A 57,671-nucleotide genomic window follows, 5' to 3' on the forward strand; every position below is an offset into this window, starting at 1 on the left:
TATACCGCCTTCTGGACTTTGCGCGCCTGCCGCTGTTCGATGCGCCGGGTGTAATGGTCGCCATAGTCGACAATCTGCTGGAGCATTTCCTGCAACGCCTGATCATTGATGTTGTTCAGTGCCAGCTGGCGCCAGAAATCGCATTCGTTCCAGCGGCGAAAGCGCATATATACCGTGCTTGACTTCCCGAATTGAGGCGGCAGGTGGCGCCACAGATTATTGCTCGACACAATCCATAGAACAGCTTCGATAAACAGGCGATTATTCTTGGCGCTGGCGCCCGGATCGCTTTGCTTGCCGATCAACAGTGGCTCCAGCTCTCGCCATTGATCGTCGCGAAGCATCATTTGGTATTCCTGCATCTCATTCATCGTGACAGTCCGTAGAAAATATTATCCCTCCCCTATTACCGCCATGCCTTTATCGTTCGCGATCGGATATCGGATATCGGACAGATGAGAATAGGCGCGCAGCAAACAACTGGAGGTTCGAGACTTACACTTTATCGAGACTGGCCACAAAGAAATATAGGAATTGTCCGAAAACACTTAGGTAATCTGTCGATATATTAAAGACGTTCGACTTCAGCGCCCAGTATTGAGCAGGCCTCGCCAAGACTATCGGCATCGATGGACGATCCGGCATGGAGAATCGCCTCTATCCGTTCGCTGGCGCCGACAACCGCCGGCGCCCCGGCCATCATTGCAGCCCCTTTGATTCGATGCACGTAGCGCGCCATCAACTCATGATCGCCACTGTCAAAGGCGCGCTGAATCTGGGAGAAATCCTGCTGCGAACTGTCGCGAAACAGCTCTGTCGTGCTCGATACAGGTGCGCCGTCACTATCGCTACTACTGCTGCGCTCCTGCATCACCACATCGACATCGCACCAGACCTCGATGATGGATTTCAATTCATTGAGGCGTAACGGCTTTCTCAATACGCCGTCCATGCCGCTATCCATGCAGAGCTTGACGTGCCCCTCATCAACCGCCGCAGAGATTGCTATGATGGGCTGGTGGCGTTGACTGCCCTCCTCTTGCTTGCGGATCGTCCTTGCCACCTGATAACCATCCATCCCGGGCAGATAACAGTCGAGCAGTAGCAGTGAGAACTCCCGGGCCGCCATCAGCGACAATCCGCTCGGTCCATCTTCTGCAAGCACAACGTCGCAATTCAATTCTTCCAGCTGGTGCTGGATCACCACACGGTTGTTCGGATGATCATCGACGACCAGTATCACCGGACGTGCATTGCTTGCGGTACCACCCTGCGGCAATGCGTGTTCAGCCACAGCAGATTTGACGATCGTGGGATCGCACAATTGCGTCTCCACCGGAATCGAGAACGAAATCGACGTGCCGACACCCACCTCACTTTGTAACCTCAGCGTACCGCCCATCTTTTCGATCAGCTCACGGCAAATCACGAGGCCCAGACCGGTGCCTCCGTAGCGCCGCGTGGTCGAACTATCGGCCTGGGAAAAAGGTTGAAACAAGCGTTTTTTCTGCTCGTCCGACACCCCGATACCGGTATCGACAACCGTGACCTGCAAGATCGTCTGCAAACCCACGGATTCGCTCTGCAGATTGACCAACACCGTGACGCCGCCGCGATCAGTGAACTTGACTGCATTCGACAACAGATTGAGCAACACTTGCCGAACACGCGTGGGATCGACCAGGACACGCAGATTTTCTGGAATCCGGGCATCCATCTGCATCGCCAGGTTCTTTTCCTGCGCCTTGATCTGGATCATCTCGATGACGCCTTGCGCCAACAGGGTGATATCCGTCGGCACCTCTTCCAGTTCCAGTTTATCGGCCTCCAGCTTGGATAAGTCCAGCACATCGTCGAGCAAACCCAACAGGGTTTCGGCCGCGGATCCCGCCAGCGCCGTCAGCTCCAGCTGCCGCTTGTCCAACGCGGAGCGCTGCAGCAGTTCCACCGAGGACAGAACAGCATTCATCGGCGTGCGTATCTCGTGACTCATGACCGCCAGGAACTTGCTTTTTTCCTGTTCGCTTCGCACCGCTGCACGGCGTGCCGTCCTTGCACGTTGCGCCAACAACAGAATCAGGAATACCGCCACCAACAGAGACGTAATCTCGGTACCGTAATATTGCAGCAACGTGCGCCAGGAAGGCGCTCCGTAATCAGTTCCCTGCAACCACTTTTCCATCATGTCGTTGGTTTGCCTGGCGGTCAGGGATGACAGCGTCTTTTGGACTATCGATGCCAGCTCCGGCAAATCCTTGCGCACCCCCATCGACACCGTTGCCGGCATTTCGCCGATGGTTCCCGATATATGCAACGTGCCAAGATACTTGCGGCGCAACAGCGGCAACATGGCGGTATCCACCCCTATCGCCGCTTGCGCACGCTCGTCTACGACCGCCTGCAGAGCGGCTTCAGGGCTTTGCAACGGCAGCAGGTTAATGCCTGGAAAGCGTTCGCGCAGTAAGCGTTCATAGGCGCCGCCGCCCTTGATCGCAACGGTCTTCCCATTCAATTTTCGTGCATCGAAGATGATGGGCTCAGCTTCCGTTGACACAATAATCGTGGAACCGACGAAATAGGGCTCGCTAAATAGAACGACTTCTCTCAGGTTCTCTGGCGCGAATTGCTGCGACAAAGCCGGCAGCATGTCGACCTTGCCATCCATCAGCGCCTGCCGCGCACTACTCCAACTCTGGCCAGGCACCAGCAGGAATTGCAAGCCGGTGGCGGCTGAGATTGCCGCCACATATTCAGCCGTCAAGCCCTTATGCTGGCCGCCTTCAACGTATTCCAGCGGCCGCCAGTCCGGATCGACCGCGATATGCACGATCGGATGCGCAGCGATCCAGGCGCGTTCCTGGGCAGTAAACAAGCTGGGATTGGGAATGGAAGATTGCGCCTGGACCGATGCCAGGCAAAACAACGAGGAGGTAATGAAAAACAGAAAGTGAAGAAGCTTTCGCCTCATAGCATGCCTAACTGGCGATGCATTTTGAAGAGTTCGTTATCGGTACGAATCCCCAATTTGCGAAATGCCGACTGTTTCTGGGTGCTGATGGTCTTGGCGCTACGACCAAATTTCTTGGCCACGTCTGTCACCGACATGCCGTTCAGGCAGCAGCGCAAGACCTCACGCTCGCGCGGAGACAAATCGACATGGACCATGAGTGGGTCCTTGTCGTCCTCCGCCTGGCTCGATTCATGTACCGCGACATCGGACAATAAATAGGCAAATTCGACGGCCAGTGCCGGATCCAGATAGACCCGCCCGCGGGCGACAGTACGAATGGCCGCAACCAGTTCCGGCAACGGCTGATTTTTTCCAACAAAACCGCCAGCGCCGGCACGCAAGGTCAGCGCCACCGTAGCCGGGCTGCAATGCGCCGAGGCGACCAATATTTTACTGTCGGGGAAACGCGTGCACAGTGCGCGTATCAGATTCAGGCCTTCGATATCATCCGGTGCCAGCGCGTAATCGACCAACAACAAATCGGCAGGCTCGCTGCGCAGCGCCATCATCATCTCGCGGCTGTTGGCGAACGCACCCACGACGCGAAAATCGGACTCCGCGCGCAACAATTCAACCAAACCGTGGCGCACTACCGCATGATCATCCAGCAATGCTATGCGTAGCGGCGTTGTAGCGGTCCAATCCATCTAGAAAATTCCTCAATAAACTCATTACCACGTCAAGACATTCAGGACGCTCCATCAATTTGCCGATCCTGGGGACGGCTTGCATCAATATCAAGCGACACCATTTGTAACAAATTGACCACAAGAATCATTTTGCCCGAGTTCACGAACAAGGCATATCGGGATTGTCCTAAACGCAGACAGGAAATTCATTTATATTTTGACATGCAGCCACGTAGGCGCGAGCGCCCGTCGATCGGTCACTCAAAAAATCTCTCCGCGATCGCGCAATGCGAACAATTCGCTGTCGCTCTGCAACCCCAACTTGCTCATTGCGGCCTGCTTTTGTGTGCTGATGGTTTTGCGGCTTTTGGAAAATTTCTTGGCGATCTCGATCACCGACATGCCGTCAAGGCAGCAACGGATCACTTCGCGCTCGCGCGGCGACAAGGCTTGGCCGCTTAAACCCGCATCGACTGCGGCGACCGGATCGACCATCGCTGCGCCTGCCGGGACCGAAGCGCGAGGCTCCTCCGGCGAGTGTGCCGCAGTCGCCTCCTCATAAATGCCGCCGGCGGCAACCACGCGGATGGCATCAACCAACGTCGACAATTGCTCGGCCTTGGCAACGAACCCCTTGGCGCCGGCACGCATGGCCAATTCGACTGTGGCGGGATTATTGTGCGCCGACACGACCAGTATCTTGCTCGCCGGCGCCTTGATTTTCAATACCTGGAGTAAATTGATGCCATCGATCTCGGTAGGCCCGAGAGAATAATCGACCAGCAGGATTTCCGCCGGCGCGTTGCGCAAGCCTTCAATCATTTCGCGGCCGGTAGCATAGACGCCGACCACATCGAAATCAGATTCTTTGGAAAACCTGAGCATCATGCCATGCCTGACAATCGCATGATCGTCCAGCATGGCAATACGGATGTTTTTTGAAGCAGGGTGCAACATGATGTTATTGCCTTATTCAATAGCCACTTGTGCTGGTTATCGAAAGCCATCCAGGCCGCCCCCAAAAAAGGGCACTGGGAATGACAAAAACGGAAAAACCGATTCAGTCAACGGCCTTGCCGGAGCATTAAGGCACCATCATACAACAATTAACATTCACACCACTCATCTCTCAGCATTGATTATTTAACTACAATGCCCGTGCCCATCTCCCGCAATATCTGAAACTTCCGTTAAGGCCGAACCATCGCCACTCAATCAATGAATAGGCAATAAGCCGGCAGAGAATTAATCTTTAGTTATAAATAATCTGGACCACAGCAATCGCTTCGAACGGCCCTATTTGCGGGTCGCCAAGCGGCACCATGGTTGCGGTATACTGCACATCGATGTGGCTGACATCAGCCGCAAAACTGGCCAACGGGAATGGCTCGTTAATTGGCATCAGATTGCCGCCGGCATCTTTGATCTGGATACCGAACTGACTATCGGCAGCAGGCAGGATGGTGTTTGGGCCGCTCTGATTCACCGTACTGAAATAGCCGCCGATGTTGACTGAGCTGTTGCACTGCTTGTTCAACGCCAGGCTGAACGGCTTGGTCGGATTCGGCGGAGAAAATCCAGTGGAGTTCTTTTGCACCTGGCCGAAATCGATGATGCCCGGCTCCGGCGTCACGGTAACGTCAACAGTACACGGCGTGCCGACAATATTTTGCAAGCCATTCAGCTGATAACGGAAATTTCCGACAGGATTACTCGGACCACCATTCATCCCGTACTGGCCATCAAACTGAAAGACATCGTAAGTATCCTGGGGCGGACGCTGGAATGGCAGCAGCCCGCGCTTGCGAATCACCACCTGAAATGTAATCACCGGCTGCACCAATGAACAGGCTAGCATTTGGGCATCGTTGGTAGCGCCTGGGCAGCCGGGAGAAGTGAATCCACTAAATACGCCGTCACGCGGCGTTGCACTCCAGTCGCCATCCCAGGCATAGGTGCCTCTGTACAGCAGGCCGAATTCGATACCCCATCCCAAGGTATTTAAACCAGCCGGATTGCCATAGAAATAAATCGGATCGTCCTCGGTAAAATGTAAGTCATGTATCTTCCAGCACTTAGCTGGAATGGAATGGGTTTTTGAAATCCAGATGATGGTGCCGTCCGGCAAAGAATCCGGCACAGAGACAGGCCCGATCGATTCCGTCAGATAGCTGCCATCGGTCAAGGAGTTACAATACAAGGCCTGCGCCGACTGCGAAAAGAAACAGGCGCAGCACAGCAGCAACAACTGGAATATTGCCCTCCGCATCGATTGCGTCGGGCGACTCACGGCTTTCATGGCTGCACGCCCTTGCAGATATTCGCGCTGCAGGCGAACTCAGTATCGGTTTGGCCGCCAAAATCATTTATGTGCGACACATACAGTTTACTGAAATTCACGTCCTTCACGGCGACTTCGACCTTGCTCATTGGGCTGATCATTACAGACTCCATTGGCAACTTGGCCTTTTCAACACCGGCCAACAAACCAACCATAGAAACGTAGAACGGCGTCGGATTGTCGATCGCAACCGTCTTCGTCGCGGGATCAAGTTGCAGATTGAGACGCAGACCAATATCTTCGCCGCGTTTGGGTTGAACACCTTGCGGCCTGTAAAACAACTTGAGTTTGGACTGCAAGGCAATTTGCAGTGAATTGACCGCGTCGCTCTTAGGAGGTATCTCACGGATGTTCAGATAAAACACCGACTCACGGTCTTTTGGCAAACTATCGCCCGGCAATTTAGCTATACGCAGAACATTGCTATCGCTCGGCTCAACGCGCTGCAATGGGGGCAGCACCATGAAAGGTGTCGTGATCTTGACTCCCTTTTCATCTTCGATCCAAGTTTGCACGACATATGGCATCACTGCATTTTTATTGGTGATGGTCACACTGACAGACTGTACGCCGTCGTTGTAAATAACTCGCGTACGGTCGGGCACAATCGCTGCATGCGCCAGCATTTGTACACTCGCCAGTAGCGCCACCAGAAACTGTGCCGCTTGTCTGGAGAATGTATGTTTTTCTGTTTTCACGATTTTAACGTTCATATCGAAATCCTTTATTTTCCCAAATAACTTTCATTTTTTGTCTGCGTCCGGCATCACAGCCTGACACGCTACCGGGGTTGCGACACCGGTCATTTCCTGCTCATCCGGTAACGGTCCCAGCGAGCAAACTTGGTCACTCCCCCAACGCGCCACCAATTGGGCATCGCCCTTCACTCCAGTCAGATACGTAACGCCGTGTTCGCCGACAATGCCAACTTCTTTGTTGCTCTTGCTGTCCTGTACCGAAGCGCCAAATGGCACGTCGCCGCCCCCACTTTGGCCCAGGATGATGTAAGCGTTACGCCCTTTCTCAACCGAGAAATTGATATAGCCAATGGCCCCTTCCGTCAGTACGAGGCGTTGTACCGGATTGCCGACATCGGTATTGAGTGGCAATTTATTCATATTGATGCGAGCGGTGTAGGCCTGGAATGGCGGCAGGCTGTCAATCACGGCATACCCCGCGTTGTTGGAGCGCACCTGCCCCGAGAAAGAGACATCTGGCACCCCGTCAGTTGACACCAGTAGACGGGTGCTGCCATTTGACCCTCTGCCGTGCGGCATCACGCCATATTTTGTAATGACGAATGAGCCATCAATTTCTGCCGACGCCGCGTTGTAATTATTCGAGTCAGCGGACACGGAAGCGCTAGCGCGATAGAACGAGGTTTGTTTAGCCGCATAGGCACTCACGTAAGGATTCTGAGCACCGACACCACCATACAATTGATAATTGACCCCATTTCCGTTGTCGCCGCTATAGCCGACGGAAGTCGTCGTTCCACCATAACTGCTGTTTTGCACGTTGGTCGATAACGTCGATCTTTCGCCAAGCGGAATCGTCAAACCTGCGTAGACTTGCGTATTGCTGCCGGTATAGTCTTTAGTCCGGTAAGCGGACAAATTCATGCTAATGTTTTTCAGCGTGCCGATTGAGAACGTGCGTGCCAGCATCAATCCGAAACGATCGGCGGGCGTCACGTCCCAGTATGTCGAGTGATCGTACGAAAGGCTAGTTGTTATCCCGGAAAACCGCTTCGCCAGCGATAGCGTGTAACGCTGCTTGCCGGCGTTGAAGGCATAGGACGACGCGTCGCCGACGAACTGCGAAAAATTGGTAAAGGTGCGGTCGGAAAAGCGATAGCCGAAAAAACGCAAATCGGTATCGAGCCGATCTAGATGTTTGGAATAACTCAGCCTATAGGAATTGCCTCTTGTGCTCTGGCCATTCCACCAAAGCTTGGCGCGCGCGGTCGTGACATCGGCAGACAAGGCACCGAAAACACCAAAATCCTTGCCCGTACCGGCAGCCAGCGAACTATAGCCGGAGGCTGCGATCATGCCGCCATACACAGTCCAGTCAAACGGCAAGCCATAGGCTATTTCTGCGGCAGTGAAGGTCGGGGTAATGCCGTTTGCGCCGAACAGACGCGGTTGGCCAGCCGACACTTTGTAACGCAACTCGCCCTGGCGCGACAGGAAAGGCACCGCTGCAGTCGCAATAGTAAACTTCTGTTCTGTGCCATCCTCCTCCAGCACGGTCACATCCAGCGTGCCTTGCACCGCGCTATTCAGATCCTGGATACTAAAAGCACCTGGACTGACCTTGGTCGAATACAACACCCGCCCCTGCTGAGACACAGTAACCGTTGCGTTGGTGCGCGCCACTCCGTTAATCAACGGCGCATAGCCGCGCAAGTTAGGGGGCAGCATCCGATCATCGCTACTCAGCGTCACTCCACGCAAAGCAAACGTATCAAACACATCGGAGCTCAAATAACTTTCGCCCAGTGTCAGATTGGCGCGGATCTGAGGCAAGGCACGATAAGCATACAACCGGTTAAGCTGGAATGTTTTATTGCTCGAACCAAAACTCTGATCGCCGGAACTGTTCTGCGCCTGATAGTCGGCGCGCAAACGCCAGGTACCTACATTGGCACCGACTGTACCGTAACTGCTTATTGTATTGACCTGGTTGCTGCTGCCGTCGAGGTTGGAGCGACGTGTATTGGCAATCACGCGATAATCCAGCATCAGACCATCTACGCCATTACTCCAGCCGGCAGGTGGAATGTAATTGGGATCATCGTACTCAAACATCACCTGCGGGATACTGATGGCCAGACGTCCGCTTTTCTTAATGTATTTGATGACGACATTATCGCTTGCCTCCATACGCACGCAAGCGCCCACGGCAGTACGTGGCAGTTCGGCAAACACCTTCGGTTTCAAGCCAAATTTGGCAACCAACTGTTCAGGCAAACATGGGAACGTATCTTCACCGTTCTCATCCAGTCGGAATTCGATCGATTGCTGCGCGTAGAATTGCTTGTTCACCGTCACGTCAAGCATGTATGTTCCCGGCGCCGTATAGTTGGCGCGGGCAAATTGCTCCAGGTTGACGTCGGCATTACCGTCAACATTGAGGAAAATGGAGTTGAACTCAATCGCCCCCGCCTGACTGGCAGAGAACAATGTAGCTAAAAGCAGGAACTGACGATAAGACACAACCAATACCCTCTGGAAACTATTGAAGCTCTCGACAAAAAAGGGGGGCATTGCCCCCCTTTTTTTTGGGTTAACCGCTAGTAGTCAGCTATTACAGATAGGTAACGATAAAGTTGGTTGTCGCATCCGCTTCGCCAGGCACAACGTCAGCGGTAATCGCTTCGTACATTGCGCTGAAAGTTACGGTGTTGTCGCCATTTTGCAGCTTGATCTCATTGGCCTGGATAACGCCGTTATTCAGGTTGTCGCCATTGCTTGCCTGCAGGCGGAGGCCAACATTCTGCGCGCCACCGTTAACCGCGAACAAGTCTGGCTTAGCAACTGGAGCCTGACCGCTAAATGTGAATTTAGCAGTCCCGGCAACCGCCGTATTGCAATCAGTCAAGACAATGTCAAAACTTTCAGGGCTGGAGCGATCGCCGGCATTAGTGAACAAACTTACTGGCACTTGCCCCAGCGGTACGGTTTGATCGGCAGTACCAGGAGAAATACCGCAAGCACCCGCAACGATTTCGCCCGTGAATTTGATAGTTCCCGAGCCGCCAGGAGCAGTTTGAGCAAAAGCGCCTTGAGTAAAGGAGAACATCGCGATAACAGCAGTAGCAGCAACTAATTTTTTCATTTTGAAATTTGACTTAATAAAAACAGTTTTGAGACGAGATCCAGGCTGCAGGATCACTTTGCTGAATGACTTCTGTCGATACTCGTTGATGAGTTACAGCCCCAGAAATTTCTGACATTCAGTTAGGCCGAAGTATTGTTCTTGGATGTTTTTCCGGACATCAGATTTGTCCCAAAAATATTATTAATTTGTTAAATATCGTGACATTCCGCGAGATTTACCATTGGAAAATTCCGACTAATTGAAGCTGCATCGTGCGGCTCTCCGGATGCCTTCTCCTGCTCTTCCAGCCTGAAAGCGTTTGCCAGCAACGCGGACGCGATATCCGCATAGGCAACCGGATGACGGCGCAATGGCAAAAAGGAGATGGATTTGGTGACGAATTGCGCTGGGCGCTTGTAAACAATCAAGCTAAACAATCGCGGGCCTTGATTGAAAGGCTAAAGAGGAATGTTGTATTGCTGCGACAAAAATGCGCAGTACAGCCGCCATTGATCGTGTGATCTGCGCCGGAGAGGAATGAGAATGAAGATGAGGAAAAACTAGCGAGCACTACCCTTACTGCAGACAAGTATAGGCACTGCAGATCGCAGGAACGACGCGGGCGCCAGCAGTGTGCGCCGCGCCGAAAACAACATGCAACTTAAATCACATCCGGCCAGGCCCGCATCGCCTGCGCGCCGATAGCCAATAATTTCTCACGCGCAGCGCCGTCGCGCGCCTGGGTCGACATGCCGTGTATGACCGTCACATAGAAACTGGCAAGCGCGGCGGTGTCGGTATCGGCAGCCAGATCGCCCTCCTCGACGCCACGGTCGAGGCGCGTGCGGATACCCGTTTCCATCTGTTCCCGATAATTCGCCAGCACTTCCTGTACATGCGAATCTGCGGCGGTGCAGTTGGTAGCTGAAGTCACCACCATGCAGCCGGGCGGCTGGTTCGGATCGCTTTGCGAGACGGCGATGACCTCCAGATAGCTGCGGATGCTTTCCTTTGCAGTCAGCTTTTCGGCGGAGATCGATGCCAGAAAGCACGGCTTTTTCTGCAGATAACGCTCCACTGCTTCCAGGAACAGGTGTTCTTTATCGCCGAATGCCGAATACAGGCTGGGCGGAGTAATCCCCATCGCGGCCGTCAGGTCGTTGAGCGAAGTTGCCTCATACCCGAATCGCCAAAAAACCAACATTGCGCTCTCAAGCGCCTGGTCACGATCGAAGGATAAGGGCCGGCCGGGCTTCTTGCGCGGCTTACTTTGTGTCATTTCCATAGTGATCGATATTAAACCACTTGACAGCGTAAAACAAGCCCGATACAGTCCACCACTAATTCATAGTGATCACTATTCAATAGGCGTTTTTAGAGAAACGATAGTTGGAAAACGGGAATCGGATTGTCTCATAGAAATAAAAATCCGGTTTTGGAAGGCCGATTTTCAGCATGGGATACATGTCAATTAACAAATGGAAATGTGATGTTTGGAGGATCAGGCAAGAAGCTCAGAGGAAGCGTCTATCGTCTGCCAGCCACCCAACTCTATATTGCTAATCCGGGGTCAGACCGGCATTGACCGGCGCCCCGCCATCACGACATGGCACCCGCGCAACCTCTTTCGCCATCAACCGGCAACTTGTTTCCGATTCGCTTTGAAGTCTGTCTTGAATTCCGCTTTGTATTTCGCTTTGTAATTCGCTTTGTAGTTATTTAGCTCGCAATTTTCCTTAAAGATATCAGGAGCCTCACATGCAAACCTCGACGCCATTATTTTCCCGCAAGGCAATTGCCATCGCCGTCGGCATCCTCATCATCGCCGCTGCCGGCACCTTTACGCTTACCAGCCGCGCCGCCAAACCAGCCGAAGGCGCACCACCGCCGGCATCGGTGTCGGTGGCGGCGGCCCTGGAAAAATCAGTTACTGAATGGGACGATTTTTCCGGCCGGGTGGAAGCCATCGACCGGGTTGAGATACGGCCCCGTGTCTCCGGCACGATCGACGCCGTGCACTTTCAGGAGGGGCAACTGGTCAAGAAAGGCGACCTGCTATTCACCATCGACCCGCGTCCTTACCAGGCTGACCTGGCGCGCGCAGTTGCTGCCCAGGCTGGCGCCCAGGCCGGATTGTCGCTGGCAAAAACCGAACTGGCCCGCACCAGCCGCCTGATCGAAGAACACGCCGTTGCGCAGCGCGAACTGGATCAACGCAACAATGCACTGCTCGAAGCCGACGCCAACCTGAAATCAGCAGACGCCGCTGTGCAGACCGCGCGCCTGAACCTGCAATACACCGCGATTACCGCGCCGGTCAGCGGTCGCGTTTCGCGCGCCGAAATCACGGTAGGCAATCTGGTTGGCGCAGGTGTCAGTTCCCCTGCCCTGACCACCGTGGTATCGGTATCGCCGGTCTACGTCAATTTTGAAGTGGATGAGCAAACCTACATCCGCTACGCCGCCAACGGCGCGGTAGGCAACTCCGGCGTCAGCCACTTGCCGGTGTCGATTGGATTGGCGAGCGAAGACGGCTATCCGCATCAAGGACAGATCAAGTCCTTCGATAACCGCCTCGACACGGCTTCCGGCACCATGCGTGTCCGCGCCGTGTTCGACAATGCCAACGGCACGCTCACTCCGGGCATGTACGCCCGCGTGCGCACCGGCGGCGCGGCGGCGGAAACCGCGGTGCTGATCGACGACAAGGCAGTCGGTACCGACCAGGATAAAAAATACGTAATGGTCCTGGGCGCCGACAACAAGGTCACCTATCGGGCGATCAAGCTGGGACCGATCGTCGATGGCTTGCGCGTGGTCCGTTCCGGCCTCAAGAAAGATGAGCGGATCGTGGTCAACGGCTTGCAGCGGATCCGCCCCAACGACACAGTCACACCGGTGACGGTAGCGATGAACGGTGCAGAGCTCGCTCCGGCGAAGGATGCACTGGCCGTGGCTACAGCTAAATAACAAGGGTGCCGACGATTTTCCTGCCATACCGAATCGTATCGATGCCCAAACCCAGCAGAGCCCCACACCATGAATATTTCTAAATTCTTTATCGACCGCCCCATTTTCGCGGGCGTGTTATCGGCGATCATCTTGATCGGCGGCCTGATTTCCATGTTCAGCCTGCCGATCTCCGAATACCCGGAAGTGATTCCGCCTTCGGTGATCGTCAAGGCGCAGTATCCAGGCGCCAACCCGCAAACCATCGCGGAAACCGTCGCCACGCCGATCGAGGAACAGATCAACGGCGTCGAGGGCATGCTCTACATGTCGTCGCAAGCCACCTCGGACGGCCTGATGACGCTGACCATCACCTTCAAGCTCGGCACTTCGCCCGACCTGGCGCAGCAGCTGGTGCAGAACCGCGTCAACCAGGCCTTGCCACGCTTGCCGGATGTGGTGCAGCGGCTGGGCGTGACCACGGTCAAGAGCTCGCCCAACCTGACCATGGTGGTGCACTTGCTGTCGCCTAACGACCGCTACGACATGGCCTACCTGCGCAACTACGCGGTGCTGAACGTCAAGGACCGGCTGGCGCGCCTGCCCGGCATCGGTTCGGTGCAACTGTTCGGTTCCGGCGATTATTCGATGCGGATCTGGCTTGATCCACGCAAGGTCGCTGAACGCGGCCTGGCCGCCAGCGATGTAGTCGACGCCATCCGCCAGCAAAACGTCAATGTCGCCGCCGGCGTGATCGGCGCCTCGCCTGCTGTGCCTGGCGTCAACTACCAGATCTCGGTGAATGCACGCGGCCGCCTGGCTAATGAAGAAGAGTTCGGCAACATCGTGATCCGCACTTCGCCCGATGGCGTGGTGACCTATCTGAAAGATGTGGCCCGTATCGAACTCGGCGCCAGCGAATACGCATTGCGCTCGCTGCTGGACAACAAGCAAGCGGTGGCAATCCCGATCTTCCAGGCGCCCGGTTCCAACGCGCTGGAAATTTCCGACAACGTGCGCGCCACCATGGCCGAACTGAAGAAGGATATGCCGGAAGGCGTCGATTACAAGATCGTCTACGATCCGACGCAATTCGTGCGCTCGTCAATCGAAGCCGTGGTGCACACCTTGCTGGAAGCGATCCTGCTGGTGGTGATCGTGGTGATCATCTTCCTGCAAACCTGGCGCGCTTCGATCATTCCGTTACTGGCTGTGCCGGTCTCGGTGATCGGCACCTTTGCGGTGATGATGGGCCTTGGCTTCTCGATTAATGCGCTGAGCCTGTTTGGGTTAGTGCTGGCAATCGGGATCGTGGTCGATGACGCCATCGTGGTGGTGGAAAACGTCGAACGCAATATCGAAAATGGCTTGTCTGCCAAGGAAGCCACCTACAAGGCGATGCGCGAAGTCTCCGGACCAATCGTCGCGATTGCCCTGACCCTGTGCGCAGTGTTCGTGCCTTTGGCTTTCGTCAGCGGCTTGACCGGCGAATTCTTCAAACAGTTCGCCCTGACCATCGCCATCTCGACCGTGATCTCGGCATTCAACTCGCTGACCCTGTCGCCGGCCTTGGCTGCGTTGCTGCTGAAAGGCCACGGCGCCAAGAAGGACGGTTTCCAACGCGCCATTGATCGCGTCTTCGGCGGTTTCTTCTCGGTGTTCAACCGGGTATTCCATCGCGGCTCGGTTTCGTACGGCGAAGGCGTCACCGGGATCCTGAAGCGCAAGTCTGCAGCGCTCGGCGTGTATGCCGTGCTGATCGGCCTGACCATGCTGCTGTTCCACACCGTGCCGAACGGCTTCATCCCGGCGCAGGACAAGCAATACCTGGTTGGCTTCGCGCAGTTGCCGGACGCTGCCTCGCTGGACCGCACCGAGGACGTGATGCGCAAGATGTCCGAGATCGCGCTGAAGCAGCCTGGCGTGGAATCGGCGGTGGCCTTCCCTGGCTTGTCGATCAACGGTTTCGTCAATAGCCCGAACTCCGGCATCGTGTTCACCACGCTGAAGCCGTTCGACGAGCGCCGTAGCGCCGATCAAAGCGGCGTCGCGATTGCACAGCAGTTGAACCAGAAGTTCTCCGCGATCCAGGGCGCCTTCATCGCCGTGTTCCCGCCGCCGCCAGTACAGGGCCTTGGCACCATCGGCGGCTTCAAGCTGCAGATCGAAGACCGTGGCGCGCTGGGCAACCAGGCCTTGAACGATGCGTTGCAGGCCTTCATGGAGAAAGCGCATAAAGCACCGGAACTGGCGGGCATGTTCTCCAGCTTCCAGATCAATGTGCCGCAACTGTATGCCGATGTCGACCGGGTGCGCGCCCAGCAGCTGGGCGTATCGATTCCTGCTGTGTTCGACACTTTGCAGATCTACCTCGGCTCGCTGTACGTGAACGACTTCAACAAATTCGGCCGCACCTTCCAGGTACGGGTCCAGGCTGATGCGCCGTTCCGCGCCCATGCTGAAGATATCGGCTTGCTGAAGGCGCGCAACGACAAGGGTGAAATGGTGCCGCTGTCGTCGCTGCTGAAGATGACGCAAAGCTACGGCCCGGATCAGGCGGTGCGCTACAACGCATTCCCGTCCGCCGATGTCAACGGCGGCCCGGCGCCGGGCTACAGCACCGGTCAGGCCCAGGCAGTGGTGGAGCGCATCGCGGCCGAAACCCTGCCGCGCGGCATCAGCTACGAATGGACTGAAATCACCTATCAGGACAAGATCGCCGGCAACACGCTGTTCATCATCCTGCCGCTGTCGATCCTGCTGGTGTTCTTCGTGCTGGCCGCACAGTATGAAAGCCTGACTTTGCCGCTGGCCGTGTTGCTGATCGTACCGATGGGGATTCTCTCGGCGATTGCCGGGGTCTGGCTGACGCGTGGCGACAACAACATTTTCACGCAGATCAGTCTGATCGTGCTGGTCGGGCTGGCGTGCAAGAACGCCATCCTGATTGTCGAGTTCGCGCATGAGCTGGAACTACAGGGACGCAGCATCTATGCCGCTGCGATTGAAGCTGCACGCCTGCGCTTGCGGCCGATCCTGATGACGTCGATCGCCTTTATTGCCGGCGTGATACCGCTGATCCTGTCTTCCGGCGCCGGCGCTGAAATGCGCCATGCGATGGGAGTTGCGGTGTTCTCGGGAATGATCGGGGTGACGGCTTTTGGCCTGTTCCTGACGCCAATCTTTTACGTACTGTTGCGCACCCTGGCATCGCGCTGGACAACCGGCAAGCATGAATCCGAGGCCTACACCGGCCCGGCACATGCCCCGCATGGCGGCGTTGCGCCTGCACCTGCGATCGCACATACCGCGCAAGTTGAAGGAGCCTGAATATGAAACGCTTTAATCTAAAATTGACGGCAATGATGGCGGCGCTGGTGCTGGCCGGTTGCTCCACCACCAAACCGCCGGAACAGGTGGCGGTCGATACGCCGGCCCAATACAAGGAAGCGGCCGCGCTGGATGGTAGCTGGAAGGTAGCCCAACCTGCCCATGCCGCGGACCGCGGCGCCTGGTGGTCGGTGTTTGGCGATGCTGAACTCAGCAAGCTGATTACCGATGCCACGCAGTCCAGCCCGACCCTGGTGATGGCCTTGGCGCGCGTCAAGGAAGCGCGCGCCACCGCCGGCCTGGCCGATGCCGACCGCGCCTTCCAACTAGGTGCCGCCTTCGGCCCGACCCGCCAGGGTACGGCCGCCTCCACGTCCACTCAGTGGCAGGCGCAATTGGGCGCCTCCTATGAAGTCGACTTGTTCGGCCGCTTGTCGGACAGCAGCCGCGCCGCCCGCCTTGATGTTGAAGGACAGGAAGCGGCCTATCGCTCGGTGCTTCTGGCCTTGCAGGCTGACGTCGCCCAGCAGTACTTTGCGATCCGTTCGCTCGATTCGGAACTCGACGTGCTGCAACAAACCATCAAGCTGCGCCAGGAAAACCTGCGGCTGGTGCAACATCGCTACGATGCCGGCGACACCAGCGAACTGGATGTGGCGCAAGCCCAGACCGAACTGTCAGTGACCCAGGCCGAACAGGAAGGTGTGAGCCGCAACCGCGCCCAACGCGACCATGCGCTGGCGATCCTGCTCGGCAAGGCGCCGGCCCAGTTCACGCTGGCTACCGCGCCACTGCAGCCGGTAACGGTCAGCGTGCCGCCTGGCCTGCCCTCCGACCTGCTGGAACGGCGTCCCGACATCGCCCAGGCGCAACGTCAGCTGGCTGCCGCCAGTGCTCGCATCGGCGTCGCCAAGGCCGGTTTCTTCCCGAGCCTGGTGCTGACCGCTTCGGGCGGCTTTGCTTCGGATGCGTTGCACAACCTGTTCCAATGGTCCAGTCGTAGCTGGCTGCTGGGACCGGTGCTCGGCTCCGTGCTCAACATGCCGCTGCTGGACGGCGGCCGCAACAAGGCCAACCTGGCCAAGGCAGATGCCAATTATGAATCAGTGGTGGCCAACTACCGGCAACAGGTGCTGGTCGGCTTCCAGGATGTTGAGGACAATCTGAGCGCATTGCGCACCTTGGATAACCAGATTCGCTTCCAGGAAGACGCCGTGAAGTCGGCGCAACTGGCTGCGCGCCTGGCCGACTCACGCTATCGGAATGGCTCTACCAGCTATTTCGAGGTGATCGATGCGCAACGTTCCAGCTTGTCCGCGCAGCGCGCCAAGAGCCAGAGCGTCGGCCAGCGCGCGGTGGCGGCAGTCGGCCTGATTCGGGCCTTGGGCGGCGGCTGGAATACACCTGGCGCTGCCCCCGCAGTTGCGCCTGTTGCGCCTGTCGCAGCTGCCGCCGCAACATCGCCGGCACTGGCGCTGGCCAGGTAAGCTGTCTTGTCAATCTAAAATGGCGATGCCAAGGCATCGCCATTTTTTTCGCCTGACTAGAACTCTGCAACGCGCGGCATTCAATCCCGGATATCGCGCAAGGGCGAAGTCTTCAGCAAACCGAACGTCAGCAAGCTGGCGCCCGTCGCAATGGCGATCAGGCCACTGCGCACGCCAAGATGTTCTGCGATCCAGCCGGCCGACAAGGCGCCCAACGGCGCCGCAGCCACAGTCATGAAACGCATGGTCGACACCATGCGGCCGTGAAATGCATCCGGCGTCAGCTTCAGGCGCAAAGCCAGGTAAGGCATGAAATACAGCATCGCGCTGCAATCGAACACAAACACCACCACGCCGTAAGCCAGTGCGCTCAGCAAGGATGAGCCGAAAATGGTGGATGGAATCGTCGCCAGCAGCAACCACGCTGCGGCGGTGCCGCCAAGGCCGATCAGGATGGTGCGGCCGCTGCCGAAACGCCGCGAGAGCGGCTTGAGCAAGATGGAACTGACCAGCACGCCGAGGCCACCCAGCGTTTGCGCGGCGCCCAGCAATCCCGGCGACATGCCCAACTGGTGCGTGGCGAACAAAATCTGCAGCGCCAGATAGCCGTTGAACAGAATTTGCCACAGCGCGGTACCCCAGGCCAACGCCCACAACACTTCGTGATTCCTGACCATCTTGATGCCATCGACCATTTCACGGAACGGATGACGGCTGGATGGCGCCGGATAAGGATCGCGCTTTTTCAGGTAGCGCAAATTCCACCACGACAGCAAGAAACTGATGGCATTCACCAGCACCGCCACCGGCGCCGTCAATAGCTGCACCAGCATGCCGGCAATGCCGGGACCGATCAGGCGCGCCATCGAATCTGTGGCGGCGAACTTGCCCTGGGCGTCCAGCAATTGCTCGCGCCCCACCAGTTGCGCCACGAATACCTGAGAGGCGCTACCGCCGATCACGAAACCTATCCCCATCAGGAAACCCACCGCATAGATCACATGCATGGACAACAGGCCCAGCCAATAACTGATGGGAATCACTGCCAGCACACAGCCGAACAGGAATTCCGACCACAGCAGCACCGGATACTTGCTGCGGCGATCCAGCCAGACTCCGGCCGGCAGCGAAAACAGCGCGAACGGCAAGGTTTGCAAGGCAATCAGCAATCCCATCTGCTCCGGCGTGGCGTGCAGCAGCAGTACCGCCGTCAGCGGAATCGCAAGGCTGCTGACCTGTTCGCCAAAACTGGCGATAGTGGTGGTCAACCAGAAGCGGCGGAAGTCGTGATGGCGCAGCATCGGATCGGCCGATAGCTTGCGCAGGAAAAATTGGCGAAAGGCGTTAAAAATGATGATAACTCTTTGAAGGCGGCAAACTGGGTAAGTGACCGAAATGAGCGACTACGTCGCGGAAAGCCTCGGGTAGAAAGCTTATCCAAATGATACCCGTTTTGCGTGTTGCTTTTACGCACTTTCGTAAAGATAAGTGATCGAATTTGCCTCTGACATGAGGCATGCCATGCGGATGCGCGAGCGATGAGTTTCATGGACACGGCACAACGCTATTGTTGCCATAAATTTAATCAATCAAAATCGCCAAGCATCTTGAGACGACTGGTCATATAATGACGCCATGGATAAAGTTCACACGCTTAACGACACCCGCGCCACGCTGCTGCAAACCGGCCTCAAGCTGTTTGCCGAGCAAGGCTACAACGGCACCGGCATCAAGGAAATCGTCGATGCCGCAGGCGTGCCCAAGGGTTCGTTCTACAACTACTTCAAGAGCAAGGAAGACTTCGGCGCCGAAGTCATCGCGTATTACGCCACCTGCTTCGGCAACACCTGGTCGCAATATTTTGCAGAAGGGCCGGAGGAGCCACTGGCTGCGCTGCGCTATACCTACGAGCGCATGATCAGCTATCACGAGCAATGTGAAGTCAAGGCTGGCTGCCTGCTCGGCAATTTCGCCGCGGAGATGTCGGAATCGAGCGAGTTGTGCCGCGTCACGTTGCAGGAAGTCGTGACCAGTTGGCGCAAGCGCTTTGTCAGTTATCTGCGCAAGGCGCAGGCTGATGGCACGGTGCGCACCGACCTCAGCGCCGAGCAACTGGCGGATTTTTTCTGGAATGCCTGGGAAGGCGCCCTGCTGCGCATGAAGATCGAGCGCTCGACGGCGCCGGTGCGGGCTTGCGTCAACCTGATGTTTGACCACTTTTTTCTGCCACAGCATTAGCAGCAACGCGCCTGCGCTGCCGTGTGCCGGCAGCGCAGAGAAAACTGAAGGATTTTTTCAAACCAAATTCAAGACGACCGGTCACCTGAGTACATCTTGAAGTTTATTTTGTCAGCAACACATCAAGCCACCACTCGCCTCACAGCGATTTATTCAAGAAGGAAATGACATGAGCAACACGCAACAACCCCGTACCGAAGACAGCCTGTTTCAACCTGCGCGCATCGGCGACATCGAATTGTCCAACCGCATCGTCATGGCGCCACTGACCCGCAATCGCGCCGGCGAAGGCAATGTGCCGAACGAACTGAACCTGAAGTATTACGAGCAGCGCGCCACGGCCGGCATGATCATCACCGAAGCCACCCAAGTCTCGGCGCAAGCCCAAGGCTATGCCAACACGCCCGGCCTGCATACACCGGAGCAAGTCGCCGCCTGGAAAAAAATCACTGACGCCGTGCACGCCAAGGGCGGCCGCATTGTGGTGCAGATCTGGCACACCGGCCGCATGTCGCATGTCTCGTTCCAGCCGGGCAATTTGGCCCCTGTAGCGCCATCGGCAATCCGCGCCAATGCCCAGACTTATGTCGTCGGCGAAGGCTTTGTCGATACCTCGGTACCGCGCGAACTGGCGCTGGAAGATATCCCCGGCGTAGTCGACGATTTCCGCCAGACCGCACGACGTGCGATGGATGCCGGTTTCGACGGCATTGAAATCCACGGCGCCCACGGCTACCTGCTCGACAGCTTCCTGCGCGACGGCTCCAACCATCGCACCGACATCTACGGCGGCAGCATCGAAAACCGCAGCCGCCTGCTGTTGGAAGTCGTCGCTGCCACCACTGCCGAAATCGGCGGCGGCCGGGTCGGCGTGCGCTTGTCGCCGGTATCGCCAGTCAACGATTCCAGTGAAAGCAATCCGCAACCACTGTTCAACTACGTGGTGGAACAACTGAACCAGTTCGGCCTGGCCTATCTGCACGTAGTAGAAGGCCACACCGGCGGCCCACGCGACAACGCCCCGTTCGATTACGAAGCACTGCACCAGCGCTTCGACGGCGCCTGGCTGGTCAACAACGGCTACGACCGCATGATGGCACGCCAAGCCATCGCCAGCGGACACGGCGACCTGGTCGCCTTCGGCCGCGCCTTCATCACCAACCCAGACCTGGTCTACCGCCTGCAACACAACCTGCCGCTGAACGTACCGTTCAAGGATGCGCCGTTGTATGGCGGTGTTGGCGAACATGGCTATACGGACTATCCGGCGTTGACTGAAGCCTAAGCGGCAACCGTATCGGGTAACGGCTACGTCGCATCAAAACTGCATGGCCTGCGCTCCGTAGTCCGTTAAATGGGGTCAGAGTAATTTTCGCAAAGAACCGCGAAAAAAAACTCCGACCCCATTTAACTGCGCGGGGTTGGTTTTGACGTTGTTGTTGGTTTTGACGTTGTTGTTGGTTTTGATGTTGTTGTTGATTTTGATGTTGTTGTTGGTTTTGACTTTGCTTTTGAATTGGCTTTTGACGTCGCCGTTGTTTTTGACTTTTCGCATGCTGACGTTGCCAAATGGGACGGGTGACAGTCGGAAATAATGGGACACATGTTTGAGCGCAGCGAGTTTGTGTCCCATCCGACTGGCGCGCGGCTCATTTGGGAACCCGCCGCAGGCGGGCAGCGGCTGTGCGATCGCCTTTCTTTGCTTACTTTCTTTGGCGAAGCAAAGAAAGTGAGCGGCTGCCGGGCCGCCCCCGGCTAGCATCCACGGAGTAGTAACCGTTTGAAGTAACTTCGGACGAACAAGACTGATGCACCGCCGCACGTACTCCGTGGCCCGTTAAAAGGGGTCAGAGTAATTTTCGGCAAAACCCTGCCGAAAAAAAACTCCGACCCCATTTAACTCATTTAAATCGACTCTGACCCCATTTAACTGCTGACCCCGTTTAACTGCGTGTTCGGCGATGCCTAGTTCTACCGATACCGGCGTGGATATGCCATCATACAAAACCAGCATCTGGCTGCAAAAAGGCGGATTCCGTTCGCCTTCCGGATTGCCGCAAAATATTTTGGAGAAACCACATGCCGTCACCACACGCCAGCTTCCATTGGGATGACCCGCTTTTGCTCGAACAGCAACTCAGCGCCGAAGAACGCATGGTGCGCGACAGCGCCGCCGCCTATGCCCGCGACGGCCTGGCGCCAAGGGTCACGCTAGCATTTCGCAATGAACAAACAGATGCAGAAATTTTCCGCGAAATGGGCGGACTCGGATTGCTCGGCGCCACCCTGCCGGAAGAGTACGGCGGCGCCGGCCTCAACTACGTCAGCTACGGCTTGATCGCCCGCGAAATTGAACGCGTCGATTCCGGCTACCGCTCGATGATGAGCGTACAAAGCTCACTGGTGATGCTACCGATTTTTGAATTCGGCAATCTCGCCACCAAACAAAAATACCTGCCGCAACTAGCCAGCGGCGCAATGATCGGCTGCTTCGGCCTGACCGAGCCGGATCACGGGTCCGATCCCGGCAGCATGGTCACGCGCGCCCGCAAAGTGGACGGCGGTTATCGCATCAGCGGCAGCAAGATGTGGATCACCAACAGCCCGATCGCCGATGTGTTCGTGGTCTGGGCCAAGGATGATGAGGGCGCGATCCGTGGCTTCGTGCTGGAAAAAGGCTGGCAAGGCCTGTCGACGCCGGTCATCCACGGCAAGGTCGGCTTGCGCACCTCGATCACCGGCGAAATCGTGATGGACCAGGTGTTCTGCCCCGAAGAAAATGCATTCCCCGATGTACGTGGCCTGAAAGGGCCGTTCACCTGCCTCAACGCAGCGCGTTACGGGATTGCCTGGGGCGCGCTTGGCGCCGCGGAATTCTGCTGGCATGCTGCACGCAGCTACACGATGGATCGCCTGCAATTCGGTCGGCCGCTGGCGGCCAACCAACTGGTGCAGGTAAAACTGGTCAACATGCAGACCGAAATCACGATGGCGTTGCAAGGCTGTCTGCGGCTTGGCCGCATGAAAGACGAAGGCAGCGCATCGGTGGAAATCACGTCAATCATGAAACGCAATTCCTGCGGCAAGGCGCTCGATATTGCCCGCGTGGCGCGTGACATGTTGGGCGGCAACGGCATTTCCGACGAGTTCGGCGTGATCCGTCATCTGGTCAACCTGGAAGTGGTGAATACCTATGAAGGCACGCACGATGTGCATGCGCTGATCCTGGGTCGCGCGCAAACAGGAATCGCGGCATTCGCCAACTGAAATCCGCCGCTAACCGACGCCAAACACCTGCAGCACCAGCCAGATATTCGCCGCCGAGATCAGCACGAACAGCAGCCATGACACACTCGCCGTTAGGCGCGAATTGGCAAACACGCCCATCACGTCGCGGCGGCTGGTCAGGCGGATCAGCGGATACATGGCAAATGGCAATTGCAGGCTCAACACTACCTGGCTGAGCACCAGCAGGCGTCCGACCGAATGCTCACCCCAGGTCAGCACGCCGATCAATGCGGGCACCAGCGCCAATCCGCGCGTCAGCAGACGCCGCTGCCAGCACGGAATCTTCAGCTTGAGAAAACCTTCCATGATGACCTGGCCGGCTATCGTGCCGGTAAAGGTCGAACTCTGGCCTGCCGCCAGCAAACCCAGGCCGAACAGGAAGCCAGCCACGGCAGTGCCGGCAATCGGATCGAGCAAGTGATAGGCCTCGTCGAGATCGACCACCGTGGTATTGCCGGTGGCATGAAAAGCGCTGGCTGCCAGTACCAGGATCGCGCCGTTGATGATCAGTGCCAGCAACAAGGAGACGATGGTATCGAGCCGCGACAGCTGTATTGCCTGACGCCGGCTGGGTTCATTGTCGGCGACCACGCGCGTCTGCACGATCGACGAATGCAGATAGAGATTGTGCGGCATCACAGTGGCGCCGAGGATGCCGATCGCCAGGTAAAGCGGCTCGCGATTCGACAGCGTGCTCAATGACGGCAGCAAACCGGCGGCCACCGCGTGCCAATCGGGCTTGAGGAATGCCAGTTCAGCGAACAGGCAGACAGCGATGGTCAGCACCAGGCCAAGGATGATCGCTTCGATCTGGCGGAAGCCCTTGCCTTTCAAACCCAGCACCAGTACGGTATCGAAGGCCGTCAGGATAACCCCGACCGGCAGCGAGACGCCGAGCAGCAGCTTGAATGCCAGCGCACATCCCAGCACTTCTGCCAGGTCGCAGGCAATGATGGAAATCTCGGCGAAGAACCACATGCCTTTGCTGACCGCCGGACTGTAATTCTCGCGCGAATGCACCGCCAGGTCTTTATTGGTGGCGATTCCCAGCCGCATGCTCAAGCATTGCAGCACGATCGCCGCCAGGCTCGACAGCAGCACGACAAACAGGAGCTGGTAACCGAATTGCGAACCGGCCTGGATCGAGGTTGCCCAATTGCCGGGGTCCATATAACCGACCGAGATCAGCAATCCGGGGCCGACAAACCTGAGTATCTTTTTCCAGAGCGGGCCACCGGTGGGAACAGCGATGGTGCCGGCAACCTCGGAGGGACAAAACGGTGCTGTTGCGGTGGTCGGCAAATGATACATATCTGTGTCCTGATGAGTTGCCGTAATTCTATATCGTCACGGAAACAGCGTGCGCGCCAACCTCATTTGGCGGTTTCGGCGCATCTGCATTGCAAATCCGCGCGTCAACCCCTATGATTTGATCGTATTTTCAATATGACAGCGTCGGCCGGTCGCATTCCGGCTGTCAAGGCATCGCATCGCGGCAAGCAGATTCAGCGTGATCCACGGAAGTTTTTGATCTAGGGAGAAACGAAAATGAAAACCATACTTGCGCTCAGCGCTGCTGCACTGCTGACGTTCAACACACCCTCCTTCGCCGCAGACCAGCAAACCGAACTGATCAACCAGGCCCAAAGCGCAGCCACCGCCTGGATTGCGTTAACCGACGCCGGCAAATATGGTGAAAGCTGGGAGCGCGCCGGCACCTTCTTCAAGACCGGGATTCCCAAGAACACCTGGGAAACCGGAATCCGCTCGCTGCGGACGCCACTTGGCAGCGTCAAGAACCGCGAACTCAAGAGCACGGAATATGCGACCTCGCTGCCCGGCGCACCGGATGGCGAATATGTCGTGATCCAGTATGAGACGCAATTTGAAAACAAGAAAGCGGCGGTCGAAACCGTGACGCCGATGCGCGAAAAAGACGGTAGCTGGAAGGTGTCGGGCTACTTCATTCGCTAGGGCTTGGGCGGCCACAACGGCAAAAGAAAAATCGGGAGAAAACTACAGGAGTCAGTGAAAACTTGCCGCGTGCAGGCTGCAACTACTTCACCCCCGGATCCGAAAGCCACCTTGTGAGGGCTTCGAAATCTCTACATGCAGGGCGCCTTGTGGGCAAATCTGGACAATAACCAGAAATCTTTCGCTCAACGAACAAGTATCGAAAATACTTGCCGGAACCATCATTGAACCGCAGTTCAATTGATAAAATCTTGAAAATACATTGCTGACAGCCGCATTCATCGCGTCATCAGTGCACACAGTATTTCAAGATTGGAATATCATGTCCACTCACAAATTCGTATGCTCCATAGCTGATTGTTATAGCTGTAAATATTACCGGGGCGACGCCACACCTTTGCATTGACAAAAGCCATGATCCGTTTCAGACAAATAGAAGCCTTCCGTTCACTGATGATTTCCGGCACCAGCGTGTCTGCTGCGCGTCGCATGCACATCACGCAGCCGGCCATCAGCCGTTTGATTGCCGATTTAGAGACTGACCTCGGTTTTCGCCTGTTCAATCGCGCCAAGGGCCGGCTCGAGCCAACCAACGCGGGTGTGCGCTTCTATAAAGCGGTCGAAGAAAATTTTCTGGGACTGGAACGGCTGATGCAAGTGGCCGGCACCATCCGCCATGAAGCGCCGGAGGGTCTGACGATTGCCTGCCTGCCTGTATTGTCGACCACCCTGCTGCCGGAAATCCTGCAGCGCTTCTTCAAACAGCATCCCGATGTCTCGGTCAAAATCGACAGCTGCAGCGTGCCGGAAATCCTGGTCGGATTGCAGGATCTCAAGGTCGACATGGCGCTGAGCCTGGCGTTTCCGCCATTTGCCGGCATCGAAGTCGAAGCGATCATGAAAGCGAACGTGCTGTGCGCCATGCCAGCCACCCATCCGCTGGCAAAAAAAGATGTCGTCACGCCGGCAGACCTGGATGGCGAAAATGTGATCGGCTGGATGCCCAACAGCGCGCAATCCTACGACCAGGAACTGTCGACCCTGCACGCCGCCTCGATCCGTCCGCATTACACGATCCAGACCCACACTTCGCACACGCGCTACGCGATGGTCGCCAACGGCTTTGGCGTCGCCATCGTCGAACCGTTTGCCGCCAAGGTCTGGCGCCCGCATGGCGTCGTCACCCGGCCATTCAAGGCCGACATCAACTACGAATACGTGCTCGCCTATCCGAGCGGCGGCATTCGTTCGGAACTCGGACATGACCTGCGCGAAGCGGCCCTGTATGTGGCGAAGAATTACGGCTTCTAAGCGGTGATTTAGCGATGATTTAGCGATGATTTGCCGGCCTTATTTGGCGGGCAAGATGATGGTGGCCACCAGGCCGCCATCCGGATGATTATGCAACTCCAGCTCACCACCATGCGCCTGCACGATATTGCGGGCGATACCCAACCCTAAGCCCATGCCCGCAGCGTTCTGGTCGCGTCCATGCTCCAGCCGCGTGTAAGGATCGAACAGGCTGTGCAACGCATCTTCCGGCACGCCGGGGCCGTGGTCGCGGATCTGGATGCGGACATTGCTGCCGCCATCATCGGCCAGCGTGTCCACCGCAATTTCCACCTTTTGACCGTAGTGCAAGGCATTGTCGAACAAGTTGCCGATCGCGCGCTTGAGCGCCAGCGGCTTGGCCATCACCGTGATGCCTGATTCGGCAAAGGCCACTTCATGCCCAGCCATGCGGGCATCGCGGATCATGCGCAGGATCAGTGCATCAAGACGCACTTCGGTGCGATTTTCATGGATGTCGCTATCCTTGACCGATTGCAGCGCGCCCTTGACCATCATGTCCAGCTCATCCAGATCTTCATGGAAATCGCTGCGCAATGCTTCATCGTCAAGCAGTTCAGTGCGCAATTTCAGGCGCGTGATCGGCGTACGCAAATCATGTGAGATCGAGACGAACAGGCGCTCGCGATCGTCGAGATAGCGCTTGATCCGTTCGCGCATGGCGCGGAACGCACGTGCGGTCTTAATGAATTCACGGCTGCCGGTTTCCGGCAGTTCCGGCGCGGTCTCGCCTTTGCCGAACGCATCGGCGGCATCCGACAAGGCCGCTAGCGGCCGCGTGGTCCAGCGTACCACCAGGATCGACAGCAACAGCACCGTAGCCAGCGATACACCTTGCAGCAGCAGGCGCTCGGGCGACAGGGGATTATCGCTATCGAGGAAATAAGGATTCGGCATCAGCGCTGCCAGGTACAGCCAGTTGCCGGGTTCGAGCTCGGTCTGGATCACCAGCACCGGCGCCGGGTTCGGCTTGATCAGCAATGTGTGCTGGACCCAGCTGTCCGGCAGATCGGCTACTTTGAGGCCGTCGGTCGAGACTTGCAGATCGTCAGGCCAGGAAAACGCCACGCGGAAACCAGGCAGGAACGGCAAATCGGCCTTCAAGGTGCTGCCGATGGTGGTCAACGCCATGTTGGCCAGCGCGTCGTCAGCGATCTTGTGGATGGTGACCGGTCCGTTGTTGGCATTGACGAAGAAGCGCGTGCCGCCCATCTCGCGCAATTGCTGGATCAGGATCGGCCGATAATTGGGCGGCAAGCTCATGAAAAATCGAATCGCGCTGGCAGCGCTATGCGCCAGATGCTGAGATGCGGTGCGCGTTTCGATTTCCGCCTTGCTGCGCAACTGCGCCGACCAGATCAAGCCACCCGCCAGTTGCGTCACCAGCACGCCGAACACCATGACCACCGACAGCCGGCCCAGCAGCGTATGCGGCAGCAGCCATGACAGCAGCCGGTTATAACCGGTCGACCAGTTAGCTTTCGTCATCGACTCAGGCGTGCGACGCCGCCACATCGGCAGAGAACACATAGCCGGCGCCACGCACCGTCTTGATCAGGTGCGGATCCTTGCCGCCGTCGTTCAGGCGCAAGCGTAATTTGCTGATCTGCACATCCAGCGAACGATCGAGCGGGCCGGCATCGCGGCCACGGGTTTCTTCGCACAGCACACCGCGATCGAGCACGTCGCCTGGATGCTCGACAAAATATTTCAGCAATTGATAATCGAGGCCGGTCAACGCCACTACTTGTCCTTCCGGATCGGCCAGCGTGCGCTCCACCGTATCCAGCGTGAAGCCAACGAAACGGTAATAGCGCGGCGCCACCGCGCTGTCGATGCCGCTGCGGCGATGAATCGCCTTGATGCGCGCCAGCAGTTCGCGCGGGCTGTAAGGCTTGGCGATGTAATCGTCGGCGCCCAGTTCGAGGCCGACCACGCGGTCCGTTTCATCAGAACTGGCAGTGAGCATGATGATCGGCACATTCGACTTGCGCCTGACGGTTTTACACAATGCAAAGCCATCGGTATCCGGCAGCATCACATCCAGGATCACCAGCGACAGCTCTTCCGAATAACGCTGGAACTCGGCCAGGAATGCCTCGCCGTTATGCGCCAGGCGCACTTCGTACTGGTTCTTTTCCAGATAGGCTTTCAACAACGTCCGGGTTTTCTGGTCGTCATCGACAATTAATATCTTGCGCATTGTTATGGTCTGCTATCAGTTTTCGTCATGGTCCTGGCAATGTTAGCCAACCGCCGCTGTGCTTCAACCTCCGACATCCTGCCGTCGATGAAATAGCGGTGCACTTCGGCCACGATGGCGTCCTTGGCGGTTTCGTCGGCGGCCATCCGGTGCACCAGGCTCGGCGCCTGGAATGCTGCGCCTTTGCTGAAGGTCGTCCACGAAGAACGCGCACAGCTATCCATTTTCGACAGGTCTGGATTGCGCCACACCGAGATCGCGCCTTTGAGCCGATTGTAATCGGTTTGCACCGGTTGCGACATGATGATCTGCGCCAGCTTTTCCTGCGCCGGCTGATGCGAATAATCGCCGGCGAACATGGCTAGCGTATCGACGCTGTACAAATGATAATCACCGGTGCCGGGCACTGTTGCGCACGCAAAATCCTGATCGGTGGTCAATCCCCAGGCCAGCAATTCGCCTTTGGCCCAATCGCCCATGACATACATGGCGGCAGAGCCATCGGCCAATTGGCGCGTCATCTCGGGCCACGCTTGTTCCCTGAGCGGGGTAGGCATCCATTCCTTGAGATCGCGCAGGCGCTTGAGTGCGTGCAGCAGCCTGGCATCGCCGAATGCTGCCGGATTCAGGTCGACAAACAAGGACCGATAATAAGCGGGGCCGCTCTCAGCCAGCACCAGCGTTTCGAACAGTGTCGCCACTTGCCACGCTTCGCTGCTCTGGGCCAGCGGCGTAATGCCGGCTTGCTTGAGCTTTTCCGCCACGCGAGTAAAGTCGGCCCAGGTTTTGGGCGGGGTCAAGCCGAGCCGGTCGAAGATCTTCTTGTTGTAGAACAGATTATTGATGCGGTGAATCCCGAGCGGCACCGCCACTACGTGGCCACGGTTATGCACCAGCGACCAGACCGTCGGAAACAGCAATTTTTGCCAATTGCCCGGCGTCGCCACATCGTCCAGTTCCAGCAACAGGCCAAGATCGGCCCACTCGCCGAACACCACACCGTTCAGTTGCGTCGCCTCCGGCGCCTTGCCGGCCAGGACCATGCTCTTGAGCACCTTGCTGGCGCCCAGCCCGGCGCCGCCTGGAATCGCGGCATCGCGCCATTGGATATTTTCGTCGGAGAGCCTGGTTACCAGCACATTGACCGCCTTGCGCTCGCCATCCGAAGTCCACCAATGCACCACCTGCAATGACGCCGGCGACGCGCTCGGCGCAGCAACGGCCGCCTGCGCTGCGCTTGCGGCACCACCCAGCGCGAGGAAAACTGCCGCTGCACATGCCGACAATGCAATTCCTCTTCTTAGATTCCATTTCCTGGACGAGGCTTTCTTGCACTCCCCATTTATCGCGTGTCGCCTATCAATCATCGATCGCCTTGTTGATATTTTTTATAATAAACAACCGTCTCTCTCCCACATCGGTGCTGACTATAGCTTAAGTCCGTGCCGCAACGTTAGCAGACTTCTTGTTTTGTAAAGAAACGTAAAGTTACGTAAAGTTATCTTAAGCATCATAATTAAGATATCCCTTATGGAACACCCGTGTTGCTCTATGGAATAACAGAAATGCTACAAGCACCAACGTAAATATTTGTAATCGACAAAAATCAAAAAAAATTCACTTACTCAATAAAATCAATAGCTTATGAAATTTATGTAGCTTAGCTACAAGTAAGATGGCAACACAATTTTTATGGTGCTAATGTCTGTTCGCGGCGGTTTGATAGGCATCAAGGGTCTACAGCAAGCTGCACACATCCAATCCATAAAAATCCAAGAGGAGACTTTGATGCAAACGGTCAACCGAATCCGTAATATCCGCAATGCCGTCCTGATCGCTCTGGCGACCATCGGCACCGCCCAAGCTGGCACCCTGACTATCGAAAGCTGGCGCGTTGATGACAAGACCTTGTGGGAAACCGTGCTGATCCCGGCCTTCCAGAAGAAGAATCCTGGCATCGAAGTCAAGTTTGCCCCTACCGCTCCTACCGAATATGACTCCAGCCTGACCGCGCGTCTGGCCGGCGGCACTGCCGGCGACCTGATCGCTTGCCGTCCGTTCGACGTCTCGCTCGCACTGTACAAGAAGGGCAACCTGGAAAAGCTGGATGGCAAGCCAGGCATGGAACACTTCCCGGCCTCCAGCAAGACTGCATGGCAGACCGATGACGGCAAAGACACATTCTGTATGCCAATCGCCTCCGTGATCCACGGCTTCCTGTACAACCAGAAGATTTTCAAGGAATTGAATATCCAGCCGCCGAAGACCGAAGCTGAATTCTTCAAGGTACTCGACACCATCAAGAGCAATGGCAAATACGCGCCGCTGGCGCTGGGCACCAACGATCAGTGGGAATCCAGCCAGATCATCTTTACCGGCCTGGGTCCTAACTATTGGAAGGGCGAAGAAGGCCGCAAGGCGCTGATCGCCGGCAAGGAAAAATTCACCGATCCAAACTTCGTCGGCGCCTTTGAATACGAAGCCCGGCTCGGCAAATACCTGAACAAGGGCGCCAGCTCGCAAACCTACGGCGACAGCCAGAACCAGTTCGCCCTGGGTAAAGCCGCCATCTACCCTGCCGGCTCATGGGATATCGCCTACTTCAACGACAACTCCAAGATCTCGATGGGCGCCTTCCCACCGCCAGTGCCTAAGGCTGGCGATAAGTGCTACATCTCCGATCACAACGATATCGGCATGGGCGTCAACAAGAAGTCCAAGAACAAGGAAGATGCTTACAAGTTCCTGGCATGGCTCGGTTCGCAAGAATTCGCCGACATCTATACCAACCGGGTTACAGGCTTCTTCTCGTTGTCGGACCACCTGATTTCGGTCAAGGATCCAGTCGCCAAACAGATGATCGACTGGCGCAAATCGTGCTCGTCGACAATCCGCCTGAACGCGCAAATCCTGAACCGTGGCGAGCCAAGCATGGAAAATCAGCTGTGGAACGTGAATGCTCAGGTCCTCAACGGCAAACTGGCGCCGAAGGAAGCTGCTGCACAGATCCAGGCTGGTTTCGCCAAGTGGTATAAACCGCAACAATAATCTCTTGACGTAACGCTGTTAGTCGGCAAGGGATGGGGTTAAGATTAACCCCGCCTCTTGTCGACAAGCCACACAGCGTCCAAGGCTTGCCCCAGAGCTAGCCCGTGAAGACCGGCACCGATATCAAGCATCAGGCCGCCCTCACGTTCGTTTCCCCTGTTCCGCTCAGCGGGGCCGGCGTGTTTTCTGCGATCTCCCCGCAGCGGACATTCCGCCCGTTGGCGAACTAGGGCCTGTTGACAACTAATTTGGGAGATGCGTTCAAACCAAACCGTGTGGTGGCAAGGCGCGTGGCGCAGTTGGGGCTGGTGCCCCAACAAGCCATGCAACGCGGCCAGCGCACGGTTTGGCTTGAACCCTCCGGGAACGGCTGCAGGCGTCGCATGCCGTTGTTGCAGCTCCTTGCCGTAGCACCGCTACGTCGCGTCGCTGCGCCTAGGCACGCAACGCCTGCCGCGCGTTCGCACTCCCAAATTAGTTGTCAACAGGCCCTAACTTATTGCATTGACAGAAAACCCGAATGAATCTTCAAAAAAAGACATTCCCCTGGCACATCGTCGTGTTTCTGGCGCCAGCGGTCATCATCTATTCGCTGTTCAGCGCGCTGCCGCTGCTGGACACCCTGCGTCTCGGCTTCTATACCAGCAACGACGCCGGCGTCCACAGCTTCGTCGGGCTGGATAACTACCACACCATCCTGTTCGATTCGGATTGGTCGAAGGCGTTCTGGAACGCCATGCTGAACAACGTGAAATTCTTCGCGATCCACATGCTGCTGCAGAATCCGATCGGCCTGCTGCTGGCTACCCTGTTCAGCCTCAAGGGCCTGCGTGGCGCTCGCACTTACCGCACGCTGATCTTCTTGCCGACGCTGCTGTCGGTGGTGATCATCGGCTTCATCTGGCAACTGATCCTGTCGCCACTGTGGGGCGTTGGAGAAGGCTTGATGAACCATGTCGGCCTGGGCGATTATTTTGCGCCATGGCTGGGCCAGGAATCGACGGCGCTGCTGACCCTGGGCCTGGTTTCGGTGTGGCAGTATGTCGGCATCCCGATGATGTTGATCTACGCTGCCTTGCTGGCCGTGCCGGAAGAAGTGTTGGAAGCGGCCTACGCCGAAGGCGCCAGCTCGTTCCGCATTTTCTGGCAGATCAAGCTGCCGCTGATCCTGCCGACACTGGGCCTGGTGACCATCCTGACCTTCGTCGCCAACTTCAATGCCTTCGACCTGATCTATTCAGTCAAGGGAGCATTGGCCGGACCGAACTACACGACGGACATCCTGGGCACCTTCTTCTATCGCACCTTCTTCGGCTACCAGGCGCAGATCGGCAGCCCGACCATGGGCGCGGCGGTCGCCACGCTAATGTTCCTGGTGATCCTGCTCGGCGTCGCCAGCTATTTTTACTTCGTGCAGCGCAAGCTGACACGCTACGAACTGTAACGAGGACCGACCATGAATTCCATTTCCTCGCTCCCGGCGGAGCAATCCGCCACCGTCGCCGGCCGCGGCCGCTTGCGCGCCAACCTGGGCCGCATCTGGGTGCACATCGTGTTGTGCGCCTATGCCGTGATCGCGCTGTTTCCAATTGCCTTGATCCTGATCAACTCGATCAAATCACGCGAAGCGATCTTCGATAATCCGTTGGCCTTCCCTACTCCGGAAAGCTTCTCGCTGATCGGCTTTGAAAAGGTGCTGCACAACACCAACTTCATGCTGTACTTCGGCAACAGCCTGGTGGTCACGCTCGGTTCCCTGGTCCTGATCGTGCTGTTCGGCGCGATGGCCGGCTGGGCGCTGTCGGAATACAAATTCCCTGGCAACCGCCTGATGGCGCTATACCTGGCGCTCGGCATCATGATCCCGATCCGGCTCGGCACCGTATCGATACTGCAACTGGTAGTCAGTCTCAACCTGATCAACACACGCACCGCGCTGATCTTGGTCTACACCGCGCAGGGGCTGCCGCTGGCGGTCATGATTCTGTCCGAATTCATCCGCCAGATCCCAAAGGAACTGAAGGATGCCGCGCGCTGTGATGGCGTCGGCGAATTCAAGATTTTCTTCCAGATTATCCTGCCGCTGATCCGTCCGGCGATTGCCACGGTAGCCGTGTTCACGATGATCCCGGCCTGGAACGACTTGTGGTTCCCGCTGATCCTGGCGCCGTCGGATGAAACCAAGACCGTCACGTTGGGCGTGCAACAATTTATCGGCCAGTATGTGACCGATTGGAATTCGGTACTGGCATCACTGTCGCTGGCCGTCATCCCGATCCTGATCATGTACGTGATCTTCTCCCGTCAATTGATTCGCGGCCTGACTTCGGGCGCTGTAAAGTAAAAATAAGAGACATTCCATGGCAAACGTAAGCGTTAAACAACTCACCAAATCGTATGACGGCAAGCAGAAAGTGCTGGCCGATCTCAACCTGGAAATCAAGGACGGCGAATTCGTGGTGCTGGTCGGCCCTTCCGGCTGCGGTAAATCGACCTTGCTGCGCATGCTGTGCGGGCTGGAATCGATCACCAGTGGCGAACTGTCGATCGGCGGTCAGGTCGTCAATCACCTGCCTCCTGCTGAGCGCGGGATTGCAATGGTGTTCCAGAGCTACGCGCTGTATCCGCACATGACAGTCTACAAGAACATGGCGTTCGGCCTGAAGATCGCCGGCGCCGACAAGGCTGCCATCGACCAGCGCATCCGCCATGCCGCCGGCATCCTGAAGATCGATCACCTGCTCGACCGTCTACCGCGTGAGTTATCCGGTGGACAACGCCAGCGCGTCGCAATCGGCCGCGCCATCGTGCGCAAGCCGAAGCTGTTCCTGTTCGACGAACCGTTGTCCAACCTGGACGCCGCGCTGCGGGTCCAGACCCGGCTCGAAATCGCCAAGCTGCACAAACAGCTGGAAGCGACCATCGTCTACGTTACCCATGACCAGGTCGAAGCGATGACGCTGGGCGACAAGATCGTGGTGATGAACGACGGCTACATCCAGCAGGCCGGTTCGCCGCTGGAGCTCTACCAGCAGCCGCAGAACCTGTTCGTGGCGACCTTCATCGGCTCGCCAAAAATGAATTTGTTTACCGGCACCGTGAGCGCTGTCGACAATGAAGCGTTGCGGATCAAGCTCGACAGCGGCCAGGAAATCAGCGCCAACGTTAGCGCCGGCGCCACCAAGATCGGCGATGCCGTGACAGTCGGCCTGCGGCCGGAACATATCCTGGAAAACGCGCATAGCGGCGAGATATTCAGCGGCAAGGTCAGCATCGTCGAGCACCTGGGTGAAGCCAATTTCATCTACGTGACGCTGCAAAATGGCCAGGACCTGGTGGTGCGCGGCGATGGCAACAACACCGTGCATATCGGCGACAGCATTACCTTGTCGGCGCCGAGCCACGCCTTCCATGTATTCGACAGCAACGGCCAGGCGCTGCCACGGCTGAAACCGGGCAACATGATTTCGTCCAAGCAATAGGAACCGGACGCGCGACCAGATAAACTACGCGTTTCTTAGAAAAAAGCAACGGAGTTCAATTGAAAGCAGAGTACCAATACCTGGTCGGCGTCGATGGCGGCGGCACCAAAACCCAGCTGCGCGTCGAGCGCGCAGACGGCAGCCTGGTCGCGGTCGGCAGCAGCGGCCCGTCGGCTTTGATGCACGGCACTGGCAAGGCATGGAGCGCCATCATCGCAGCGCTGGAGAGCGCATTCCAGTCGGCTGGCGTCGCCTGCCCGGCCTACCAGGAAGTCGCCGTTGGTTTTGGCTTGTCCGGGGTCAATAACAAGCAATGGGCGGACCAGTTTTCGGCGCAAAATCCGGGCTTTGGCGACATCGCGATCGGCACCGACGCCTTCACCACCTTGCTCGGCGCGCATCTGGGACAGCCCGGCGCAGTAGTGGCCATCGGCACCGGCAGCGTCGGCGAAGTGCTGCTGGCGGACGGCAGCCGCCGCGAAGTTGGCGGCTGGGGCTTCCAGACCGGTGACGAAGCCAGCGGCGGCTGGATCGGTTTGCGCGCTGCCAATCATGTGGAACGGGCACTCGACGGTCGAATCTCTCCTGGGCCGCTGGCCAGCGCCATCGTCAGGTTTTGCGGCGGCAGCGATGCATTCAGCGTCGAACAAAACCGGGAACGGGTAATCGCCTGGGTCAACGACGCCAACCAGAGCGTCATCGCGCAACTGGCGCCATTGGTGGTGGCCCATGGCGAACAGGATCCGGCGGCGGCGACCATCCTGCGCAAGGCTGGGGTAGAAATCGATCAGATTGCGCATGCGCTGGATCCGTCTGGGCTACTGCCGATCGCGCTATGCGGCGGCCTGGCCATTCCGCTCAAGGCGTATCTGCCGGAGCCGTTGAAAACACGCGCGATTGCACCGCGTGCCGACGCCGCCACCGGCGCACTAATACTGCTGCGCCGGCAACTCGCAGCACAGCAAGCACAGGGACAGGAGGCGGTATGAGCAGCACAAAAATTCATGGCAACGTCTTGACTACCGAAGGCTGGGTCGACGGCGCCATCACCTTTAACGACATGATCACTGACATCCGCGGTCATGCGCTGGAACAGGCGCCGGCCGACGGCGACTATATCCTGCCTGGCTTCATCGACCTGCATGTGCATGGCGGCGGCGGCAAAGACATCATGGAAGCCGGCGAGGCAGTGCATGTGGTCTCGCGCCTGCACGCGCAGCACGGCACCACCAGCATGTTGGCCACCACCATGACCGCGCCGCCGGCAGAACTGGAAGCGGCGCTGGGCGCCATCGGCCGTGCCTGCCGCGCCCGTCGCTCCGGTTCCGCGCGGGTGCTGGGCGCACATCTGGAAGGCCCTTACATCAACCCGGGAAAACTCGGTGCACAGCCGGATTTCGCGATTGCGGCTTCGCTCGAACAAGTTGACTGGCTGCGCAGTTTCGCGCCCTTGAAACTGATCACCATCGCGCCGGAAATCAACGGCCATATGGAACTGGTGAAGACGCTTTCCAAGATCGGCATGCGGGTGCAGATCGGCCACACCCTTGGTACTTACGAGGACGGCGTCAATGCCTTGAAGAACGGCGCCGCCGGCTTCACCCATCTGTTCAATGCGATGAGCTCCTTCCACCATCGCCAGCCTGGCATGGCCGGCGCAGCGCTGGCGCATGCCGAGTATGCGGAACTGATTCCGGACTTGCTGCACGTTCATCCTGGCGCCATCAAGGCTGCGCTGCGGGCGATTCCGCGCCTGTACTGCGTGACCGATTCGACCGCGGCGTCCGGCATGCCTGACGGCGAATACATGCTGGGTCGCCAGGTGGTGCACAAGTGCCTGGGCGGCGTACGCCTGGCCAACGGCACGCTGGCCGGCAGCACGCTGACCATGGATCAGGCGTTGCGCAACCTGGTGTCGCTCGGACTCGACGTCGCCGAGGCATCGCTGCGGGTTTCCACCTACCCTGCCGATTACCTGGGAATTCAAGAACGTGGCCGCCTCAAGGAAGGCTGCTTCGCCGACATTCTTGTGCTGGACCGCCAGCTCAAGCTCAAAGCTGTATATGTAGAAGGAGAAAGAATTGACCTCGTTGATGCTTAAAGAAGCCCGCTCGGCGGCAGAACATGTCGCCTTGCAGCTCAGCCAGGATCGCGACCGCTACGCGGAACTCGGCCAGCGCCTGCGCGCAGCGCCGCCATCGACCATCCTGACTGTGGCGCGCGGCAGTTCCGACCATGCCGCCAATTACTGCGCCTACCTGATCATGGCCCGCCTCGGCCGCGTGGTGGCATCGCTGCCGTTGTCGCTGGTAACCCTGAACAAAGCGCCGCTGATCGCGCGCGACGCCCTCGCTATCGCGATTTCGCAATCGGGACAAAGCCCGGACGTGATTGAGCCGATCCGTTATTTCCGTGACAGCGGCGCCACCACCGTGGCGCTGGTCAACGATGCCGCCTCGCCGCTGGCTTCCACAGCTGAATGGACGCTTCCATTGCATGCCGGCGCCGAACTTAGTGTCGCCGCCACCAAGAGTTTCATTACCAGTCTGGTGGCAGCAGCAAGACTGACTGCGCATTGGCAGGACGACGCCGAATTTCTGGCGGCTATCGATGCGCTGCCGCAAGCGCTGACCGCTGCAACCCAACTCGATTGGGCGCCAGCCATCGATGTGCTGGCGCCGTCCTCGCGCATCATGGTGGTCGGACGCGGCATCAGCCTGCCGCTGGCGTTGGAATCGGCCTTGAAGTTCAAGGAAACCTCAGCGATCCAGGCCGAAGCCTTCAGCGGCGCCGAAATCAAGCACGGCCCGATGGCGCTAATCGACGACGGCTACCCCTTGCTGATTTTCGCCACCCGCGGCCCAACCCAGGCCAGCCTGCTCAAACTGGCAGAAGAAATGCGCGGACGCGGCGCCAAGGTCTTGCTGGCAGCGCCGGACGACATCTCCGCACGCGACCTGACGCTGCCGGTCGCGGCGACCCCAGACCTCGACCCGATCGTCGCAATCCAGGCGTTCTACGTAATGGCGGCGCAACTGGCAGTGGCACGCGGCATGGACCCGGACCAGCCGCGGCATTTGAGTAAAGTGACGAAAACGCAGTAGTGCTTGTTGAAGCTGTTTTTGTGGTGCGCCCAGGTATGCACTCCGTGGTCCGTTAAAAGGGGTCAGAGTAATTTTCGCAAAAGGCTGCGAAAAAAAACTCTGACCCCATTTAACTTCTCGGGGCTGATTTTGACGTTGCTGTTGGTTTTGAATTGGCTTTTGACGTTGCCGTTGCTTTTGACTTTTCGCATGCTGACGTTGCCAAATGGGACGCGCGACAGTCGGGAATTATGGGACACATGTTTGAGCGCAGCGAGTTTGTGTCCCATCCGACTGGCGCACGGCTCATTTGGGGACCCGCCAACGGCGGGCAACGGCTGTGCGATCGCCTTTCTTTGCTTACTTTCTTTGGCGAAGCAAAGAAAGTGAGCGGCTGCCGGGCCGCTCCCGGCAAGCTTCCACGGAGTAGCAACCGTTTTAAGTAGCGCCGAATGAACACGGCTGATGCACAGCCGCACTCACTCCGTGGTCCGTTAAAAGGGGTCAGAGTAATTTTCGCAAAAGGCCGCGAAAAAAAACTCTGACCCCATTTAACTGCTCGGGGTTGGTTTTGCCGTTGCCGTTGCCTTTGGCTTTTGCATGCGGACGTTGCCAAATGACTCGAGCCGATCCCGATTGCAGATCCAATCTTAAAACATGTGCCGCATTCCCACCCGCAGCAACCCCTGCGCGCTGTTGCTGGAAGGCGCAAACGAATTCCCCACGACGCCATTCACGCCCCGCGATGCCCGGCGATAATCCGCCGACACATACAGATCACTACGCTTAGACATGTGATAGTCCAGCCCCAGCGAAACCTGATTCGCCTTGGTTCCCTCAATATGCATGCGCTGGTAACCCAGCGTACCGTCCAGCGCCGCACTGACATGGTAGCGGCCACCGACTTCCATCAGGCGCATATCCGATACCTGTCCATAGCCACGGAATACGATATCCGCAAAATTCGCCATCACGGTCAATCTCCCGATGTCATAAGCAACGCCGCCGGCAAAGATTTTCTGGCTGTCGATTGCCATGTTATGGAGCGCAACGCGCTCCCCGCTCTCGGCATCGATGACAAAAGTCGGCTGCCCGAGGAACTGCGTCAGGCCCAGGCTTTGATAAGGGCCAATCGCCTGCGGGCCGCGCGGCGTGTTCATGCGCATGTAGGAAACGCCGGCGGAAAACGGGCCGCGGACGTAATGAGCACCAATATTCCAGGCCGTACCGCTACCGGTGTCTTCGCTGTCATGCCCGCTCGAATGCCGGCTCTTGTCCGCGAATGAATAGAGCGCGCCAAAAGTCAGCCCGTCGAAATCGGCACTGGCGAACTTGATCGAGCGCTGGATGGCGTTGCCGGCAATGCGGTCGAAATCGCCCTGGTGCGAGGCGTAGCCACTGGCGGTAGCGCTAATGTTGAAGGGCGTGACATAGTCATTGATCAGGTCGTACTGGGTGCCCATGGTCACTTGTCCGTAACTATTGGCAAGGCCAATCATGGCCACCCGATCGAACAGCGTGCCCTGCGAGGATAAGGAACCATCGTCGAGATTGAAGCTGCTTTCCAGCTGAAATACCGCACTCAACCCGCCGCCCAAATCTTCCACGCCTTTGACGCCCCATCGGTTCGGCTCCATCACGCCGGTATCCAGCTTGACGTTGCCGTGGCCGCCTTCATTATTGGCGAAGGTGACGCCGGCATCCAGCACGCCGTAAAACACCACGGAGTTTGACGTCACGGCTTTCTTTTCGGCTGCAGGAATCTCGATCTGTGCCTGGATCACGGGTGAAATTGCCAGTGCACAGCTGCCGCCTATGATGCTTAATAAGGTTTTCATATTCATATTCCGATAATTTTTGAGAAAAACGAGCGGCCGCATCGATTGATGCAGCCGCTCACAAATTAAAACCACTGCCCATAGCGGCGGATGTAGATGGTCTTCACTGTCTGCGCCAGGATCATGTAGCCGATCATGGTGGCGATCAGCCAGTAGAAATAGGATTTATCGAGAGCGACAAAGCCGATCGATTCGGCCAACGGCGAGTACGGCAAGTAGCAGCCGATGGCAATGGCTAGCGTGGTCGACAGCAATACCGGCAGCGCCGCAGTGCTTTGAATGAACGGGATCTTGCGGGTGCGCAGCATGTGCACGACCAGCGTCTGCGAAACCAAGCCTTCGATAAACCATCCTGAATTCATGATGCTTTGCCCGGCATTGCCGCCATCGGCCGCAAACATGGCGCCGGCGCCGAATACGGTCCACATCAGGATATAGGTGGTGATATCGAACACCGAGGAGGTCGGCCCAATCCAGATCATGAAGCGCCGGATGTTTCCTGCGTCCCATTTGCGCGGCTTCTTGAGGAAGTCTTCATCCATTTTGTCCCACGGCAGCATCATCTGCGAGATGTCGTAGATCAGGTTCTGGATCAGCAGATGCACTGCCAGCATCGGTTCCCAAGGCAGCCAGGCTGAGGCGACCAGCACCGAAAACACGTTGCCGAAATTGGAACTGGCAGTCATGTTCAGATATTTGAGAATATTGCCGAATGTCTCGCGGCCCTTGACGACGCCCTCTTCCAGCACCATCAGGCTCTTTTCGAGCAGGATGATATCTGCGGTCTCTTTCGCAATATCAGCGCCGCTATCGACCGAAATACCGACATCAGCATCACGCAATGCCGGTGCATCGTTGATGCCATCTCCGAGAAATCCGACCGTATGGCCATTCGCCTGCAATGCCTTGACCACACGCGATTTTTGCAGCGGCGTCAGTTTGGCAAATATCGTGGTGTACTTCACCGCCTCGCCCAGTTGCTCATCGGACATCGCTTCGATTTCGGCTCCGACCAGGGGCGTGCCTGGATCAAGGCCGACATCGCGACAGACCTTGAGCGTCACGATGGCGTTGTCGCCGGTAAGCACCTTGACTGCCACGCCGTAGTCTTGCAAGGCGCGAATTGCCGGGGCAGCGGAATCTTTCGGCGGATCGAAAAACGTGAGGAAGCCGCGCACAATCAGATTCGCTTCATCTTCAGTCTTGTACTGCGCTTTGGCGTCGGCGGCGTTGATCGCGCGCGTTGCCACCAGCAGCACCCGATATCCTTCTTCGTTGTATTCCTGCGACTTCTCCAGCAACGCCGTGCGCGCATCGTCGTCGAGCACACGTATGTCATTGCCTTCCTGGATATGGGTACATACCGCCAGCATCTCCTCGACGGCGCCTTTGGACACCATCAATTGCGCGCCATCCTGCTCTTCCACAATGACCGACAAGCGGCGCCGCACAAAATCGAAAGGCATCTCGTCGATTTTCCTGTATTGCATCAGCTTGGCGGAAGGGCCGCGCTCGTCGGCGTGGCTGACGATAGCGATGTCCATCAGGTTCTTCTGGCCGCTTTGATGAAAACTGTTCAGCCATGCCAGTTGCAAAATGCTTTCATCTTTCTGGCCATTGATATCGAGATGGCGTTCCAGGATGATTTTGTCCTGCGTCAGTGTGCCGGTCTTATCGGTGCACAACACATCCATCGCGCCGAAATTCTGTACCGAATTCAAGCGCTTCACCACCACCTTGCGGCGCGCCATCGCCATCGCGCCTTTGGCCAGATTCGCAGAAACGATCATCGGCAGCATTTCCGGCGTCAAGCCTACCGCCACCGCCAATGCAAAGGTCAGCGCCGACATCCAGTCGCCCTTGGTCAGGCCGTTGATCATGAAAACGATAGGCACCATCACCAGCATGAAACGGATCAACAGCCAGGACACGCTGCTCACGCCACGGTCAAAACTGGTTTCTATCCGCTTGTGGCTAACCACATTCTTTGCCAACGAACCGAAATAGGTATTGGCGCCGGTGGCGACCACAATCGCTGTCGCTGTGCCGCTGACGACGTTGGTTCCCATGAAGCAGATATCGGACAGGTCCAGCAGATCGGCTTGGGTGTCGACCTCGGCATTCGCAGATTTCTGCGACACCGCACCCAGCGTGTCGTATTTCTCAACCGGCAGCGCTTCGCCGGTCAATACCGCCTGGCTGATAAACAGATCGCGCGATGCAAGCAAACGGATATCCGCCGGAATCATGTCCCCCGCTTGCAGGCTGACCACATCGCCGACAACCAGGTCGCGCATTGGAATTTCCTGCCGGGACGGATTAGCGGCATCGGTAGTCCGGCGTAATACGGTAGCCGTGGTACGGACCATCGATTTGAGGCGTTCGGCGGCTTTATTCGATCGATATTCCTGAAAAAAACGGAGGAAACTGCTGATCACCACCATCGTTACCAGGATCGTGATGCCGGTCCAACTGCGCTCGTCTGGCGCTACCAGATAAACGTCTGTCACGAAGCTGATCGCCGCCAGCAGCAACAAGACAATCACAAATGGATTTTTAAAGGCAAGGAAAAGCTGTACCAATGCATGGGGAGCCTTATCGTGCGCGACCTCATTCGGGCCGAGCCGCTGCAAACGTTCTGCGGCATCATCTTCAAACAAGCCGAAAGGCGAGCCTTTGGTGCGGTTGAATGTGGATTGCAAAGGTTGACCGGATTCTTCGACGACGCGCATCGAGAGCTTTTGTTCCGGCGCCGTGGATCCCGAGATGAATCCCTTTTGCGTCTTTTTCGGATTGCCCGTTTTGTGCGGGGATGTGTGAGCCATTTTTTTCTCCTGCCCAGGCCGTGAGCGCAAGAGAATCTTGTCTTTATTTAGACAATGCCCTCCCCCGCCGCACCACGCCCGGGCGTGTTCGGTTGATGAAATTGATTGGACGAAGGTCGCCCGCTGTGGTTGTCTCGATGACTATCCAAGCGGGCGGCCTATCGCTTCCTTCGCTGTCGTCTTGCATAAAATCCTTTTTCGTCTGATTTCAATTTTCCCCATGCGCTTCGAACGCAGGGGCTCGATAAAAATTTCCGATTCCACCAATTTAATGCGGCATGAAGATCGGGGCGGAATAAGCAGGCATCGAAATTTCTGCCTCCTGTTGCGGCAATATACTCATCAGTATGATCAGCCAGGCGAGGGCAATAATGAGACCCAGCAGTACTGCATTTTTAGCGGTCAAAAATTGATACTCCATGTTCCCCCCCAACTCGTTTTACAGCTTTCAACGGTCCTTGCCGTTTATCAGAACGCCATACACGCCGTAACTCTGAGGATTCGATTGATGCTCGGGCATTGACGGCTTGCGGGGTTGTGCGTCACCTCGGCCGACTCTCCAGCCAAACATCCAGCCGGTGGATTTATTTGCAGCGTCGCGCTGTCGATCGTTACTGATTTTGAATAATTTAATAGCCATGGTTTTCCTCAAATACACGTGTTTGAATAGCGACTCGCCATGCAGGAAGTCGCAACAGAAGTAAGCAAGATTTGCGTAAGACTCGTACGCAATGATCAGAGTCCGTTACATTCGATCGGGCGGCTACCGGATAACGGCGGCAATACTTGATCGATGTTCGGCGAATCGCTAGGTAATGTAAAAATGCGACGTAGCGCGCCGACGATAATGATCTTACGCCGGATCGCCCGGCGGGCATTGGCGCAGCAAACCCCGAATGGCAGCGCTATTCGAAGCAACGGGCGGTGCAACGCCGATGCAACGTCGATATGTGGGCCACTGGCGAAAGCTTAAAACACGCGTGCAAGGCATGTTCCGCGCACGAGATCCGCAATGATTTATTTGAAGAAAAGAGGCATGCCAATCTCCTTTAGCAGCGGCTCCCGCGAGAGATCAAACGTGTTCAGGCGGCCCGGGCCAATTGAAAACCGGTGGGTGCAAAACGCGTTAATACAATGCGGAAACGGCTATTTACCGAATCGGAAATTGGATGGGGGATTGAAAGTGCGGTTTTGCTGATCGCATCTACAACTCGGCGCATGCAGAGTTGTAGCGGAGGAAGGTCTGCTAGAACACTGCGAGGTGGGCCGGGTTGATCACCCATCCGCGTCTACTATTAGAACTACAGTCCACAGTGGACCTCCATATAATGCAATGCCCGAAGTCTAGCGGCTCACGCTTGGGCGTGTCAAGAAAGAATCTGGCTGCGTTTCCGTGGAAAAATATGAAAATTCGAATGCAGATAAAATAAGAAATTACTGCTGCAACGTGCCGCACAACAAGTGACAATAGAATTGACTATGCAAAACATTCAACCTGTAGAACTCGCCAAGGCTTATCGCTTGCTCAACCACGGCCCCACCACCATCGTCACCAGCGCCCACAATGGCGTCAGCAATGTGATGGCGGCGGCATGGGCGATGCCGCTCGATTTCGATCCGCCAAAGGTCTTGCTGGTCATCGACAGCAAGACCCTGACGCGCGAACTGGTGGAAGCATCCGGCGAATTTGCGTTGAACATCCCGACTCGGGCGCTGGCGGAAACAACGCTGGCGGTGGGATCCAGTTCTGGTCGCGATGGCGATAAATTTGCGGCGCTGGATATTGCGACTTTCCCGTCGCAGAAAATTGCCGCGCCACTCTTGAGCGGTTGCCTGGCGTGGCTCGAGTGCAAGGTGATTCCAGAGCCACACAACCAGCAACGCTACGACCTCTTCATCGCTGAAGTCGTCGCCGCCCGGGCCGATGCCGCAGCATTCTCGAACGGCCGCTGGCACTTCCCTGCCGACGACCAGCGCTCGCTGCACTACCTGGCCGGTGGCGCATTCTTTGCCACCGGTGAGGCGTTCAATGTTGAGTTAAAGCCGTAACGAGGATTCGATTCAATATCGGGCCTCGTCCGATCATCAAACACTTGTCAGCCCCGTCCGACAAACGGCATGTTGGTGGCCATCACCGTCATGAACTGAACGTTCGCATCCAGCGGCAAATCGGCCATGTACAGCACCGCCTTGGCGACATGCTCGACTGACATGGTTGGCTCCACCGCAATCTGGCCGTTGGCTTGCAGGATTCCCTGCTGCATGCGCTCGGTCATGTCGGTCGCGGCATTACCGATGTCGATCTGACCGCAGGCGATGTTGTACTTGCGGCCATCCAGCGAAGTCGACTTGGTCAGGCCGGTGATCGCATGTTTGGTGGCGGTATAAGCGACCGAATTGGGACGCGGCGCATGGGCCGCAATCGAACCGTTATTGATGATGCGACCACCGCCCGGCGTTTGCACTTTCATGATCTTGAATGCCTCCTGCGTGCACAGGAAAGCGCCGGTCAGGTTGACAGCAACCGAGGCCTGCCATTGCGCAAAATCGACCTCTTCCAGCGACGCCGATTTGGTAAAGATGCCGGCATTATTGAACAGCAGATCGAGCCGGCCGAAACGCGCCTTGATTGCTTCAAACAATGCCTTGACCGAAGCTTGATCGCTGACATCCGTTGGCACCGCCAGCGCCTGCGCCCCATATGCACCGGCCGCGTCAATCGTCTCTTCCAGCGCTGCGGCGCGACGACCGGCCAGCACCACGCTGTAATCATGGCGCAGCAGCGCCAGGGCGATATGCTTGCCAATGCCTGAACCGGCGCCGGTAACCAATGCTACTTTCTTCACTGCTGTCATGCTCTGCTCCTTGGTTTGGTATTCCTCTGCTTTATCTGCTTATTCTAACGATGTTTCAATTCGAAGCCTCAACGCCTAAGCGGCGCTTGCAAACTTGTAATATTCAAATGCAACTTTGATCGTTCACTCCGGGATATTGTTTTGTTAATCTGGCCGGCATGGTGATCGCAATTCCGATCCACCAAATGACCGAAACGCCAACCAGGGACCAACACAATAATGAAATCACATGCCATATTTTTCGCTTGCCTGACGCTACTGTCCGGCCTCGCCCATGCCGACAAGCTCGATGACATCAAGAAAGCAGGCGTGCTGCGCGTCGCCACTTTTGACGGCAATCCGCCGTTCGGCTTCGTCGACCAGAAAACCAACAAGATCATCGGCCTGGATGTCGACTACGCCAATGAAGTCGCCAAGAAACTGGGCGTCAAGGTTGAACTGGTGCCGACCAATCCGGCCAACCGCATTCCTTTACTGACATCCGGCAAAGTCGACCTGGTGTTCGCCAACTTCACTATCAACGCCGAACGCGCCCAGGTGATCGATTTCAGCATTCCTTACTTCGCTTCCGGCCAGCAGTTCCTGGCGAAAAAAGGCGTGCTGAAGAACGCGGCGCAAATACCTGATCTGCGCATCGGCACCGACAAGGGCACCACGATGGAAACCACCTTGCGCGAGAAATATCCAGCGGCCAAGGTTGTGCTGTATGACGACACCCCGTTCGCGCTGGCGGCACTGCGCAACGGCAATGTCCAGGCGATCACCCAGGATGGTTCGAAGCTGATCGCGCTGCTGGCGAATATCCCGGACAAGGAAAAATATGAAATCCCGGCCTTTGCCATTTCGGAAGAATATGAAGGCGTCGGCGTCCCCAAGGGGGAAACACGATTGGTGAATACGCTCAACGACACCTTGCGCGAATTCGAAAAAGACGGCACCGCGCTGCGGATCTACGACAAATGGTTCGGCCCCAATAGCAAATCGCCGCTGCCACGCCTGTTCAAGATCGGCGACACCAAGCTGAGCCAGAACTAGATCGATTACCTCGACTCTGTCTTGCACTGGCAAGCCTCACGGTTTGCCAGTGCTTTTTTATTTAATGTTGGAAAATTCGCTGGTGATGTTTTTGATGACTGAGTTTCACGCAATACTGGGTCAGATGCTGGCCCCCAAATACATCGGCTGGCTGCTCGACGGCCTGTACATGACACTGCTGCTGTCGGCGGTGGTCGCTGTGCTATCGACATTGTTGGGTATCGTGGTCGCCGCAGCCCATTCCAGCCAGCAGCGCTGGTTGTCGCACCCGGCGGCAATATTCGTCGCGGTATTCCGCAATACGCCGTTGCTGGTGCAATTGTTCTTCTGGTATTTCGGCGTCTCCAGCCTGCTGCCTGAGAATACCGTGGCATGGCTCAATAGCGTTCACAGCGTGACGTTTGGCAGTCACCTGGCACTCACATGGCCATCGTTCGAGCTGCTGTGCGCCATCGTTGGCCTGAGCCTTTATTCGGCCACCTATGTCAGCGAGGAAATCCGCTCCGGCATGCGCGGCGTGGCGGAAGCCCAGCGGCTGGCCGGCGCCGCACTGGGCCTGACGCGCTGGCAGGTATTGCGCTACGTGATCCTGCCGCAAGCAGTGCGGATCGCACTGCCGCCGTTGCTCGGCCAGTACATGAACATCATCAAGAACACCTCGTTGACGATGGCCATCGGCCTGGCTGAACTGTCCTATACCTCGCGCCAGGTGGAAGCGCAAACTTTCAAGACTTTCCAGGCATTCGGCATAGCGACGCTGTTTTATATCGGCAGCATCGCCCTGATCGAAAGCGGCGGCCAATTGCTGCGACGCCGGCAACGTCTCGCCGATGGAGAACATCGATGAGCATGCAATTGAGCGTATTGACCGACAATCTGCCGTATCTGCTGTGGGGAGCCTATCCCGACGGCGAGTTGGGTGGCGCCGCCTTGACTGTGCTGCTGAGTCTGGGATCGGCGCTGGCCTCGGCCGTGTTGGGGTTGGTGCTAGGGATCGGCTTGTCGCTCACGCGCGGACTGCCGAACCTGCTACTGACCGCGAGCATCGGATTTTTCCGGGCGATTCCGGTACTGATGCTGATTTTCTGGACTTATTTCCTGCTGCCGATCGTGTTCCACATCAATGTTCCCGGCGTGTTCTCAGTGATGTGTGCGTTGTCCCTGATCGGCGGCGCCTACCTGGCGCATTCGGTGCATGCCGGAATCAGCGGCATTCCCGCCGGCCAATGGGCCGCCGGCATGTCGCTTGGCATGACCCGCTTCGCCGTGCTGCGCCACATCGTGCTGCCGCAAGCATTGCAGATGATGCTGCCGTCATTCGTCAATCAATGGGTCACGCTGATCAAGGACAGTTCACTAGCCTATATCGTCGGCGTCGGCGAACTGTCGTTCGTGGCGGCGCAGGTCAACAGCCGGGTCATGATTTATCCGGCCGAGATATTCATGTTCATCGGTTTGATTTACTTTGCGCTGTGCACAGGATTAGGCTGGTGCGCGGATCGTATTGGCGCCCACTTCAGCAGCGGACAGGATCGGCAGTTGCGTCGGGCGCACTGAGCAGATCAGTAACCGAATTTTTTCTTGCACTGGGCAACCGACTCGTGCAGACGCTGCGTCGCCGTTTTTGCCCCCTTCGCGCTCCCGGTACCGCTGAGCATGGCGCCCAGTTCGGCGTCGGAAATTCCGTTGACGTAACCCTCTGAAGTGCATTTGCAGAAAGCCTGCAAATGCTGCTGGTCTTTCGGCACACTCGGTTCGGTCGCCGGCGTCACCTGCATGCAGCTTTGCACATTACCTTGGACCATGGTTGCGCGAATGTCGGCCATTGACGGCGCCTGCGCCAGCGCGACAGATGCAAAACCCAACAAACAGATTGCGACAAGCGGACGGACTATTTTCTTCATCGTGATCCTTCATTGATTTAAAAAGTAAGACGGCATCATTATCGCCGTGCAATATGGTAGGGCGTCAACAAATATTTACACAGGGAAACAAAAAGAAACAAATCTGGTGCGGTGAGATTGACCAAATGCGGATTGAATTTATACTGTACATATATACAGTATAATATCTCTCCCAAGGACTCTTTCAACACACCATGTCCATGCTTGCCAGCGCGTCACTCAGCCACTCCGCTGCCGTCCAGTCGGTCGTCTCGGCCCTGCCGCACGCGTTGTGGCGCGCCGATCAGATGGGTTCTTACCAGGGCGCCGTTTGCGCTTCCGGCCATGCGGCGCTGGATCGCGAACTACCCAATGGCGGCTGGCCGCACTCGGCCCTGATCGAGCTGCTGTTGCAGCATCCCGGCTACGGCGAGATCCGCCTGTTGCAGCCGGCGCTGGTGCAAATCGCGCGACAGCGCCGCATTGTGCTGCTGCAACCGCCGCACTTGCCGCAGATTGCCGCCTGGAGCGCTGCAGGGTTGAGCACCGAGCAACTGCTTTGGATTAAGGCCGAACGCAGCGCCGATGCGCTGTGGTCGGCGGAACAAGTACTGCGCAATGGAAGTTGCGGCGCGCTGCTGCTGTGGCAATCGCATATTCGCGGCGATGCATTGCGACGGCTGCACCTGGCGGCGCAGGCCAGCGATACCGTGCTATGGATGATTCGGCCGCTGGCCGCTGCGCATGAATCCTCGCCGGCGCCGTTGCGCCTGAGTCTGCGGCCGGCGCCCAACGGCATCGACATTCAGCTGATCAAGCGCAAGGGGCCGCAGCACGAGCAGCCCTTGTACCTGCAACTGACTGCACCCACGACGGCGACTGAAATGCCCAACTCGGTGCCCGTCCCTTCCTCTTCAACCTTTTTTTCCGTACTCGATCATGCCTCTGTGGATCGGCATACACCTGCCGTTGCTGGCGTTGGAAACATTGCGCCCGCGCTGGTCTGAGCCCTGCATGCTGGTGGTGCTGCAGCACGATCAGGTGCTGCTGATGACGCCCAGCGCAGCGGCCAGCGGCATTCGCTCGGGCATGCGCCGCGGCGGCGTTGTTGCGCTGGCGCCGCAGGCACAGTTGTGCGAACGCGATCTGCCGCGCGAACAAAGCGCGCGCGACGAGATCGCGCTGACCCTGTTGCAGTACACGCCGGAAGTTGCGCATGCCGAAGAAAATACGCTGCTGCTCGACATCAGCGCCAGCTTGAGCGCGTTCGGCGGCCGCCTGGCGCTGTGTCGGCGCATCCGCGACAGCATCCAGGCGCTTGGTTTCACGCCGCAACTGAGCATGGCGCCCACCGCACAGGGCGCCTGGCTGCTGGCCTACAACCAGCCTCAGCGGCAACTCGCTAGGCAACGCCGCAGCTTGCGCCTGGCAAGCCTGCGACGCCGACTGGACGCATTGCCTTTCATGACCCTGCCGGCAGCCCGCGCTTACCAGGAATGGCTGGCCGGCATCGGCTGCCAAACCCTGGCCGACTTGCGCAAACTGCCGCGCGCCGGCCTGCAGCGGCGCAGCGACAAGCAAGTGCTGGAAACCCTGGATCGCGCCTACGGCGACGCCTCGGAAGTATTCGAATGGGTGCAGGCGCCGCCCGCCTTTTCCGTCTGGCTGGAATTGCCGGACCGGATCGAACATGCGCAAGCGGTGCTGTTTGCGGCGCGCCGCCTGATCCTGCAGATGATCGGTTGGCTGGTGGCGCAACAACTGGCAGTGACGCGCTTCGAACTGTCGCTGGAGCACGAGCGCGGCCGCCAGGCGATTGCTCCCACACCATTGGTGATCGCGCTGGCTGAACCGGCCTGGCACGAAGAACATTTGCTGCGTCTGCTGAAGGAACGGCTGGGCCGGTTGCAGCTCGACGCTCCAGTGATCGCCTTGCGCCTGCAAGCCAGCGAGGTGACGCCGATGCTGCCGCCCAGCGCGGCCTTGTTTCCCGAGCCGGGCGGTACGCCCGGCGCCTACCCGCGCCTGCTGGAACTGCTCAGCGCCAGGCTCGGTGGCGAGAATGTGCTGAGCCCGGCGGCAGTAGCCGATCATCGACCGGAACTGGCCAATGCCTGGCGCCCGGCCACCGACAACAAGCGGCGCCAGCCGCCAGCCGAAAGCGGCGCACTGCAACGGCCGTTCTGGCTGCTGCAAACGCCGCTGCCCCTGATACAGCGCGAAAACCGGCCATTCTATAGTTCGCCGCTGCGCCTGTTGTCGGGGCCGGAACGGATCGAGTGCGGCTGGTGGGACGGCGCCGCCGCGGTGCGCGACTATTTCGTCGCCGAAGGTGCGGAAGCCGCCTGCTACTGGATCTATCGGGAACGCAGCGGCGATGACGTCCAATGGTTCCTGCATGGCTTGTTTGCCTGATTCGAGGATCACACAAGATGGATCTCTCCTCTCCGCAAGCATCAGTTGCACCTGCCGTGCTGCCGGCCTATGCCGAGCTGCAATGCATATCCAACTTCACTTTCCTGCATGGCGCCTCCCACCCGGAAGAGTTGGTGGAACGCGCGGCCCAGTTGGGCTATAGCGCCCTGGCGATTACCGACGAATGTTCGCTGGCCGGCGTGGTGCGCGCCCATGTCGAAGCCCAAAAACAAAATTTGCCGCTGCTGATCGGCAGCCAGTTCCAGTTGCATGAGAGCGATGGCAGCCCGGCATTTTCCATTGTCGTGTTGGCGCAGAATCTGGAAGGCTACGGCAACCTGTCGGAACTGATCACACTGGCGCGCAGCCGTGCTGACAAGGGCAGCTATCTGCTGCGGCCGCAAGACCTGGCTGCGCCCGATGCCGAACACGCGCATCTGTGCCAGCTGCCCGACTGTCTGGCGATCCTGTTGCCGGAGCATGGCATCGATGCCAACACACTGGCACACCAGGCCGAGTGGCTACGCGACACCTTTGCCGAACGCGGCTGGATCGGCCTAACCATGCTGCAACAGGCCGGCGATGAACGGCAGCGTGCAATCACCGCCGAAGTGGCGCAGGAGATGTCGATGCCGGTAGTGGCCACGGGCGCGGTCTGCATGCATCGGCGTTCGCGCAAGCCATTGCAGGATACGCTGACCGCAATCCGCCTGGGCACACCGGTCTCTGCCTGCGGCTACGCGCTGGCGCCGAATGCCGAGCAGCATTTGCGCGCCAGACTGCGGCTGGGCAATTTGTACCCGCCCGCAGCGCTGGCTGAAACCATCAGGATTGCGGGGCTGTGTAAGTTTTCTCTGGAACAGCTGCACTACGAATATCCCGATGAGGTAGTACCGGCCGGCCATACCGCCACCAGTTATCTGCGCCAGCAAACCTATATCGGCGCGCGCGAACGTTTCCGTGATCACATTCCGGCGGCAGTGCAAAAGCAGCTGGAAGAAGAACTCGGTATCATCCAGGAGCTGTCCTACGAATCGTATTTCCTGACGGTCTACGATATCGTCCAGTTCGCCCGCAGCCAGAAAATACTATGCCAGGGGCGTGGCTCCGCGGCCAATTCGGCGGTCTGTTATTGCCTTGGCATTACCGAAGTCGACCCGAGCCGCGGCACTCTGCTGTTCGGCCGCTTCATCAGCCGCGAACGCAACGAACCGCCCGATATCGATGTCGATTTCGAGCACCAGCGCCGCGAAGAAGTCATCCAGTACATCTACAACAAATACGGCCGGCTGCGCGCCGCCCTGACTGCGGTGGTGATCAGTTACAGGCCGCGCAGCGTATTGCGTGATGTTGGCAAGGCGCTCGGCATTGATCCCGGCGTGGTCGACCAGATCGCCAAATCGCAGCGCTGGTGGGACGACAAGCAGCAGTTGCAGCAACGCTTCGTTGAATTCGGCATGGATCCGGAAACGCCGATTGCCACCCTCTGGGCCGATCTGTCGCATACGCTGATGGGTTTCCCGCGCCATCTGTCGCAGCATCCGGGCGGCTTTGTAATTTCGCGTGGCAAGCTGTCGCGGCTGGTGCCGATCGAAAATGCGGCGATGAAGGACCGCAGCGTGGTGCAGTGGGACAAGGACGACCTGGATGCGCTCGGCCTGCTCAAAGTCGATGTGCTGGCGCTGGGCATGCTGTCGATGCTGCAGCGGGCGCTGACGATGGTCGGTGAGCAGCGCGGCGAGGCGTTTGAAATGCAGGACATCCCGCGTGAAGATCCGGCAACATACAAGATGATTTGCCAGGCCGACACCATCGGCGTGTTCCAGATCGAAAGTCGGGCCCAGATGAGCATGCTGCCGCGCCTGAAGCCGAATAAATTCTACGATCTGGTGATCCAGGTTGCCATCGTACGGCCGGGGCCGATCCAAGGCGGCATGGTGCATCCTTATCTGCAGAACAGGAAGATCGATCCGGAGCTGATCGTTTATCCCAAAGATGAGTTGCGGGAGGCACTGGAACGCACACTGGGCGTGCCGATTTTCCAGGAACAGGTGATGCAGATCGCCGTCATCGCGGCCGGCTTCACCCAGGGCGAAGCCGACGGCCTGCGGCGCTCGATGGCGGCGTGGAAACGTAAAGGCGGCCTTGGCAAATACGAGCGTCAACTGATCGACGGCATGACCCACAATGGTTACGAAAAAAGCTTTGCCGAGGCCATCTACAGCCAGATTCAGGGCTTCGGCGAATACGGTTTTCCGGAAAGCCACGCCGCCAGTTTCGCGCTGCTGGCCTATGCCAGCGCGTGGCTCAAATGCCACGAGCCGGAAGCCTTCCTGGCGGCGTTGCTGAACAGCCAACCGATGGGTTTCTATTCCGCCTCGCAACTGGTGCAGGATGCGCGCCGGCACGGCGTCGAAGTGCTACCGGTCGACATCAACCTGAGCAACTGGGATGCCGCGCTCGAAGCGATACCGCAAGCGGCCCGGCCGGCGGTGCGGCTCGGCTTCAATCTGGTTCAGGGCCTCAATCCCGACGGCGCGGCGCAGATTGAAGCGGCGCGCGCGGTACGCCGCTTCAGCAATCTCAAGGACATGGCCTTGCGCACCGGCCTCAAGCGCGATCAGTTGCAAGCGCTGGCCGCGGCCAACACGCTGGCGCCGCTATCCGGCAACCGGCGCCAGGCGCTGTGGCAGGCACTGGTCAGCGCGCCCGATAAAGGCTTGCTCAAGCAGGCTCAAGTCAATGAGGAAGAATTGCTGCTGGCGGAACCCGGCGAGGCAGAAAACCTGCTTAACGATTATCGCTCGCTAGGCCTGACGCTGGGCCGCCATCCACTGGCCCTGCTGCGCCCGCGACTGGCAGCCAAACGCTTCCTGCCGGCCGATGTGCTGAACACCTTTGCTAACGGCCAGCTGGCGCGTGGCTGCGGTATCGTCACCATGCGGCAACGCCCCGGCACGGCCAAAGGCGTGGTGTTTGTCACCCTGGAAGATGAAACCGGCACAGTCAACGTGATTGTCTGGCCGGACCTGGTCGAGCGCCAGCGCAAGGAATTGACCGGCTCGTCATTGATGGGGGTTTATGGCATCTGGCAATGCCAGGATGGCGTGCGCCACCTGGTTGCCAAACACTTGCTGGACCTATCGCCGCTGCTGGGAAAACTCGATACCAGCAGCCGCGATTTTCATTAACGTGCTGTCGGCCCTGGCTGCTGATGCGGCATTTCCAGATGATCGGGATGCAAGTCGAGCAACTGATCAATGCTGGAACCAGGATCTTCGCTGCCATCTTCCTGGATCGCCACTTGGCGCTGCAGCGCAGTCTCAGCATCGGCGGCAGCCAGCAAATCGCGTTTGCGCTGCCAGCTAACCGCCACCAATCCGCCCACGCCCAGCACCGCCAGGCAGGCTGCCGGCACCAGCATTGGCGTCACGGTGCTATGCGTGACCTTACCGACATAAGGCATCAGGTTCTGGCCGAAAAATCCGCCCAGGTTACCGATCGAATTGATCGCTGCAATACTGGCGGCGGCGCGTGCACCCTGGAAAAATTTCGGCGGCAGCGACCAGAAACATGGGTACAGCAAAGTGATGCAGGCGCCGCCGATCACCAGCGCACCAAAGCGCAGGATATTCGAATCCAGCAACGCGCTGGATGCAAAACAGAACAAACCCAGCAGGCCGATGGCGGCAATCGCTTTATATACGATGCGGTCGCCGCGCAACTTGCCCGGCAACCACAACAGCAACAACACCGCCAGCCCCCACGGGATCATGTTCAGCAAACCGTTGATAGTGGAGCTGACGCCAAAACCCTTGACCAGCGTCGGCAGCCAATAGGTGACGCCATACAGCGAAGTCGACATCAGCATGTAGGTTGCAGCAAACAGCAACACCCGCACATCCCACAGCGCAGCCAGCGGATTGCCATGCGTTGCGTTAGGCGGCGCGTCACGCCGCATCATGTCGTTCAGCCGGGCCTTCTGGCCGGCCGACAGGAACTTCGCTTCATCGATCGAACCTGGCAGGTACAACATCACGAGCCCAGTCAACACGATCGCCGGCAGGCCGGTCGCAATAAAAACCCATTGCCAGCCGGCCAGTCCGAAGGTGCCGCTCAGGTTCAGCAGCAAACCGCCCACCAGCGCGCCCAGCATGTTCGCCAACGCGCTGCCCAGGGTAAACACGCCCAGCACCCGGGTGCGATATGCCTGCGGGAACCACAATGTCAGGTAGTAAATCACGCCGGGATAAAAGCCCGCTTCGGCGATACCGAGCATGAAGCGCAGTACATAGAACATCGGCAGCGAGCTGGTGAAGCCGAGCAGGATCGTCACTGCGCCCCAGGTAAACATGATGCGCGCGAGCCAGACTCGCGCGCCGTATTTGTGCAATGCCAGCGTACTGGGAATTTCAAACAACAGGTAGCCGATGAAAAACAGCGAAGCGCCCAGTCCATACGCCGCCTCGCTCATATGCAGCGCATGCACCATCTCCAGCTTGGCGAACCCGACGTTCTGGCGATCGATGAACGATACCAGGAACATCACGATCAGCAACGGCATCAAGCGCCACGCCACCTTCTTCATCAACTGCTCTTCAGACAACTCGCTTTGTGGCACCACAACTGGTCTCCCTATTTTTAAAATCAATCCGCCGGCTGTGCTGACGGCCTCAATAACGTGTAATACAAAATCAGCTTTCCCAATGCCGCGCCCACACCGGCGCGATGTCCGGGTGGCGCTCCACCTTCGCAATGGCTGCGGCAAAATCCGGGCGCACTTGCGCCAGGTGGGCGCGTGCGCCCGACCATCTGGAGACCACTGCGGCCAGCAGGTCAAGCGCGCCGGGCCTGGAACCGTTGAGGAAAGGATGCTGCGGAAAGGTATCGGCAAAAATTTCCCAGTTGCGATGCAGCCGCTCGGTGGCGCCAAGCCGGATCTGCTCCTGCACGGCAGTGTCGGCGTCAACGCACCAGCGTTCCGGGAAATCGATGACGCCGATCGCCGCATAGCAATTGGCGGCGACGAACACCAGGCCGCGGATAGCCTGCGCACGTTGCCCGGGATCAATCGGCAGCAAATGGGAAGATGGGTGATGCAAACCCAGGTGTAAAAGGATAGCCGCGCTTTCTGTCAAAACGCCACCGTCCGGAAGTTTCAGCGTGGGAATCTGCCTGAGTGGGTTCAAGCGCTGCAATTCGTCGATTGCCGATGTTTCGGCCCAGGACGCAGCATCAACCTTGCGATACGGCAGCGCGGCCATTTCAAGCGCCGCTTCGACTGCTGCCGAACCGGAACCCTTGAAACCGTAGAGTGTGTACATGTCTCCTGCCTCGTCCTATCTCTTCTGCCTAAGAGATAAATTCTAGCAGGAGTGGCCCTTCCCGGCTAAATCAATTCAAATTTAGCAATTCCAGCGCATGCCGCACGCGTTGGCATAGCTCCGCCGGCGAGCGTGAAATAATTTCTTCCGGCACCAGGAATTTCTTGATCAGCCGCTTGTGGCTTTCAAAGCCGTAAGAGACCATGAAAGGATGCATGCCGCTGCCGATCGCCGACAGGTAATCCTTGTGTTCATCGCCGCAGATGTAAGCGCGTGCCGGGTTGATGTCGAGGCGTTCGCGGATCGCGCGGAATTCCTGGACTTTTTCCTGGTGGGTCGGGATATGCGCGAAAAAATCGAGAGCGTCCAGATCGATGTCGTGACGTCGGAACAATTGCCTGAGGGTTTCCTCCGGCTGGTTGGTGACGTTGCGCGTGACCAGGCCGACCACCACGTCGGGTGCGGCGATCAGGCTTTGCACCAGGCTGGCAATGCCGGGATACAGCAACGCTTCTTCACGGTAGACCTCGGTCAAGGTGGCAATCAGCAGCTTGCGGCTCTGCTTGCCGATCTGTTTCTTCAGGTTGGATGGAAACTCCTTCAAGCCGCCCAGGTATTTGAACAGGCGGCGGCGCTTTTGAAACCGTTCCTCATCGCCAATTTCCATGCCGTGGCGGGAAAAGGTCTTGTCGATCGCACTGTAGGCATCGATGGTGGTGCCGTCGGCATCAAGAATGATTAGTCGCTTGTTGTTTTTGTACATGAGTCATCCGTCAGGAAACAGGTGCTGCTGGCAATGTGTGTCCGCAACCGCTGATCGGAACATATAGCAGTCTTATGACAGCACGATGACTTCAATGTGGCGGCGCGGTGTATCATGAGAATTCATGACGATTAACCAACACCCCGAATATACGACGATGAGCGCCATCACCGATCTTGACACCCTGCTTGCTTCAATGCACCCGGTTGCGCACAAGGAGTTGTTTGTGTTCTGCACGATACCGGGACATGCTTACGGCAGCTTTGCAGCCCTGGCGCCGATCGCTTCTTTCCAGGAAACCGAGGGACTAACGCTGATCCTGGAACGGCAGGCCGCCGACGATGCCGGCCTGAAATACGACGGCCTGTTCTCGATGATCACCCTCAGCGTGCATTCCAGCCTGGCCGCAGTCGGACTGACCGCATGTGTGGCAACCGAACTGGCGCAGTCCGGCATCAGCGCCAACGTGGTCGCCGCGTATTTTCACGATCATGTA

General features: G+C 57.7%; 47 protein-coding genes and 1 pseudogene (2 of these 48 cut by a window edge). 23 read left to right on the forward strand and 25 right to left on the reverse strand.

Features of this window, described 5'->3' with window-relative positions; all coding sequences use genetic code 11:
• The 10 genes and pseudogenes from ACIPF8_RS13665 to ACIPF8_RS13710 form a co-directional block, all read right to left on the reverse strand.
• Nucleotides 1–347, reverse strand: the 5' portion of a protein-coding gene (locus ACIPF8_RS13665; protein WP_400421743.1) for a transposase. Its footprint begins 100 nt before the window's first position; the window shows 347 of its 447 coding nt (coding positions 1–347); its start codon is at nucleotides 345–347; the stop codon falls past the left edge of the window.
• A 221-nt stretch (nucleotides 348–568) separates the two neighbouring features.
• Entirely contained in the window at nucleotides 569–2,968 is a 2,400-nt protein-coding gene (locus tag ACIPF8_RS13670; protein ID WP_400421745.1) for an ATP-binding protein, read from the reverse strand.
• Nucleotides 2,965–3,657, reverse strand: coding sequence for a response regulator (locus tag ACIPF8_RS13675; RefSeq protein ID WP_400421747.1), 693 nt, complete (start codon nucleotides 3,655–3,657; stop codon nucleotides 2,965–2,967). Before ACIPF8_RS13675 ends, ACIPF8_RS13670 begins: the two co-directional genes overlap by 4 nt.
• Nucleotides 3,658–3,900: 243 nt before the next feature.
• Complete coding sequence (locus ACIPF8_RS13680) at nucleotides 3,901–4,596, reverse strand: response regulator (protein WP_400421749.1); 696 nt, start codon at nucleotides 4,594–4,596, stop codon at nucleotides 3,901–3,903.
• A 295-nt stretch (nucleotides 4,597–4,891) separates the two neighbouring features.
• Complete coding sequence (locus ACIPF8_RS13685) at nucleotides 4,892–5,938, reverse strand: fimbrial protein (RefSeq protein ID WP_400421751.1); 1,047 nt, start codon at nucleotides 5,936–5,938, stop codon at nucleotides 4,892–4,894.
• Nucleotides 5,935–6,693 carry a molecular chaperone gene (locus ACIPF8_RS13690; RefSeq protein WP_400421753.1) on the reverse strand — a complete coding sequence of 253 codons (759 nt, stop codon included), beginning with the start codon at nucleotides 6,691–6,693 and terminating at the stop codon, nucleotides 5,935–5,937. Before ACIPF8_RS13690 ends, ACIPF8_RS13685 begins: the two co-directional genes overlap by 4 nt.
• A 30-nt stretch (nucleotides 6,694–6,723) precedes the next feature.
• Complete coding sequence (locus ACIPF8_RS13695) at nucleotides 6,724–9,252, reverse strand: fimbria/pilus outer membrane usher protein (protein ID WP_400421755.1); 2,529 nt, start codon at nucleotides 9,250–9,252, stop codon at nucleotides 6,724–6,726.
• A 40-nt stretch (nucleotides 9,253–9,292) separates the two neighbouring features.
• On the reverse strand, nucleotides 9,293–9,823 hold the full coding sequence (locus ACIPF8_RS13700; RefSeq protein ID WP_400421757.1) for a fimbrial protein: 531 nt from the start codon (nucleotides 9,821–9,823) through the stop codon (nucleotides 9,293–9,295).
• Nucleotides 9,824–10,466: 643 nt separating this feature from the next.
• Nucleotides 10,467–10,826 (reverse strand): TetR family transcriptional regulator C-terminal domain-containing protein, encoded by a 360-nt coding sequence (locus ACIPF8_RS13705; protein WP_400421887.1) that lies wholly within the window; start codon nucleotides 10,824–10,826, stop codon nucleotides 10,467–10,469.
• 117 nt (nucleotides 10,827–10,943) lie between these two features.
• Nucleotides 10,944–11,090 (reverse strand): annotated as a pseudogene (locus ACIPF8_RS13710) (TetR/AcrR family transcriptional regulator); the annotation flags it as partial.
• A gap of 473 nt (nucleotides 11,091–11,563) precedes the next feature.
• Here ACIPF8_RS13710 and ACIPF8_RS13715 point away from each other — a divergent pair.
• From ACIPF8_RS13715 to ACIPF8_RS13725, 3 genes are all read left to right on the forward strand, one after another.
• Nucleotides 11,564–12,775 carry an efflux RND transporter periplasmic adaptor subunit gene (locus ACIPF8_RS13715; protein WP_400421759.1) on the forward strand — a complete coding sequence of 404 codons (1,212 nt, stop codon included), beginning with the start codon at nucleotides 11,564–11,566 and terminating at the stop codon, nucleotides 12,773–12,775.
• 69 nt (nucleotides 12,776–12,844) lie between these two features.
• Complete coding sequence (locus tag ACIPF8_RS13720) at nucleotides 12,845–16,084, forward strand: efflux RND transporter permease subunit (RefSeq protein WP_400421761.1); 3,240 nt, start codon at nucleotides 12,845–12,847, stop codon at nucleotides 16,082–16,084.
• 2 nt (nucleotides 16,085–16,086) lie between these two features.
• Nucleotides 16,087–17,571, forward strand: a complete 1,485-nt coding sequence (locus ACIPF8_RS13725) for an efflux transporter outer membrane subunit (RefSeq protein WP_400421763.1) — start codon at nucleotides 16,087–16,089, stop codon at nucleotides 17,569–17,571.
• A gap of 80 nt (nucleotides 17,572–17,651) precedes the next feature.
• Here the strand turns inward: ACIPF8_RS13725 and ACIPF8_RS13730 are convergent, their stop codons facing one another.
• Nucleotides 17,652–18,872: an MFS transporter gene (locus ACIPF8_RS13730; protein ID WP_400421765.1), complete on the reverse strand. Its 1,221-nt coding sequence runs from the start codon at nucleotides 18,870–18,872 to the stop codon at nucleotides 17,652–17,654.
• A 334-nt stretch (nucleotides 18,873–19,206) separates the two neighbouring features.
• On the opposite strand from ACIPF8_RS13730, the gene ACIPF8_RS13735 reads away from it, so the two are divergent.
• Together ACIPF8_RS13735 and ACIPF8_RS13740 are read left to right on the forward strand one after the other, a co-directional pair.
• On the forward strand, nucleotides 19,207–19,809 hold the full coding sequence (locus ACIPF8_RS13735; RefSeq protein WP_400421767.1) for a TetR family transcriptional regulator C-terminal domain-containing protein: 603 nt from the start codon (nucleotides 19,207–19,209) through the stop codon (nucleotides 19,807–19,809).
• A 169-nt stretch (nucleotides 19,810–19,978) separates the two neighbouring features.
• On the forward strand, nucleotides 19,979–21,094 hold the full coding sequence (locus ACIPF8_RS13740) for an alkene reductase (RefSeq protein WP_400421769.1): 1,116 nt from the start codon (nucleotides 19,979–19,981) through the stop codon (nucleotides 21,092–21,094).
• 75 nt (nucleotides 21,095–21,169) lie between these two features.
• On the opposite strand, the gene ACIPF8_RS13745 is transcribed toward ACIPF8_RS13740, so the two are convergent.
• Nucleotides 21,170–21,631, reverse strand: a complete 462-nt coding sequence (locus tag ACIPF8_RS13745; RefSeq protein WP_400421771.1) for a hypothetical protein — start codon at nucleotides 21,629–21,631, stop codon at nucleotides 21,170–21,172.
• Nucleotides 21,632–21,888: 257 nt separating this feature from the next.
• Here ACIPF8_RS13745 and ACIPF8_RS13750 point away from each other — a divergent pair, with 257 nt between their 5' ends.
• Entirely contained in the window at nucleotides 21,889–23,076 is a 1,188-nt protein-coding gene (locus tag ACIPF8_RS13750) for an acyl-CoA dehydrogenase (RefSeq protein WP_400421773.1), read from the forward strand.
• A gap of 9 nt (nucleotides 23,077–23,085) precedes the next feature.
• Here ACIPF8_RS13750 and ACIPF8_RS13755 read toward each other — a convergent pair whose 3' ends face one another.
• Entirely contained in the window at nucleotides 23,086–24,408 is a 1,323-nt protein-coding gene (locus ACIPF8_RS13755; RefSeq protein WP_400421775.1) for an Nramp family divalent metal transporter, read from the reverse strand.
• 237 nt (nucleotides 24,409–24,645) lie between these two features.
• On the opposite strand from ACIPF8_RS13755, the gene ACIPF8_RS13760 reads away from it, so the two are divergent.
• Together ACIPF8_RS13760 and ACIPF8_RS13765 are read left to right on the forward strand one after the other, a co-directional pair.
• Complete coding sequence (locus ACIPF8_RS13760) at nucleotides 24,646–25,071, forward strand: DUF4019 domain-containing protein (RefSeq protein WP_400421777.1); 426 nt, start codon at nucleotides 24,646–24,648, stop codon at nucleotides 25,069–25,071.
• Between the two features lie 414 nt (nucleotides 25,072–25,485).
• On the forward strand, nucleotides 25,486–26,382 hold the full coding sequence (locus tag ACIPF8_RS13765) for a LysR substrate-binding domain-containing protein (protein WP_400421779.1): 897 nt from the start codon (nucleotides 25,486–25,488) through the stop codon (nucleotides 26,380–26,382).
• 39 nt (nucleotides 26,383–26,421) lie between these two features.
• Here the strand turns inward: ACIPF8_RS13765 and ACIPF8_RS13770 are convergent, their stop codons facing one another.
• The 3 genes from ACIPF8_RS13770 to ACIPF8_RS13780 are packed head-to-tail and all read right to left on the reverse strand — an operon-like array spanning nucleotide 26,422 to nucleotide 29,910.
• Nucleotides 26,422–27,909, reverse strand: a complete 1,488-nt coding sequence (locus ACIPF8_RS13770; protein ID WP_400421781.1) for an ATP-binding protein — start codon at nucleotides 27,907–27,909, stop codon at nucleotides 26,422–26,424.
• Between the two features lie 4 nt (nucleotides 27,910–27,913).
• The gene (locus tag ACIPF8_RS13775) at nucleotides 27,914–28,624 is read right to left on the reverse strand and encodes a response regulator (protein ID WP_400421783.1); all 711 of its coding nucleotides are present in this window, start codon (nucleotides 28,622–28,624) and stop codon (nucleotides 27,914–27,916) included.
• Nucleotides 28,625–28,626: 2 nt separating this feature from the next.
• Nucleotides 28,627–29,910, reverse strand: a complete 1,284-nt coding sequence (locus ACIPF8_RS13780) for an ABC transporter substrate-binding protein (protein ID WP_400421785.1) — start codon at nucleotides 29,908–29,910, stop codon at nucleotides 28,627–28,629.
• Between the two features lie 502 nt (nucleotides 29,911–30,412).
• On the opposite strand from ACIPF8_RS13780, the gene ACIPF8_RS13785 reads away from it, so the two are divergent.
• The 7 genes from ACIPF8_RS13785 (at nucleotide 30,413) to ACIPF8_RS13815 (ending at nucleotide 38,258) form a co-directional block, all read left to right on the forward strand.
• Complete coding sequence (locus ACIPF8_RS13785; protein WP_400421786.1) at nucleotides 30,413–31,672, forward strand: ABC transporter substrate-binding protein; 1,260 nt, start codon at nucleotides 30,413–30,415, stop codon at nucleotides 31,670–31,672.
• A gap of 520 nt (nucleotides 31,673–32,192) precedes the next feature.
• On the forward strand, nucleotides 32,193–33,116 hold the full coding sequence (locus tag ACIPF8_RS13790) for a carbohydrate ABC transporter permease (protein ID WP_400421788.1): 924 nt from the start codon (nucleotides 32,193–32,195) through the stop codon (nucleotides 33,114–33,116).
• A gap of 12 nt (nucleotides 33,117–33,128) precedes the next feature.
• Nucleotides 33,129–34,016: a carbohydrate ABC transporter permease gene (locus ACIPF8_RS13795; RefSeq protein ID WP_400421789.1), complete on the forward strand. Its 888-nt coding sequence runs from the start codon at nucleotides 33,129–33,131 to the stop codon at nucleotides 34,014–34,016.
• Between the two features lie 16 nt (nucleotides 34,017–34,032).
• The gene (locus ACIPF8_RS13800; protein ID WP_400421791.1) at nucleotides 34,033–35,154 is read left to right on the forward strand and encodes an ABC transporter ATP-binding protein; all 1,122 of its coding nucleotides are present in this window, start codon (nucleotides 34,033–34,035) and stop codon (nucleotides 35,152–35,154) included.
• Nucleotides 35,155–35,213: 59 nt separating this feature from the next.
• Nucleotides 35,214–36,143, forward strand: a complete 930-nt coding sequence (locus ACIPF8_RS13805; protein WP_400421793.1) for a BadF/BadG/BcrA/BcrD ATPase family protein — start codon at nucleotides 35,214–35,216, stop codon at nucleotides 36,141–36,143.
• Complete coding sequence (gene nagA / locus ACIPF8_RS13810; protein ID WP_400421795.1) at nucleotides 36,140–37,255, forward strand: N-acetylglucosamine-6-phosphate deacetylase; 1,116 nt, start codon at nucleotides 36,140–36,142, stop codon at nucleotides 37,253–37,255. The genes ACIPF8_RS13805 and nagA overlap by 4 nt, the downstream gene beginning before the upstream one ends.
• Nucleotides 37,248–38,258, forward strand: a complete 1,011-nt coding sequence (locus ACIPF8_RS13815; protein WP_400421888.1) for an SIS domain-containing protein — start codon at nucleotides 37,248–37,250, stop codon at nucleotides 38,256–38,258. The genes nagA and ACIPF8_RS13815 overlap by 8 nt, the downstream gene beginning before the upstream one ends.
• 629 nt (nucleotides 38,259–38,887) lie before the next feature.
• Here ACIPF8_RS13815 and ACIPF8_RS13820 read toward each other — a convergent pair.
• From ACIPF8_RS13820 to ACIPF8_RS13835, 4 genes are all read right to left on the reverse strand, one after another.
• Entirely contained in the window at nucleotides 38,888–40,075 is a 1,188-nt protein-coding gene (locus ACIPF8_RS13820; RefSeq protein ID WP_400421797.1) for a porin, read from the reverse strand.
• Nucleotides 40,076–40,140: 65 nt separating this feature from the next.
• Nucleotides 40,141–42,900, reverse strand: a complete 2,760-nt coding sequence (gene mgtA / locus ACIPF8_RS13825) for a magnesium-translocating P-type ATPase (RefSeq protein WP_400421798.1) — start codon at nucleotides 42,898–42,900, stop codon at nucleotides 40,141–40,143.
• Between the two features lie 268 nt (nucleotides 42,901–43,168).
• The gene (locus ACIPF8_RS13830) at nucleotides 43,169–43,321 is read right to left on the reverse strand and encodes a hypothetical protein (protein ID WP_400421800.1); all 153 of its coding nucleotides are present in this window, start codon (nucleotides 43,319–43,321) and stop codon (nucleotides 43,169–43,171) included.
• Nucleotides 43,322–43,348: 27 nt separating this feature from the next.
• On the reverse strand, nucleotides 43,349–43,540 hold the full coding sequence (locus tag ACIPF8_RS13835; protein ID WP_400421802.1) for a hypothetical protein: 192 nt from the start codon (nucleotides 43,538–43,540) through the stop codon (nucleotides 43,349–43,351).
• A gap of 839 nt (nucleotides 43,541–44,379) precedes the next feature.
• Between ACIPF8_RS13835 and ACIPF8_RS13840 the strand changes: the two genes are divergently transcribed.
• Nucleotides 44,380–44,949, forward strand: coding sequence for a flavin reductase family protein (locus tag ACIPF8_RS13840; RefSeq protein WP_400421804.1), 570 nt, complete (start codon nucleotides 44,380–44,382; stop codon nucleotides 44,947–44,949).
• Between the two features lie 47 nt (nucleotides 44,950–44,996).
• On the opposite strand, the gene ACIPF8_RS13845 is transcribed toward ACIPF8_RS13840, so the two are convergent.
• Nucleotides 44,997–45,755, reverse strand: a complete 759-nt coding sequence (locus tag ACIPF8_RS13845) for an SDR family oxidoreductase (RefSeq protein WP_400421805.1) — start codon at nucleotides 45,753–45,755, stop codon at nucleotides 44,997–44,999.
• A gap of 219 nt (nucleotides 45,756–45,974) precedes the next feature.
• Between ACIPF8_RS13845 and ACIPF8_RS13850 the strand changes: the two genes are divergently transcribed.
• From ACIPF8_RS13850 to ACIPF8_RS13860, 3 genes are all read left to right on the forward strand, one after another.
• Nucleotides 45,975–46,790, forward strand: a complete 816-nt coding sequence (locus ACIPF8_RS13850; RefSeq protein ID WP_400421806.1) for an ABC transporter substrate-binding protein — start codon at nucleotides 45,975–45,977, stop codon at nucleotides 46,788–46,790.
• A 94-nt stretch (nucleotides 46,791–46,884) separates the two neighbouring features.
• Nucleotides 46,885–47,637 carry an amino acid ABC transporter permease gene (locus ACIPF8_RS13855; protein WP_400421808.1) on the forward strand — a complete coding sequence of 251 codons (753 nt, stop codon included), beginning with the start codon at nucleotides 46,885–46,887 and terminating at the stop codon, nucleotides 47,635–47,637.
• A 2-nt stretch (nucleotides 47,638–47,639) separates the two neighbouring features.
• Nucleotides 47,640–48,347: an amino acid ABC transporter permease gene (locus tag ACIPF8_RS13860; protein ID WP_400421890.1), complete on the forward strand. Its 708-nt coding sequence runs from the start codon at nucleotides 47,640–47,642 to the stop codon at nucleotides 48,345–48,347.
• 5 nt (nucleotides 48,348–48,352) lie between these two features.
• Here the strand turns inward: ACIPF8_RS13860 and ACIPF8_RS13865 are convergent, their stop codons facing one another.
• Nucleotides 48,353–48,694 carry a hypothetical protein gene (locus tag ACIPF8_RS13865; RefSeq protein ID WP_400421810.1) on the reverse strand — a complete coding sequence of 114 codons (342 nt, stop codon included), beginning with the start codon at nucleotides 48,692–48,694 and terminating at the stop codon, nucleotides 48,353–48,355.
• Between the two features lie 194 nt (nucleotides 48,695–48,888).
• On the opposite strand from ACIPF8_RS13865, the gene imuA reads away from it, so the two are divergent.
• From imuA to ACIPF8_RS13880, 3 genes are read left to right on the forward strand one after another with little or no spacing between them, the layout of a single operon-like run.
• On the forward strand, nucleotides 48,889–49,680 hold the full coding sequence (imuA, locus tag ACIPF8_RS13870) for a translesion DNA synthesis-associated protein ImuA (RefSeq protein WP_400421812.1): 792 nt from the start codon (nucleotides 48,889–48,891) through the stop codon (nucleotides 49,678–49,680).
• Complete coding sequence (locus tag ACIPF8_RS13875) at nucleotides 49,613–51,088, forward strand: Y-family DNA polymerase (protein WP_400421814.1); 1,476 nt, start codon at nucleotides 49,613–49,615, stop codon at nucleotides 51,086–51,088. Before imuA ends, ACIPF8_RS13875 begins: the two co-directional genes overlap by 68 nt.
• A 17-nt stretch (nucleotides 51,089–51,105) precedes the next feature.
• Nucleotides 51,106–54,279 carry an error-prone DNA polymerase gene (locus ACIPF8_RS13880; RefSeq protein WP_400421816.1) on the forward strand — a complete coding sequence of 1,058 codons (3,174 nt, stop codon included), beginning with the start codon at nucleotides 51,106–51,108 and terminating at the stop codon, nucleotides 54,277–54,279.
• Here ACIPF8_RS13880 and ACIPF8_RS13885 read toward each other — a convergent pair.
• The 3 genes from ACIPF8_RS13885 to ACIPF8_RS13895 all read right to left on the reverse strand — a co-directional run bounded on the left by ACIPF8_RS13885 (nucleotide 54,276) and on the right by ACIPF8_RS13895 (nucleotide 57,175).
• Nucleotides 54,276–55,676, reverse strand: a complete 1,401-nt coding sequence (locus tag ACIPF8_RS13885) for an MFS transporter (RefSeq protein ID WP_400421892.1) — start codon at nucleotides 55,674–55,676, stop codon at nucleotides 54,276–54,278. The two genes, ACIPF8_RS13880 and ACIPF8_RS13885, sit on opposite strands and share 4 nt — an antisense overlap.
• A gap of 106 nt (nucleotides 55,677–55,782) precedes the next feature.
• The gene (locus ACIPF8_RS13890; protein WP_400421818.1) at nucleotides 55,783–56,412 is read right to left on the reverse strand and encodes a glutathione S-transferase family protein; all 630 of its coding nucleotides are present in this window, start codon (nucleotides 56,410–56,412) and stop codon (nucleotides 55,783–55,785) included.
• A gap of 70 nt (nucleotides 56,413–56,482) precedes the next feature.
• Entirely contained in the window at nucleotides 56,483–57,175 is a 693-nt protein-coding gene (locus ACIPF8_RS13895; protein ID WP_400421820.1) for an HAD family hydrolase, read from the reverse strand.
• Nucleotides 57,176–57,299: 124 nt separating this feature from the next.
• Here ACIPF8_RS13895 and ACIPF8_RS13900 point away from each other — a divergent pair, with 124 nt between their 5' ends.
• Nucleotides 57,300–57,671: the 5' portion of an ACT domain-containing protein gene (locus ACIPF8_RS13900; protein ID WP_400421821.1), read on the forward strand. The gene runs 99 nt beyond the window's last position; 372 of the gene's 471 nt are visible here — the first part of the coding sequence; it begins with the start codon at nucleotides 57,300–57,302; its stop codon lies beyond the right edge, outside the window.

It is taken from the genome of Collimonas sp. NPDC087041 (assembly GCF_044745265.1).
GTDB lineage: Bacteria > Pseudomonadota > Gammaproteobacteria > Burkholderiales > Burkholderiaceae_D > Collimonas.

Coding starts and splice junctions, on each gene's coding strand:
- ACIPF8_RS13670 (WP_400421745.1), bottom strand. CDS start 2,968: ATGAGGCGAAAGCTTCTTCACTTTCTGTTTTTCATTACCTCCTCGTTG.
- ACIPF8_RS13675 (WP_400421747.1), bottom strand. CDS start 3,657: ATGGATTGGACCGCTACAACGCCGCTACGCATAGCATTGCTGGATGAT.
- ACIPF8_RS13680 (WP_400421749.1), bottom strand. CDS start 4,596: ATGTTGCACCCTGCTTCAAAAAACATCCGTATTGCCATGCTGGACGAT.
- ACIPF8_RS13685 (WP_400421751.1), bottom strand. CDS start 5,938: ATGAAAGCCGTGAGTCGCCCGACGCAATCGATGCGGAGGGCAATATTC.
- ACIPF8_RS13690 (WP_400421753.1), bottom strand. CDS start 6,693: ATGAACGTTAAAATCGTGAAAACAGAAAAACATACATTCTCCAGACAA.
- ACIPF8_RS13695 (WP_400421755.1), bottom strand. CDS start 9,252: ATGCCCCCCTTTTTTGTCGAGAGCTTCAATAGTTTCCAGAGGGTATTG.
- ACIPF8_RS13700 (WP_400421757.1), bottom strand. CDS start 9,823: ATGAAAAAATTAGTTGCTGCTACTGCTGTTATCGCGATGTTCTCCTTT.
- ACIPF8_RS13715 (WP_400421759.1), top strand. CDS start 11,564: ATGCAAACCTCGACGCCATTATTTTCCCGCAAGGCAATTGCCATCGCC.
- ACIPF8_RS13720 (WP_400421761.1), top strand. CDS start 12,845: ATGAATATTTCTAAATTCTTTATCGACCGCCCCATTTTCGCGGGCGTG.
- ACIPF8_RS13725 (WP_400421763.1), top strand. CDS start 16,087: ATGAAACGCTTTAATCTAAAATTGACGGCAATGATGGCGGCGCTGGTG.
- ACIPF8_RS13730 (WP_400421765.1), bottom strand. CDS start 18,872: ATGCTGCGCCATCACGACTTCCGCCGCTTCTGGTTGACCACCACTATC.
- ACIPF8_RS13735 (WP_400421767.1), top strand. CDS start 19,207: ATGGATAAAGTTCACACGCTTAACGACACCCGCGCCACGCTGCTGCAA.
- ACIPF8_RS13740 (WP_400421769.1), top strand. CDS start 19,979: ATGAGCAACACGCAACAACCCCGTACCGAAGACAGCCTGTTTCAACCT.
- ACIPF8_RS13750 (WP_400421773.1), top strand. CDS start 21,889: ATGCCGTCACCACACGCCAGCTTCCATTGGGATGACCCGCTTTTGCTC.
- ACIPF8_RS13755 (WP_400421775.1), bottom strand. CDS start 24,408: ATGTATCATTTGCCGACCACCGCAACAGCACCGTTTTGTCCCTCCGAG.
- ACIPF8_RS13760 (WP_400421777.1), top strand. CDS start 24,646: ATGAAAACCATACTTGCGCTCAGCGCTGCTGCACTGCTGACGTTCAAC.
- ACIPF8_RS13765 (WP_400421779.1), top strand. CDS start 25,486: ATGATCCGTTTCAGACAAATAGAAGCCTTCCGTTCACTGATGATTTCC.
- ACIPF8_RS13770 (WP_400421781.1), bottom strand. CDS start 27,909: ATGACGAAAGCTAACTGGTCGACCGGTTATAACCGGCTGCTGTCATGG.
- ACIPF8_RS13775 (WP_400421783.1), bottom strand. CDS start 28,624: ATGCGCAAGATATTAATTGTCGATGACGACCAGAAAACCCGGACGTTG.
- ACIPF8_RS13785 (WP_400421786.1), top strand. CDS start 30,413: ATGCAAACGGTCAACCGAATCCGTAATATCCGCAATGCCGTCCTGATC.
- ACIPF8_RS13790 (WP_400421788.1), top strand. CDS start 32,193: ATGAATCTTCAAAAAAAGACATTCCCCTGGCACATCGTCGTGTTTCTG.
- ACIPF8_RS13795 (WP_400421789.1), top strand. CDS start 33,129: ATGAATTCCATTTCCTCGCTCCCGGCGGAGCAATCCGCCACCGTCGCC.
- ACIPF8_RS13800 (WP_400421791.1), top strand. CDS start 34,033: ATGGCAAACGTAAGCGTTAAACAACTCACCAAATCGTATGACGGCAAG.
- nagA (WP_400421795.1), top strand. CDS start 36,140: ATGAGCAGCACAAAAATTCATGGCAACGTCTTGACTACCGAAGGCTGG.
- ACIPF8_RS13815 (WP_400421888.1), top strand. CDS start 37,248: ATGCTTAAAGAAGCCCGCTCGGCGGCAGAACATGTCGCCTTGCAGCTC.
- ACIPF8_RS13820 (WP_400421797.1), bottom strand. CDS start 40,075: ATGAAAACCTTATTAAGCATCATAGGCGGCAGCTGTGCACTGGCAATT.
- mgtA (WP_400421798.1), bottom strand. CDS start 42,900: ATGGCTCACACATCCCCGCACAAAACGGGCAATCCGAAAAAGACGCAA.
- ACIPF8_RS13830 (WP_400421800.1), bottom strand. CDS start 43,321: ATGGAGTATCAATTTTTGACCGCTAAAAATGCAGTACTGCTGGGTCTC.
- ACIPF8_RS13835 (WP_400421802.1), bottom strand. CDS start 43,540: ATGGCTATTAAATTATTCAAAATCAGTAACGATCGACAGCGCGACGCT.
- ACIPF8_RS13840 (WP_400421804.1), top strand. CDS start 44,380: ATGCAAAACATTCAACCTGTAGAACTCGCCAAGGCTTATCGCTTGCTC.
- ACIPF8_RS13845 (WP_400421805.1), bottom strand. CDS start 45,755: ATGACAGCAGTGAAGAAAGTAGCATTGGTTACCGGCGCCGGTTCAGGC.
- ACIPF8_RS13850 (WP_400421806.1), top strand. CDS start 45,975: ATGAAATCACATGCCATATTTTTCGCTTGCCTGACGCTACTGTCCGGC.
- ACIPF8_RS13855 (WP_400421808.1), top strand. CDS start 46,885: ATGACTGAGTTTCACGCAATACTGGGTCAGATGCTGGCCCCCAAATAC.
- ACIPF8_RS13860 (WP_400421890.1), top strand. CDS start 47,640: ATGCAATTGAGCGTATTGACCGACAATCTGCCGTATCTGCTGTGGGGA.
- ACIPF8_RS13865 (WP_400421810.1), bottom strand. CDS start 48,694: ATGAAGAAAATAGTCCGTCCGCTTGTCGCAATCTGTTTGTTGGGTTTT.
- imuA (WP_400421812.1), top strand. CDS start 48,889: ATGTCCATGCTTGCCAGCGCGTCACTCAGCCACTCCGCTGCCGTCCAG.
- ACIPF8_RS13875 (WP_400421814.1), top strand. CDS start 49,613: ATGCCTCTGTGGATCGGCATACACCTGCCGTTGCTGGCGTTGGAAACA.
- ACIPF8_RS13880 (WP_400421816.1), top strand. CDS start 51,106: ATGGATCTCTCCTCTCCGCAAGCATCAGTTGCACCTGCCGTGCTGCCG.
- ACIPF8_RS13885 (WP_400421892.1), bottom strand. CDS start 55,676: ATGAAGAAGGTGGCGTGGCGCTTGATGCCGTTGCTGATCGTGATGTTC.
- ACIPF8_RS13890 (WP_400421818.1), bottom strand. CDS start 56,412: ATGTACACACTCTACGGTTTCAAGGGTTCCGGTTCGGCAGCAGTCGAA.
- ACIPF8_RS13895 (WP_400421820.1), bottom strand. CDS start 57,175: ATGTACAAAAACAACAAGCGACTAATCATTCTTGATGCCGACGGCACC.